The sequence below is a fragment of the Caballeronia udeis genome (genome assembly GCF_001544555.2).
In the GTDB taxonomy this organism is placed as follows: domain Bacteria; phylum Pseudomonadota; class Gammaproteobacteria; order Burkholderiales; family Burkholderiaceae; genus Caballeronia; species Caballeronia udeis.
This window is the reverse complement of sequence record NZ_FCOK02000083.1, coordinates 1-43,624: the sequence shown is the minus strand read 5'-3', so window position 1 is coordinate 43,624 and position 43,624 is coordinate 1. Positions and strand designations below refer to the sequence as shown.

Here is a 43,624-nt window from a genome sequence, read left to right as displayed (position 1 = left end):
GGCAGCATGAGCGCGCCGGCCGAGGCGCTGACGCGCTTCTGGGCGACTCTCCGTGAAAAGAGCCGGGTGCGCATCGAGCACCCTGACCTGCCGGCGGAGCTGCAGTCCGCGACCGGCGAACTGGCAGCCGCGCTCTGGACGCGGGCGGTCGACATGGCGCAAGAACAACTGGCCGCCGCGCAGCTCGAGGCGCAACGATTGGTCGCGGACGCGCAGGCCGGGCAAGCGAGGGCCGAGGCCAAAAGCGACCAGTTACGTCAGGAACTGACGGGCAGTGCGGCGGCGCTGGACGGCGCGCAAACCCGCATAACAGAATTGGACCAGGCGCTGGCGATCTCCGTCGCCGCGACGTCAACGCTGCAGGATCAGCTACGGCTCGCACAACAGGGCGAGCTGCAATTGCAGCAAGCGCTCGAGACCGCCCGACATGACTTCGCTTCTCAACTGGACAAGCTGCGTGCTGACGGCGTGCTGGCGCAGGAGCGGCTCAAAGCCGTCGAAACCCGGGCGCTATTGGAAATCGACCGCGAGCGGCAAGCGGCCGGGCGCTTGCAGAAGGAACTTGATACGGTTAACCGTAAAGCGGAGCAGGGCAGCACCCGGCAACGGGATGAGGTGCAGAAACTGCAGGCTCAAGTCGGCGACCTGCGTCAGCAGGTCGGTGTGCTGGAGGGTAATCTGGATGCGCTGCGCACCGCAAACGCGCGTTATGTCGAGGAAGCGGCGCAGGCGCGTGAGCAGCGAGACCAACTCGCGTTGTCGCTGACGCGTACCATTGCAAAGCAGAAGCCGCCGCCAGCGAAGCCCACAGCGGGCTCGCGCAAGAGCAGTGGCCCGGCGCGCAAATCGCCGCGAACACGACAATCTTAATTGCCTCGGGTCGGTAACCGACGTTGGTGTCTGATTCGCAATTCTTATTCGATGCGTATGGCGAATCAACCCGAAAAATGCAAACACGGCCGGATGTTCAGCGGCGTTGTCAAATGGGCTAATCTGACAGACTTGAGCGACCAACTTTTCCAACAGCATTGGCCATCTGCGGCCGTTCGAATGCCGGCTTCCTCGACGTAGCGCACCTCGCCACAATCGTGTTCCTCGAATCATCGGCTTAAGCTGCCGTCAACGAAGGCGGTGCTCTTGCCCCCGTCAATGCGACAGATATCCAACACTTTTTAGTCAATCGAGAGTTGATCCAGGACTAGACGACGTTTGTAGCGTTCTTATTATTAAAAGACCGTCTCGCACCTTCCGACCGACAAGGTGTTACCCAACATTGGTGCTAATCTACGGAAAACGGGGGTCAATAAACATGAATAAGACTGCATTCTTCGCTTATACGGCAATGCCGGTTGCTCTAGGCGAAACCATCGAGAGAGCTCTCAATCAAGCGCGATCGCTCAGCGGATTTTCTCAAATTTTCTCTTGGAAAGCTCTTGACATTGCAGGACATTTCATACCCCTGGAAATTGAGCAACAGCTCGAGGAGGCTAGGTTTCTGGTGGCCGACATCACGTTTCTCAATTTCAACGTCACCTATGAAATTGGATTCGCGATAGGTAAGGGGAAACGAACCTTTCTAGTTCGAAACCGAAGCTTTCAAGAGCAATCCCCTAATATTAGGGAAATCGGATTATTTGACACCCTCGGCTATAGTGAATATGCGAACGCAGACGACCTTAGGCAGTTGTTTTCAAGTTTCTCTCCAGACGATCCGATCGAAGTCTCCACCACGTTAAATAAGAAAGCGCCTGTTTACGTGCTCGAAGCGAAACACAAGACAGACTGGATGTCCCGGGTGATTTCTCGTGTAAAGAAGGCGCGCTACACTTTTAGAAATTTTGATCCAAATGAATCGCCTAGGCTCTCTGCTTACGACGCGATAAGTCATGTCGGTCAGTCGTATGGCGTTTTGGTCCCGCTTATATCAGCGGCGCAAGACGGCGCGACTGTTCACAATTTGCGTGGCGCATTTGTTGCCGGCTTAGCAGCCGGGATGGGGAAAGCTCTTTGTGTATTGCAACAAGGCGACGGACCGGTGCCAGTGGATCTCCGCGACGTTGCTGAAACTGCACAAAGAGTCGAAGACGTAAATGAGGTTGTAGCCGAATTTGCTTCGCGCGTTGCAGAGGCATTTCAAGAAGATCATGTTGCCTTACATACCCCCAAGGCAACGTTCTTGCAAACGATGGATCTTGGATCATCGTCCGCCGAAAACGAAATGCGCACCCTTGGGAAATATTACCTGGTAACCGATGCATTTCTAAAATCACTAAGAGGTGAGGCTCACCTTGTGGTCGGCAGGAAGGGCTCCGGAAAATCAGCAGTGTTCCTCCAGCTAAGAGATCGGGAAAGATCAAGAAATCCGAGTCAAAATATTGTTTTGGATCTCAAACCCGAAGGCTACAAACTAGTGAAGTTCAAGGAGATGATGCTCAGCTTTATGAGAGAGGGTACGCTGCAGCACACTATCACCGCGTTTTGGAACTATGTACTACTTCTCGAGATTTGCTACAAAGTGCTGGAAAAAGATGAAAAACGCCATCTTAACGATCACGATCTGTTTGATTCGTATAAAAAACTTGAAGATCTTTACCACGTGCAGAAATATTTTTCGGAAGGTGACTTTTCCGAGCGAATTGGCGCATTGATAGAAAAAATTCAAACAGATTACAACAAAAAATATGGCGGAGAAGTGGACGTCGAGCTTGATTCGGCACAGGTAACCGAACTGTTATACCAACACGACGTGAAACGTCTTGAAATCGAGCTGACCAAGTACATGAAGCACAAGGGTGCTTTATGGCTTTTGTTTGATAACGTAGATAAGGGCTGGCCGACGACCGGACTGCAGCATGCCGACCTTATGATTATTAGGGGGCTGATTGATGCCTCTCGTAAAATCGAGCGTGAATTCTCGAAACAAGATGTCGCTGTGAATACAGTAGTTTTCCTTCGTAATGATGTGTACGAATTACTGGTGCAAGAAACATCAGATCGTGGCAAGGAAGGTAACGTCATGCTTGACTGGACAGATCAAGATCTGTTGCGTGAGCTGGTTCGGCTACGTATTGTGGCCAACGGCATTAAGGATTCGCTGCCTATTGAGATAGTATGGCCAATGATTTGTGCGTCGCATTATAAAGGAGAAGACAGTCTGCAATATCTGATTGACAGGTCTCTTATGCGACCACGATTTTTGCTTAATTTGATTAACCAGTGTAAAGCATCTGCCGTAAATCATCGCCACGCAAAAATAGATGAAAGTGATATTGAAAAAGGTCTCAAAACATTTTCGGTTGACATTCTCACTGATGTGGAATATGAAATAAATGATATTTCTCCGAACTCTGGAGAAGTACTCTATGCATTTATCGATTCGCCTAGCATTATGGACAGCAAATGCGTGGTCGAGCTATTGGAAAGATTCGGAATTTCTGCATCGAGTACCGCAGGTGTCATTGATCTCCTATTGTGGTACGGATTTTTAGGAGTTCAAGTTGACGCAGAAGAGGTGCGGTACATATACGACTTTAGTTATAGCAGGCGCATGTTGACCGGGTTTTTGAAAGCTACGCCGAGTGCTGCCTATGCCGTCAATCCTGCGTTCTACCAAGCTCTGACGATAACGAGGAAACGCTAGACGGGCTGGCCATGTCGGTTGCACAACTCTGCCCCCTGCAAGTGTTCACGGATTCGGAATCCATGCGCCGGCACGTAAAGCGACTGCAGGAGCGCGTCGACCACTCCCGCCAAAAAAGATCAGTATCGGCGGCCGCGCTCGAGGCATCCTGGCCCCGGCGGACAACCGGGGTGGGGGCCGATGCGCGAAGACGCGCAACACGAGGGCTAACATCGCCATTCGTGATAACTCCAGTTATCAGATGTGGCGATTTTTAAGCAAGAGGAAAAGGACGGTTTTTTCGCATGCGAAAGCGTCTGGCAGGCGAGGAGCGCGCTGAGGTCGAGCAGCGTCACGTTTGCCTGGGGTTTGCCTGTGAGCGGTACGATGCGGTAGGGTGCGGGTTTCATTCACCGAACAGGGCTCGCCATGAACAAACAGCAACTGATTGACGCGGTCGTGGCGAGCACGGGCGACACGAAGGCGGCCACCGGCGCCGCGATCGACGCGATCCTCGCAACAGTCACACGCGCGGTCACCGTCGGCGATACGGTGCAACTGGTCGGCTTCGGATCGTTCTCGACGGGGCAGCGCGCCGCACGCACCGGACGCAATCCGTCGACGGGCGCCGAAATCCAGATTGCCGGGGCTAAGACAGTCAAGTTCACGGCCGGCAAGGCATTCAAGGACGCCGTTAACGCATGATGACAAAGGCGGTGATCGCGCCCGGCGACTACACCGGGCTGCACAAGGAAGTGGTCAGCGTCATCGGGTCCGCGCGACGCACGGGCGCGCGCAACGTCAATGCGGTGATGGCCGCCGCTTAATGGGAGATTGGGCTGCGGATCGTCGCCAGCGAGCAGGGCGGCCAGGCGCGTGCCGGTCACCTTCCATACCTGCGTGGAGATCGTCCGAGTGCTCAGAGTTGTTTTTGCTGTTCTGGCTGGCTGACGGTAGGATCTGGCTGGCGAACCCCTCGATCGGGTATCGGAAGACGCCTCTCAGGTGCATACCCTCGACGCGGGTGGCCGACGTAACGGGGTCCTTCCCGGGGCCGCAAAGGGACATAACAAGTTATGAACAACGACAATCCATTTTTCGACCACCCCATTCTGAACTTCCCCTACGGCTACCCAACGCGTCACTGGGAGCTCGATGATGAAGGCCAACCGACTCAAAAAATCATCGAAAGCCGCCGTCAGGCAGAGTTCATCACGCCGATTCCAAAGCCCAAAAAACGCAAGGGTTCAGGCGAACAAGCGACCTTACTGTTCGACGAAGGCAAGGGTCTCTCGACGGCGCAGCAGCAATACGATCATACCGCCGTCATCAATGCTGTTCGTCAGCAGGTTGACCATTGGCGACGATTGCCAAACCCGACTGACTGGCGTGTAACTCCTGAGACGGCGCGCCTACTTCAGCACTGGCGGCATCACAACTTCAGCGGCATCCGTCCTTTCTTTTGTCAGATCGAGGCTGTTGAAACGGCGATCTGGCTAACTGAGGTCGCGCCTCAGATGGGTAAGGTGGGAGAGGGGTTTCTTGAACACCTCGCCAACGCCAACAACGACGCCAACCCGGAGCTCACACGCCTCGCGTTAAAGCTCGCAACGGGTGCGGGTAAGACCACCGTGATGGCGATGCTCATCGCCTGGCAAACCATCAACGCGACCCGCCACCCGCAGAGCAAGCGCTTCACGCGCGGCTTTCTTGTTGTTGCACCCGGCATCACCATCAAGGATCGCCTGCGCGTCTTACAACCGAATGATCCGGACAGCTACTACGCTAGCCGCGAACTGGTTCCAAGCGACATGTTGGAGGACGTAAACCGCGCCAAGATCGTCATTACCAACTATCACGCCTTCATGCTTCGCGAGCGCATCGATCTTTCCAAGGGCGGACGCTCCCTGCTTCAAGGGCGTGGCGACGAACTGAACACCCTCGAAACCGACGGGCAAATGCTGCAAAGGGTCATGCCCGATCTAATGGGCATTAAAAACATTCTCGTGCTGAACGATGAGGCGCATCACTGCTACCGGGAGAAACCTGGAGCGGATGACGAGGACGAACTGAAAGGTGATGATAAGAAGGAGGCGGAGAAGAACAAAGAGGCTGCCCGCGTGTGGATTTCCGGCCTTGAAGCGGTAAACCGCAAGCTGGGCGTGGCGCGTGTCATCGATCTCTCCGCGACGCCGTTCTTCCTGAGCGGTTCAGGCTATGCCGAAGGCACGCTCTTCCCGTGGACGATGAGTGACTTCTCACTCATGGATGCCATCGAATGCGGCATTGTGAAATTGCCGCGCGTCCCGGTGGCCGACAACATCCCTGGGGCCGAGATGCCCATGTTTCGCAATCTCTGGGAACACATCGGCAAGAAGATGCCGAAAAAGGGGCGGGGCAAGGGCAATAAGCTTGACCCTCTGAGCCTACCGCCGCAATTGCAGACAGCGTTGGAAGCTCTTTACGGTCATTACGAGAAGACCTTCGAGCTTTGGGAGACGGCAGGGATTCGCGTACCGCCGTGCTTCATCGTGGTCTGCAACAACACATCCACGTCGAAGTTGGTCTACGACTACATCTCGGGCTTTCTCCGAGAGAACGATGACGGATCGAAGACCCCTATTGCCGGCCGCCTGGCGCTCTTCCGCAATTTCGACGAGCACGGAAACCCGTTTCCGAGACCAAACACACTGCTGATCGACAGCGAACAGCTCGAATCAGGGGATGCGTTGGATGACAATTTCCGCAGCATGGCAGCTGATGAGATCGAGCGCTTCCGTCGCGAGATCATCGCGCGCGGCGGCAAGGCGGCCGACGAGTTGCAGGGGGGCAAGGAACTCGCCGACGCAACGCTGCTTCGCGAAGTCATGAATACGGTGGGTAAGCACGGCCAGTTGGGTGGATCGATTCGCTGCGTCGTCTCAGTTTCCATGCTGACGGAGGGTTGGGATGCCAACACGGTGACGCATGTGCTGGGCGTGCGTGCTTTCGGCACTCAACTCCTGTGCGAACAAGTGATCGGGCGCGCGCTGCGTCGCCAGTCCTACGACCTGAACGAAGACAATCTCTTCAATGTGGAATACGCCGATGTGCTTGGTATTCCATTCGACTTCACTGCCAAGCCAGTTATCGCACCACCACAGCCGCCGCGCGAGACCATCCAGGTCAAAGCGGTGCGGCCCGAACGAGACGCACTTGAGATCCGGTTTCCGCGTGTTGAAGGCTATCGCATCGAGCTGCCTGAGGACCGCCTCTCGGCGGAATTCAATGATGACTCGGTGCTGGAACTCACGCCGGACCTCGTCGGCGCTACCGAGACTCAAAACTCCGGGATCATTGGGGAAAGGTCGGACCTCAATCTCGTTCATACCGGTGACGTGCGACCTTCGCAGGTTTTGTATGAGCTGACATCGCACCTTGTCCTGAACAAGTGGCGGGATCCGGGCGAAGACGCCAAGCTCCATCTGTTCGGCCAACTCAAGCGCATCGGCAAGCAATGGCTCGACGGCTACTTGGTGTGCAAAGGCGGCACATATCCGGCGCAGCTCAAATACAAAATGCTCGCCGATATGGCATGCAACAAGATCATCGCTGGCATCAACCGCAAGTTCGTGGGCGAGCGGCCCATCAAGGCCGTGCTCGACCCCTACAACCCGACCGGGTCCACCGCGCTCGTCAATTTCAACACGTCCAAAACTGATCGATGGGAGACGGACGCACGCCGCTGTCATCTCAACTGGGTCATCCTCGACAGCGACTGGGAAGGTGAGTTCTGCCGCGTCGCTGAGTCTCACCCGCGCGTCCGTGCCTATGTCAAGAACCATAACCTTGGCCTCGAAGTCCCTTACCGATTCGGCTCCGAGGCGCGCAAATATCTGCCCGACTTCATCGTGCTGGTGGATGACGGGCATGGCGATGACGACCTTCTGCACCTCATTGTCGAGATCAAGGGATATCGACGTGAGGATGCAAAGGAAAAGAAATCCACCATGGACACCTACTGGGTGCCCGGCGTGAATCATCTCGGCACGCATGGCCGGTGGGCATTTGCCGAGTTCACGGAGGTGTACCAGATCGAAACCGATTTTAAGGCCAAGGTCGAAAGCGAATTCAACAAACTGATCGAGTCCGTCGCCGCCTCGACGGTTGTAGAGGAAAAATAACTATGGCCAGAACCCTCACCGCCAAGACCGTCGAAGCGCTCAAGCACGACGAGGCTACGCGGAAGAACATCCCCACCGCCGAATATCAATCGATGATGCAGAAGGACGAGCAGAGCCCCGTGCGCGTCGCATACGGACGTCGCAACCGCGACCTCGACCCGCAGCTCGTCTGGCGCGGCAAGGACGAGCAGGACTGGAGCGACCTCGTCGTTCACGCCCCGCCGCTGTACATCCAGGAAAAGGTCCACCCCAAGGCATTGATCGACGACTTGCTGAGTGAGACGCGGGAGCGCGAACACGAAGCCGGGCAGACCACCGCAGATCTCTTTGCCGACTTCAACGGCATCCCCAAGGGCGTAGACAAGACCGAGTTCTATCAACACGACCAGAACTGGTCGAACCGCATGATCCTCGGAGATTCCTTGCAAGTGATGGCGAGCCTGGCCGAGCGTGAGGGCCTGCGCGGCAAGGTGCAATGCATCTACTTTGATCCGCCCTACGGGATCAAGTTCAACAGCAACTTCCAATGGAGCACCACCAGCCGCGATGTGAAGGACGGCAACGCCCAGCACATTACCCGCGAGCCGGAGCAGGTGAAGGCGTTTCGGGATACGTGGCGCGATGGGATTCACTCCTACCTGACCTATCTGCGGGATCGGCTGACGGTGGCGCGAGATTTACTAATGGATTCGGGATCAATCTTCGTCCAAATTGGGGACGAGAACGTGCATCGAGTGCGCGTGCTCATGGATGAGGTGTTCGGCGACAACAATTTCATTGCGCAGATCTCGACGAAAACCTCTGGCGGCTCTACCGGCGTTTATCTTCCAGGGGTAACCGACTACGTCCTGTGGTACGCCCGAGATCAAGAACGAACCAAGTACCGCGCGCTCTTTGGCTCAAAGGAGTTGGGCGAGGATGGCGCCGAGAAATACAGCCGCGTTCGTCTCGCGAACCTAGAACGGCGGGGCCTCAACTCGGCGGTGCGCGCTTCCAACGGGGAGTTGCCCGCGGGCTCACGTGTGTATCGCCAAGACAACCTGACCAGCCAAAGTGTTGGCCGGGACAAGGGAGAAGGGGCCGCTTCTTGGTTCCCAGTGTCAATTGAAGGCAAGGAGATTCGGCCTTCGATCAAGGTCCGGTGGAAAACGAACGAAGCTGGTATGAGGCGCCTGCTTTGTGCTGAGCGAGTTGAGGTGACCGGCAACAGTCTGGCGTATGTCCGATACCTTGACGACTTCAGCGCGTCGAACTCAAACAACGCATGGCTGAACATCGGTGGCGTTCAGAGTCGGGCTGATCCGAAAGTCTACGTAGTCCAGACACCAACAACGCTCATACAACGCTGTATCTCGATGACAAGTGATCCCGGCGATCTTGTTCTTGATCCTACTTGCGGTTCCGGCACCACTGCCACCGTAGCCGAGCAATGGGGCCGACGCTGGATAACGATCGACACCTCGCGGGTCGCTTTGGCTCTTGCCCGCGCTCGCATCATGGGCGCGCGCTATCCCTATTACCTGCTCGCCGACTCGCGCGAAGGCCAGATCAAGGAAGGCGAGGTCACGCGCACCGTACCATCCACTCGGCCTGTGCGTGGCAACATCCGCCACGGCTTTGTTTATGAGCGCGTGCCGCACATCACGCTCAAGTCCATCACCAACAACGCCGAGATCGACGTGATCTGGGAGAAGTCGCAGGCGAAGCTGGAGCCGTTGCGCAAAGCGCTGAACGCCGCGCTGAAGAAGACCTGGCAGGAATGGGAAATCCCGCGTGAAGCAGTCACGACGTGGCCGGAATCAGCAAAGAAACTGCACGCCGACTGGTGGCAGGCCCGCATTGCCCGTCAGCAGGAGATCGACAAGTCCATCGCCGCCAAGGCCGAGTTTGAATACCTCTACGACAAGCCCTACGGGGACAAGAAGACGGTCCGCGTGGCTGGGCCGTTCACGGTTGAAAGCCTGTCGCCGCACCGCGTGCTGGGAGTGGACGAGAACGACGAGCTGATCGATCCGAACGATCACCGCGCGGCCGAGCCTGGTTCCGGATACGGCGAAAAGCAGTCCTTCCCGCAGATGATTCTGGAGAACCTTAGGACCTCCGGTGTCCAGCAGGCGCACAAGGAAGACAAGATCACCTTCACGGCGCTCACCCCATGGCCAGGCGACCTTGTTTGCGCCGAAGGCCGCTACCTCGAAGGCAAGGCGGAATCAGGGACCGAAAAACGGGCCGCAATCTTCATCGGCCCGGAATTCGGCACAGTTACTCGCCCCGATCTGGTCGAGGCCGCCCGTGAAGCTGGTGATGCCGACTTCGACGTATTGATCGCCTGCGCCTTCAACTACGAAGCGCACGCGACGGAATTCAGTAAGCTCGGTCGCATCCCCGTGCTCAAGGCACGGATGAACGCCGACTTGCATATGGCCGACGATCTCAAGAACACCGGCAAAGGCAACCTCTTCGTCATCTTCGGTGAACCGGACATCGACATCCTCCCAGCCGAAGATAACAAGGTGCGGGTGAAGGTCAACGGCGTGGATGTGTTTCACCCAAACACCGGTGAAGTCCGCAGCGACGGTGCGGATGGCATCGCCTGCTGGTTCATTGACACAGACTACAACGAGGAAAGCTTCTTCGTCCGTCACGCCTACTTTCTTGGCGCAAACGATCCATACGGTGCGCTCAAAACCACCCTCAAGGCCGAAATCAACGAGGAAGCCTGGGCCACGCTCAACAGCGACACCTCGCGCGCTTTCTCTAAGCCAAGATCCGGGCGCATCGCGGTGAAAGTCATCAATCATCTCGGGGATGAGGTGATGAAAGTATTCAAGGTGGCGTGATGGAATTCCGGATCGCGGACACTTTCACCGACAGCCTCGCGCGGCTAACCGGCGACGAGCAGAAGGCGGTGAAGACCGCAGCGTTCGACCTGCAATTGAACTCGGCCAACCCCGGGTTCAGCTTTCACAGGCTTGACAAAGCCAAGGATAAAAATTTCTGGTCGGTGCGGGTGGGCAGCGATATTCGGTTGATTGTTCACAAGTCCGAGGCCAGCCTGCTGCTGTGCTACGTCGATCACCACGACAAGGCATACGCATGGGCCGAGCGGCGCAAGCTAGAAGCACACCCCAAGACCGGCGCGGCGCAGTTAGTGGAAATTCGTGAGCGGATTGAGGAAATCGCTGTCCCGAGATACATCGAAGCTGACCGGCTCGAGTCCGTCAAACCGCTGTTGTTTGTGCATGTCACGGATGATCAGCTGCTGAGCTACGGTGTGCCGATAGAGTGGCTCAGCGATGCGCGCCAGGCGAACGAAGACAGCCTCCTGGAACTGGCGGACCATCTGCCGAGCGAAGCCGCCGAGGCGTTGCTCGAACTCGCCACCGGCGGCAAGCCGAGAGTTCCGCAACCGGTTTCTCCAGGTGCTGATCCGTTCGCTCATCCGGATGCTCTTCGCCGTTTCCGTGTAATGAACGACATTGAGGAATTGCAACGCGCGCTGGCGTATTCATGGGAAAAATGGACCATTTTCCTGCACCCAGCTCAGCGGCAATGGGTGGAGCGCGACTACAGCGGGCCGGCGCGTATCTCGGGCTCGGCCGGCACGGGCAAGACCATTGTTGCCCTGCACCGGGCCGTCTTTCTGGTCCGCAGCCACCCAGATAGCAGGGTGTTGCTGACGACGTTCTCCGATACCCTGGCGAATGCCCTGCGAACCAAACTCAGGCGCTTGATCAGCAATGAACCGCGTTTGGCCGAACGCCTGGAAGTACACGCCATGAACGCCATTGGCGAGCGGCTGTATGAACAGCATTTTGGCCATCCACACATCGCATCTCCGGACGTTATCCGACGGTTCGTAACCGAGGCTGCGGCGGGAGTGTCTGGTCAGAAGTTCAGCCTGAGTTTTCTGCTGACAGAGTGGGAAGAGCTGGTTGACGCGCGGCAGTTGCACAGCTGGGAGTCGTATCGCGACGTAAAGCGCCTCGGCAGAAAGACGCGTTTGCAAGAGTCCCAGCGTGCCACGTTATGGGCAATCCTGGACCTCGTGCGCGCCCGTTTGCGTACGGAGGGCTTGATCACCCGCGCCGAACTGTTCACTCGCCTGGCCGACCAGTTGGCGAGCCGCAAACACCTACCTTTCGACTTTGTTGTGGTCGATGAAGCCCAGGATGTGAGCGTTGCACAACTGCAGTTACTCGCCGCGCTTGGGGCGGAACGACCGAACAGCCTGTTCTTTGCGGGCGACCTCGGCCAGAGAATTTTTCAACAGCCCTTCTCCTGGAAGTCGCTGGGCGTGGACATCCGTGGTCGTGCGCGCACCCTTCACATTAATTATCGGACATCGCATCAGATCAGAAAGCAGGCTGATCGCTTGCTGGGACCAGAGGTGTCGGATGTTGATGGCAATACTGAAGAACGGCGTGGCACGATTTCCGTGTTTAACGGACCCGCTCCTGCGATTCGGACATTCAACAGTCAGGACGAAGAAAACAGCGAGGTTGGCGCCTGGGTGACAGACCGTAGTAGGGAAGGGGTGACACCCCATGAAATTGGTGTGTTCGTCCGCTCGGATGCGGAGCTGAATCGGGCCCGAGCGGCAGTTGCCAAGACGGGCCTGCCGTTCAAGATGCTCGACGAGCACGTTGAAACGACGAGCGGTAAGATTTCGATCGGCACCATGCATCTCGCGAAGGGTCTCGAGTTCCGGGCGGTGGTAGTGATGGCCTGTGATGATGAGGTCATTCCCCTGCAATCGCGCATCGAGACTGTGGCCGACGACGCCGATCTGGAAGAGATTTACAACACCGAACGCCATTTGCTGTACGTCGCCTGCACGCGTGCGCGGGATCATTTGCTTGTCACGAGTGTGGCACCGGCGTCCGAATTTCTGGATGATCTGAACCTTTAAGGTCAGATACTGCAACGCACCCCTAAATGTCGAGTCTTGCGACCGCGCTCCGTGCGGCCTCGGAAGGGGGGAAGGACTACAACGAAGGACATCGCATTGCACGTGGTTCAAAGCCTTTCTAGGTCGACTTCGGAGCGATTGCAGCCCTGTCGCTTTCAGCCAATCTGCCGCGCCTCGGCTGGGCACGCGAAGGCCTCTTCGGCAACTTCTCCAATGCCTCCCAGAGTCGCTTTGCGTAGCAGACACCGGCGAACCTCACGGTGTCAGCGGTGAAGTGCATACACCATAGGGCTGCAAAGCCAAGCGCCAAGAGCACCACCACGATGTGTGCAGCATTCAGGCCCGAGGTGGTCCAGTACGGCGGCTGCAAATGCAGAGTACCGGCATCCAGCAAAGTCGCCGTCATCGTCATCACCGTGACGCAGCACCCGACCCAACGTGAACCGTATGCATTCCTGTTGAACCCGTAGGCTACCAATTCCTTGAAAATGAACGGGAAGGCTCTGCGGTCAATGGTGAGTGGGCGCAGTGCGTCAGCCGCCGCCGCATAGGCCTCGTCTGCGCGAGTCGGATCCTGCTGCTCTTCTTCTAAGCTGGGCATGTCAATTCCCAGCCGCAATGCAGCCAGCTCGTGATAGCGAAGTTTCGTCTGCATCGGCAAATGGATGTCACGGTGTCTCAGGAGCAACGTCGAAGGCTGTCCGCCCCACCGTTGATACAGACGTTCTTGCGCACGCAGCCCCCGCGTACGAACGAAGCTGGACAAGAAATACGGGCCACCGCACGCTGCCAGCACACTGCCAAGCCCTACGACCATCGGACTCTTGGTGCCGTACAGCAGTGCGAGGTAAGTGATCGCCGGGAGGAGCACCAGCAACCCTGGGAAGAGGCGCGCCCTCAGTTCGTACTGATCCAGCATCTTCTCGAAGATCGGAGTCCAGTTCATCGCGATTACCCTCATGCGGCCTTTGCTTGCAACGTGTAATCAGTCTCAACAGTGATGCTGCCGATGTAGTTCTCGAATGTGTCCCTGCCTTCGTCGGTCAAGCCGTTGTGGCTGTAGTTGGGAGTCGACACGTAGAAGTGCACCTTGTCGTCGACGCACTCCATCGTGATGTCGCCGGCGCGGTTCTGCGTGATCGTCATGTAGCCCGTGTAATAGTGGAGGTGTCGCGAGGGTGCCTCGCCGAGGACGATGATCTGGGGGTCCAGCTTTTTGAGCCAAGAGTCCGGAATTTTTCCGGAGTCACGGCCATGGTGCGACGCAAAGACGACCGTGGTCTTTTCCAAGCTTATGGAGTCGGTAATTTTTTCCATGAACTCGGTCTCCAGGTCCCCCAGCCACATGACACTCGCACCGCCCTCAAGCTTGTACCGAATCACGGCGGACACATTGTTGTAACTCTCACCGGCATTGCATGCCGCAAGAGTTTCCTGGAAATCCGGATTGCTGGTGTGGGGCCAAAGGATATTGATACCCGAGGTGCCCCGGACGTCATCCGTCTGGTTCATCCACTTGCGAGTGCACCCCTTGTGAATGTAAAACGCCTTCGTCATGTCATCTCGCAGCGAGCAATAGCGCTTGAACGACTCAGTCTCCTCGTCCTTGATGGCCTGGTTCTTGATCACGTAGAAGTTCGCAATCGGCATTTCATCATCCAGCAGTTCAATCCCGCCAAAGTGGTCTTGATCAGGGTGAGTCGAGATGAAGCGCGTGATTCCCTTGTGTCGGGATTCAAGCTTCAGTTCCTTGATGCGATCCTCGGCCGTTTCGGCATTGAGGTTGCAATCAATGACAGTGAAGTTGTCGCTGTTGTGCTTGATGTAAAACATGTCGCCGTTTCCCACGGCAAAGCTTTTTACGATCGACATCTGGGTTCCTTCGTATGAATGTATGAGCCTGTGAGCGATGCTTCAGGTCCGAACAGTTCCCCCGCTGCGTGCAAACGGGATCTGACTGACGCGCGCTCAGCTTGGACGGGACATCTTGCGGGTCATCGCGATTGTCAGTACAATTACTATACGCATAGTTTTTATGCGCGTCAACTTTCTATACGGACACAATGGCAGATCAACCCAAGCGCCGCCCGGTCCCGAACACAAAGTCCGCCAGCCACGTGGCGGGGAAGGAAGGGGCAATAGGAGCCACCCGGAAGGTTGTTTCCCGCCCGAACGAGAAATTGCCGTCTGACGGCAGTGAGTCAGGTCCGGTCAAGTGGAGCCAAGAGCGTCGGCTCCAGTTCATCGACTTCCGCCTGCAGTGGGAAGGTCGGATCAACCGCCGGGACGTGACCGAGTTCTTCAAGATCTCGGTGCCTCAGGCATCGGCCGACATCTCACGCTATGTTGAGTTGGCCCCTGGGAATTTGGAGTACGACACCAGTTCTCGCACCTACATCGCGTCGGTGGGGTTCACGCCGGTCTTCGAGTCCACTGGGCCAAGGCAGTACCTATCGCAGTTACTGGCACTGGAGCGAGAGATCCTGACCAGTGACCAGACGTTCTTGTCATTCCGTCCCCCTGTGACGTCTGTTCCGCTTCCTTCAAGAAGCATCGAATCGAAGACATTGACCCTCATGCTGCGCGCGATTGCAGAGCGAGCCATGCTCGAGATTCGTTATCAATCGATCGCCCGCGATGAGGAGCAGGCGCGCTACATCAGCCCTCATGCATTCGGCTATGACGGTGTGCGTTGGCACGTTCGCGCGTACTGCCACCTGCGCCGAGGCTTCAAAGACTTCGTATTCGGGCGGATCTTGTCGGCAGAACAGCCTAAGGCATCTGTCATCGATCCAGCCGACGACCGGGAGTGGAACACCAACGTCGAACTCGTCCTGACGCCCGATGCTTCGCTTACCCCCAAGCAACGCCAAGGCGTCGAGATCGACTACGGCATGAAGGACGGCAAGGTAACGTTCGTTTGCCGCCAGGCCATGCTGTTCTACACGCTGCGGACACTCAACTTCGAGATGAATGGCTCCCCCCGAAAGGGTGAGCGGCAGCTTGTTATCGCCAACCTTGCAGAGATAAAGCCATTTCTACCCAAGCCGGGCCAAGCTTAATCATTGGACCAGCCAATTAGGCGACGATCCGGCACCATGCGGCAGCGTCGCAGCAAGTCGCGAGTGAGATCGCGAACAGCGCAATGAGGACATTGAGACTGTGCTGCGCCATGACGGTGTTGAGGACGAACTCGACCGAATTCTGATGCACAGCCATCGCGGCTGAATCTTTGGCCGAGTCGCCACGTCGCAGTAATATCGCTGTTCCACGAAAGGATCAGACAGAGAGCGTAAAATGAAATATTCGATTGAGAACTTCTGGCAGGCGCACCTGAACGCCGTCCAACCTCAGCAACTCGCGAAGACCATGACTGGGTGGGCCGCTCACCGCGAACGACTTGACTCGTATGTCGAGGCCGGTCTTGCGCTGCGCTCCGATAAGTCGTCCCTCAGCCAGCCTGTCTGGTTGATAGCAGCGCCGGGAGCCGTTGGCAAATCGACTCTCGCAAGGGAGATCTGTTCCGTTACACACGCCGTTTACGTCGACCTCGCAGCAGCAGCGACAGTCGCCGGCAACTACTTGACCGGCGGCTTGGTAAATGCAGGCCTGCTCTCGGCATGGCAGGCGGGAACCACGACTCTTTTGATCGATGCGCTCGACGAAGCGCGACTACGTGTGACCCAAGCCTCCTTTGAGGATTTCCTCAACGATGTCGCCCAGATTGCGCATGGCCGCTCCTTGCCAGTTATCTTGCTCGGGCGTGTCGGTATTGTCGAGGAGGCGAGGAAGTATCTCGATGATCACTGTGGGCTCCCTTGTCCGGTTTTCGACATCGAGCTTTTCGATCTAGACCAAGCCCAGGCCTTCGTTTGGAGTGCGCTCGGCCGACTTGCAAAGCTCAACCTAGCGTCCACAGGTCGCATGGCCTATCCACACTTGGTCAGCGCGATGAAGCAGCATGCCAACGTATACCGAGGTGCGATAAAAGACTTCGTCAACCACCTCGCTGAAGCGACGAGCAAGGATGGTCAGCAGTTCGTTGGGTACGCTCCGGTGCTCGACGCGGTTGCGACCGTCATCGCCGCCGAAACCAATGTGGCAAAGGTGGCCAACGCGGTCGAGGCAGTCCTTGCCGGAAAGGTGCTCACGGGCGTGACGCGCGAGATCATGGAGCGCGAGTCAAAAAAAGTCGCAAGCCAAGTCGCGGCCACCGTGCCAGGACTTTCAATCGATGGCCTCTATGGCTCGGAAGAACAGCTTGAACGTCTCGCATCACTCCTGTTTCACATCGCAAAGCCAGCTTCGTTGCCAGCCGGACTACCGTCTCATGCGATTTCTCCATACGAAGAGGCTGTCGAGAGCTTGCTTCCGCAGCACCCCTTCCTAGATGGCAATGATCCGCCCTCTCCCTCGAGCGCTGTGTTTGGCGCATTCATTGTGGCCGCCTCGCTGCGGAGTGCCCATACGAACGTAGTGCGATCCGCGGAACGCTACGCGCAGACGGGTGCACATGCGCCGAATCCGTTTCTCTTGGACTTCTACAAAGCCGACGTAGCGTCGGACTCGAGCAGCATTCCTGCCGCGCACGTCGGCCTTCTATACGAGTCGCTTCAGGCCAAAACTAGCGCGGGCGAGGTTGCTCGGCTGTCGGCAGAGGGCGAAGCTGAAGGGAAAATCTTGGATTTGGACATGGCACTTGTGTCCACGGAAACAGGAAATCTCTCGGACGAATCCGCATTCACCGTGGTTGTCGACGGCCCTCTGAAGTTTGGTCGACGGGTGAGTGGTATCAACATCGAAGCGGAGAACGCCGACGTTGAAATCGGGGATGGCGGGCAACTCGAAATGATCGCTCCAATCAATATCCGTGCAAGCAGTTTGATACTGACCTGCGATCAGATGGTGGTCAAACCCGACCCGTCTCCGGGCGCTCGAGACCAAGTCGTGCTTCTGGAAGCAGCCGAAGCTTTGGCCGATATTTCCAGAGGCGCCCCCCTTGTGAGGCAGGGAGCACAACTGTTGGTTTCCTGGCCAGGAAACAACGGCTACCCTTGGTCAAACTTCGCGTCTCAGGGAAGGGAAGACGATGATCCGCGAATGGCTGATGCTCAGAGAGCGCTGCGACGGCTTTGCATATCCTTCCGCTCGCATAGCAAAGGGCAGCTTGCGCGCTACGTCGGGAAGGTTGAGCACTTTCGGATGACAAAGGGCGACCTTGGTGTGGCGCTTCGCGAGAAGCTTCTCGAAGACAAGGTTCTAAGCATCGCTGGCACGATGTACATACTTGACCCGGATGCGCTCGGAGCGATGGTCGGTCTTAGTTTCCAGGATCTCAAGCTCAAGCGTTATCCCGTGGCCACAAAAGCCTACTTGTCTGGCCTGCTTGCCGGTTGAGAAGCGACTCCTGCGGTAGAGGCCGACGTTGGATTTTTGCTCATCAGCGGCGGCATCTGTTGAAGGAAGCCGTTAAAAAGGCTGGGAGACGGTCGCACGAAAGGGTATCGTCGCCCTAACTACGAGCCTAGGAGCCGCCATGCGATGCACGATCGTTCTTGAGTTCGATAATGGCGATGGGGGGGTGAGGAAGAGGGTTGAGGTCATGCGGTTTCACAGGCCCGTAGAAGAGCAGACACCCGGAGACGTCGGACTGTCACTCGCCGAAGGCAAGTCATTACTCAATTGTGTGCAGCAGGAGTTCGTTGTCGGGCAGATCGAACGTTTTTGCGCGTCGCGTAGATCCTGTCTGGGCTGCGGCCTACAGCGGCGCCTGCACGATAGTCATTGCTCGGAGCTGAAGACCCCGCTGGGAAAGGTTTTCTATTGCCGCGAACGATGGAAGGCCTGCAATTGTGGTGCTGACGGCTCAAGGTATGTTTCTCCACTCAAGGACTATCTGACGGAGGCAAGCACAGGTGAACTGAGATGGCTGCACGCGGAGCTCGGCGCCACGATGCCCTATCGGCAAGCCAAACGCGTCATGGACCTTCTGCTACCCACCTCAGGCCGCGACAATCATGTAACCATCCGCAATCACACCATGACCATCGGAAAATCGATACAGAACGCACGGCCTGCGCGCCGGTGGTCCGAGACAACAAAACCGAATGCCGAGCTTGGCATTGACGTCGGCTATGTCCGTCGCGCACGATGCAATCGCAAGGGTTCGGCCAAGGAAAATCACGCGGAAGCTGGGAACCGCTCATCGTCGATCGCGGTCGTCGTTGCTGCTGTGGGCCAAGCCGGTGAGCAACCACGAGTGTGGGCTTCCGCCATGCCGCGCACCAAGCGGATGAATCAAGAAATGACACGATTCCTGGAGGACAGCGGATACGGGGACCCTAATGAAGTTGTTGTCCTGACTGATGGAGCACGAGATTTGGCCGGCGTCGCCAACGACCTCCCATACGATAATGAGTGGATTCTCGATTGGGCGCACATCGGGCGGATGTTGCGACGCGTTGAGCAGGCTATCGCGCCTCTGGCATATGGGCGACTCACGGACAGTGGATCAGCGTTCGAACTGTGGGATCTGTTCGTCCGCTTCCGTCATTACGTTTGGACTGGAGACTCAGTCGCTTGGCAGCAGTTCGCAGCAAAGCTCGCTCACCTGCTTGATCTGCGTGAGAAACGAGACCCGGCAGTTAGCAGCCAAATCAAGAAAGCATGCTACAGCCTCTCGAATGTGGTCACGTATCTCAAGAGCAACATTGAGTCGCTGATCGACTATCGCACGTGGCAACGTGTAGGAGGGCGAATTTCCACCGGCTTCGTTGAATCGTCGATTAACCGAATAGTTGGCCGTTGAATGTGCAAGAGCCAGCATATGCGCTGGAGTCGCGTGGGAGCACACAGTGTCGTGCAATTGCGCGTCGCGCTGTTGAACCAAGAATTCCACGAACTCGCGCGGCGACAATTTCCGTGGATTGGACAGCGACGTGTTACGTGGCCCTGGCAGAGAACATCCCAGGGGTTTTAACGGCTTCCACCATTAGCAGAATTTACGAACTTCAACAGCTGCCGCTCGTGCCGAATGCCCAAGCGCGTCGGCGTTAGTCAGGAAGTACTTCATTCAAATCGAAATGTACGCAAGCGCACAGTCCGTAAAACATTTATCGACCGCTAACAGCGCGGGCTTATATTCTTTCCTCAGGCTTGATGAAAGTGTTTTCCATCGATGTGGCTTTTAAATCAGGTTGCGAACGACTTTAGTTGGCGTAAGCTCTGAGCTTTACTACGAATATTTGGCGTTTGCAGTTTTTTCAAATAAGCAATCAGCGGCGAAGATGAAGCCAGGATAACTGGCCTGAAATATCAAAATTTGACTTGCAATATTGCTATTTTATAAGAATATGATATTTTAATAAAAAGAGGCTGCGATGAGAGGCGAGACTGATATCAAGGGCGTTACCAATTTTAATATTATCCTGAAGCAATACTATTTTTCGGCACTCGTAGTCTGTTTGTGCATCCTGTCGAGTTCAGCCCACGCTGACCTAATTAGTTTTTGCACTGGCGCCATGCCGCCCGATCCGACGTCCCAAGCCACCTTCAAGACAGAGTGCCCGGCCTTTCTTCAAAGTCAGTTCGCAGCCGCTGCAGTAACATCACAAAATACATCGAGTACATCTCAGTTGTCACAGCAACAGACTCAAGCTTCAATTGATTCCTCAATCGCAGGATTAATTAAAGCTCCCGCAGCTCAAGTTTCCCAGGGAACAGATATCAGTGCAATAGGAATTGCCGCGCAAGTCAACGATGCGGAAAATACCTTTAATCTTTCCTACTTGATTGGACAAAGCGTTTCTACGCTTGCGGAAAAGGATGGAAAACAATTATTTGCGTCAGACGAAAAGGTGTTGCTGATACTGTCGTCGACCGATCTAGCCTGGCTTCAAACTGCGCCCGTTGATTCTGCAACTGTCAAGGCAACGTTGAAAGGTCATGTTGACGCATTGGGGAAGCTTAGCTGTGAAAAAGCAGGTGGTGAGGTCGCTCCTACCTTTGTCCTACCGGCAATATTAGCCGTAGGAGCCATAGCAAGCACCGCGGCTACGGTTGCGAGTATGTTTCAGCCATCGCTTGTGGCTGCTGCAAAAACCGGCAGCGTGACCGATCCCACGCAATTGATCATCGGGGGACTCATAAAAGGGTTAGGAACAAAGAAAGATTTTCTCGTGCTTCACGCCCCGACAATCGGATACACCAATAGCGCAATTCAGGCTCTTGTTTCCCTCAGAGATGCGATAAAAGCCGCCGCGCAAAGATCCATTGATTGCAAGAATGCGGTGGTCGCGAAAAGCATCAGTGATGAAATAACAACGGCACAACAGTACATTACATCCATTACCGCCGCCACAGGTGCTAATCCCAGTCTTCTGGACTACGCGGCTCGACGAGCCGCCTTGGAAGATCAACACATAGCACATACGCTCTTTATCCAGCGTGATGTGAGCGGGGGCGGAGTCGCCGCAATTAAACCGAATTGGTTCACTTCCGTTAAATTATATATGGGAGGAGCTGATTTGCTTTCATATCAAGTTGCGGATCTGAACGGTTCCATTGTGGCCGCTTCGTTCGTTAAAAAGATTTGGTCGCGTCAATGCAGGTTAGCCGACTGGGCGACAGAAAATCACGGATGTTACATCGATGATTCGGGAAATGACGGTAAGTAGCGAATAACGATTAGTTCACGAATGCAATATAGGGACTCAAACCCGTCGCTCTAATGTTTCTGGTTGCACGTGATGTAAATTTGCTCACTCCTGCAAGCACCAAGGGGACAATCATGGCGAGTCGCATTGAACGTTGCTGCACTGCTTGCTTATACACGATAACTTTATTCGGTGTTGTCCGATTCGCCGTAGCACAAGATGGCGCCATGCCGCCGATCCCCGCTAGTTTGAGTCTGAAGTATCAGACAGCGGAACAGAAAGCCCCTCAGTCTGCCAGGCTGGACCTCGAAGCGTTGCGGAAAGAAGGAATCGAGAAAGGCTGGCGGTTTCAAATGGGCTATACAAAGGCGTTCGCTGTTCCTCCGGACCAGCTTGCGGGAACGCGTATACCCGATAATTTTCTCGTAATTGCTACCGCACAGAATGAATTCGCAACGAAGGCAAACGCTGCGGCAGACGAGAGTGCACGATTAGCAGGAGTTGTTGCTCCGGATTTTCTTGGAAATTGCGATCCCAATAAGTCTTCCTTCAATTGGCGCGACGAAAAGGTTCTCGGTGAAGTCGAGGATCAGGGAACTTGCGGTTCGTGCTGGGCGTTTGCGGCGGCAGGTGCATACAATGCGGCATTCAAGATTCGGAACGGCAACGACGTCGAGGTTTCCGAGCAGCACATCCTAAATTGTGCGAAAGGAAACGATGGGCTGATGGCGGGATCTTGTAAAGGCGGGTGGTATAACCCTGCCTATCAGTGGATGATCCGCAGCGGAGTCGCAAGCCTGTCTGTTGTGCCTTATCGAGGCGTTCAGAGTTCATGTAGCGCCCAAAATTTAGGGAAGTACCGCGCCGTGTCATGGAACTTCGTCTCGGCGACACAAAAAATTCCCTTGATACGCGAAATAAAAACTGCCGTTTGCGCATACGGTCCTGTTGCATCTGCAATGGAAGCGACAGCCGCCTTTCAAGCTTATGCCGGCGGTTTTTTCAACGAACACAGCGATGGTAAGATCAATCATGCTCTCTTGATCGTTGGATGGGATGACAATGCGGGTGGACCAAACCAAGGTGCATGGCTAGTCAAGAATTCGTGGACAACTGCATGGGGAGAAGATGGGTTTGCATGGATAGCGTATGGAAATAACAAGATCGGATATGCAGCCGCTTGGGTGCGGCCTATTGAAAAAAATGTGACGGTACCCGCTGATGCCTTGTCGGCTGCCTGGAATCAGTCGTTACCTGGAATGCAAAGTGCCACGCAGCTTGCAAACTCGGGAGTGGTCAGCTCGCAAAAACCTCCGAGCGGTATAAATTTCACGCCCTATAAATCAACGGGATCGTCTGGTTCAAGTTCGCATAGCCTGGGCAAGACAGTTTGGATTCAATATACAAGCGCCGGCCAGAAGTCTTCCGCTAATGCGACCAGAACTATTCTTACAAAAGCAGGTTTTTTTGCGCCTGCGGTAGAAGATGTTTCGAAAAAAGGCGCTGGATCTCCTAGTACATTCGAGATTAGATATTTTTCAGATGACGACAAGTCGACCGCCATAAAAATCGGAAAATTAATTCAAAATGGCGGGAATGGGGTAGTTAATATAGTCAAACCGAAAGGTTTTCCGGCAGTAGATTCTATTGAGGTCTGGTTTCCAAATCAAAAATGAAATATTTTCCTGAGCCACGTTTGTCGCAACTTAGATTAGTCTGTGCGATAGCATGGCTTTTGATTACTACCATTTCCTATTCGCAGACGGCAGCTGTGCTCATAACAAGGAGTAACCAAAGTGCGTTGGTGGTCCGTTTGCACGTTGGGCAAGCGCTTACAATCTACACAGCGCCGGCGCCTGTGACTGCCTATCATTGGAACTTTGAAGAGCTGGCCAATACCGTGGTTCGGCCAGTGGGGTCTCCCCACTTTGTTCACGCGGGGGAAGACGCACCTGGTATTCCACAACGGACGGCTTTTGACTTTCTCGCGCAGTCCCGTGGCGGTGTCGTCTTGCAGTTTCATCGGTATATCGGGGCAACCTTCGCGAGCGGACGCACTATTGACTCTTTCGCTGTACATGTGACCGTCGATTGAACACGCTCTTGAAGGGCGTCACGTAGGTTCATTCCAATCGGGAGACACTTGCCGGCTTATTCGGCGCCCATCCGAAGCTTGCAACTCAATGCAACTGCACCTCGGAAAGCAGACGAACGACTAGCGGACGAACGTTCATAGTGGCGTGTGCAATCGGGTTTGCGAGAGAAGAGTAGATCATCGGCACATATCCTTTGCACGGTGCACGCCATCTACAGACGTTCGTCCATGCTTTTACATGGAAATTCGAACGTGCCCTGTTTGTCTTGGGGAACGCGATTCCCTTCGTGGAGGCGCAGTTCGCCGCGCTTGTGCATAGCGCCTGGTCGTCGTGGCTCGGAACATGACGGACACCGCAGCTGGTTCTCCGAAGAGGACGCCGGTTCGACATTGGCTATGGAGCGCGAGCGCGGCCTGATCAACGTTATCGTCGACGAGCCGCAAGGGCCGACCAACAGCATTCCGGCCGTTTGGGAGGTGAAGAACCCCACCTTGGCGCTGGTTCGTTTGCACGGCCGCAATCACGAGAGTTGGAATATCAAGGATGCGCCGGCTGCATCTGCACGCTTCAACGACGATTACACAGACAACGAGCTTGGCGAGCTATCAACACGGATCATCGAAATCTCGAAACACGTGGGGCGGACACACGTGGTCTTCAACAATAACTTCGAAGATCAGGGGCAGCGGAACGCTCGTAGCTTGATGGGAATGTATAGCGCTATGACTGACGCGAGCGCGCATTGGTCGGACGGAGGGGTCAGGGAAAGAAGTAGACGAAGGCTGCAAAAAGCCCTCGTCGATCCTGGCATAAAGTACACTCTCACATCCACCGAGCGGACCTGTGGCGGCGAACGCGGTCAATTTGCTCTTCGTGGTCCCGGCTAACCTACACTGATCTGAAACTGATGAATAGAAGTCTCTATTACGACTACTGTGTGGAAAGGCTTTTCACTCTGTCTCTTCGACTTGAGACTCTTGCCAAGTCGAATATTCTGCATCTTCATCTGCATTCGGAAAATTTCTATGTTGATTTTTTTAACGCGTTATACGGTTACGCGCTGAAAAACATGAACGCGGTCACTCAAAACGCTGCGGCCATTGACCTTATCGATAGCGCGGCTAAGCTCGTGGTACAGGTATCAGGTACAGCGACGAAGGTAAAAATCGAATCGGCGCTTAAGAAAGATCTGTCGGCGTACACTGGACATCAGTTTAAGTTTATCTTGATCACCAAGGATGCAGCCGAGCTTCGGGGGCTGACATATGCGAACCCGCACTCATTGTCTTTCGCCCCGGCGTCGGACATTCACGATGTCCCGTCCATTCTAAGAGACATATTGCATTTGCAAATTGCGCAACAAAAAGCGGTCTATGAATTGATAAAGGCAGAACTGGGAAGTGACGCAGACAACGTCAAGGAGGTAAGTAACCTCGCGGACGTAATTGGCCTTCTTGCACAAGAGGATTTCTCCGACGAAGGGCAAGCCAGCAATACTACCCCGTTTAACGTTGACGCGAAAATCGTCTTTAATAATCTGGGGACGGCAACGTCCGTAGTGGAAGACTACAAGATTCACCAGCCTAAAGTCACGAAGACTTACGCAGAGTACGACAAGGCCGGTAAAAACAAGAGTACGTCTGTGCTGAATGCCCTTCGCTCAGACTATACCCGACTGCGAGCTACGTACAGCGACGACGATCTGTTCTTTCAAGTCGTGAATGCAGCGATGACACGGGTGCGAAACAGCAAAAACTATGTACAAATGGCGACCGAAGAGCTTGAACAGTGCGTAAGCGTGCTTGTTGTGGACGCGTTTATACGGTGTAAGATTTTTAAGCATCCTACCGTGATTTGACATGCTGCTACCTGACGATATTCATCCAAGTCTTAGCCTGTACTACAACGGAGGCCTCGTTTTGGAGGTGTTAGGGAAGCTGCGCGAATCCGCCTTGTTGGATTTGTTTGTTGAGACCCGCAAGTCGCACGACGTTACTATGCCGATTTTTGTGCTCAGCCTAGATTGGCTATTCTTGGCTGACTTAGTGCAGTTCAATCCGCACGGAAATATTGAGTTATGTTCCTAAAAAATCTTCAAATATCGAACGACTTAGGAATAATTCGGACAATCGAATTTCACCCGGGATTGAATCTCATCGTTGATGAGACTCCTCTTCAAGGGGAGATGGAGACGGGAAACAATGTTGGTAAGACCAGTGTTCTGATATTGATTGATTTCTGTCTGGGGGCATCGGCAAAAGGAATTTACACTGATCCGGAAAATCGCAAAAATGAGTATGCTTTGGTAAAAAGCTTTCTGGTCGATACCTCGGTACTGATTACACTTAGACTCGCGGATGACCTTTTGGATCCAAATAGTCGCCAGCTAAAAATAGAAAGAAATTTTCTATCACGCAGCCGCAGGATTCAAAAAATTGACGGAGAGCAGAAAACCGACCAAGAGTTTGAAGAGACTTTAACGAATTCTCTTTTTCCGGGGCATTTCGGAAAAAAACCAACGTTCCGGCAGATAATATCGCACAACATTAGGTATAAGGACCTTAGTGTAAACAACACTCTGAAAACACTAGATGCATTTACACGAGACGACGAATACGAGACCCTCTACCTTTTCTTGCTCGGATGCCACTTTGAGCAAGGCGATGAAAAGCAGAATCTTGTAGCACGCATCCGTGTGGAAACGGCTTTCAAGACACGGCTGGAAGCGTTGCAGACACGTTCCGCGTACGAAACAGCGCTTTCTTTGCTATCGGAAGAGATTGCGACTTTGAACGCAAGGAAATCGACATTCAATGTAAATGCTGATTTTGAATTGGACCTTCAGCAGCTTAACGCCGTAAAGCATCGAATTAATTCGATAACCTCAATTGTTAGTCGATTGAGACTGCGGCGCCAGTTGATTTCCGATGCGACACGTGAGATTTTGGAAGATCGGTCTACTATCGATGTGAACCAGTTACGCTCGTTGTACGAGCAGGTTTCCAAAAAGATTGGAGGGGTCCAAAAGTCCTTTGAGGAACTGCACGAGTTTCATAATCGTATGGTTGACGAAAAAGCACGGTACATCTCCCAAGACCTCCCTCGGCTCGATAATGAGATCGCCGTGGAAGAGAGTGAATTGCGAAACATGCTCTCTAGAGAAGCGACGCTTGCGGGCAAGATCGCACGTAGTGACTCCTTCGAGGGCCTAGAGGCGTTGATCATCGATCTCAACGAAAAGCACCGAAAGATGGGTGAGTACGAAACTATTATCCAGCAAATAACGGACGTGGACTCCACCCTTAAGGAACTCAACGAGTCGCTAACGCGGATTGATAATTCGTTGTTTTCAACGGAATTTGGGGAAACTATCCAAATCCAACTTAACAAGTTCAATAAGTATTTTTCGGCAATTTCGCGAACTCTATACGGTGAGCGCTATGCGCTGAAGGTCGACCTCACAACGAATAAGGTGGGGCAGCGAATGTACAAGTTCACCGCGTTCAACCTCAATTTTAGCTCCGGCAAAAAGCAGGGGGAAATTTCATGCTTCGACATTGCCTATGTGCAATTTGCCGACAACGAAGGTATTCCCTGCTATCACTTTTTGCTGAACGATAAGAAAGAGCTAATGCACGACAACCAGCTCATAAAAATCAGCGAGCTTGTCGAGGAAGAAGACGTTAATGTGCAGTTCGTTGCTTCGATATTGAAAGATAAGCTCCCGCCCGAACTTAATGATGACAAATACTTTGTCGTTAAGCTCTCGCAGCACGATAAGCTCTTCCGCATCGAGAACGGCGGGAAACCCCCAGCGCGCCCGGCCTAACCGAACGTTTCCGGGAATGACACTACGTTAGATTTCCGCCCTTCGGAGCAGTCAGCAATGCCATTATCAAGGGCGTTGTCTGAAAGCGCTCGCCACAGAAGGAGGCGAAACGACCGCGGACAGCGTAGACCGGAGCGCCGATGGCATAACGAACGAAGAAGTCCCGGCTTTATATTCCACATTCAGGGCCGTCTGCCCTGATAAACGAACGATTTCGCTTGATCTAGGCCAAGTTTTAATGACTAAAATCACAGATAATCGTCGCCGGCAGGCACGAACAATGATGTACTTAGAACGACGAGAGCCATATGAAAAATCAACAAAAAAACGTCTTTGTTATAGCGTCGCTTTCCTTTATCGCAATTACAGCAAATTCTCAAACAATTTCGGTTGGTGTTATAGGCGGGACAGCCGCGGTGGAAGCTACCCATGCAGCCGCATTTACAGGTGTCGCTGCAATTAAGCCAAATCAGGCAATCGGCGTGATGAATACACAAATGTCTGCAGTCGCGGGACGCGAGCTGTCTTCTGTTGAGAAAATCGGGCCTACGAATAGTGTCGTTCAACAAAATCTTGCAGCAACATCAGCACCGCTATCATCCACGTATGCCATCCAACCTTTCGAAAATTTCTCGAACAGTTTTACCGTTAATAATTTTAATTTTCTTCGGATGAATGTTGCGCCCGTAAATAACAATGGATTTTCGCAAGACGAGGGCGTTAATCGCGGAGAGCTACCCGCGGAGCCGACAACAGAATCAATGAATTCTGAGGCGCAAAGCTATACGGATGGGTTTGCGCCACAAAACAGTACGCAGCACGCTCAACTTCCCGCCGAGACGTCATCAGTACCCAAGTCACAATTAGCGAGTCCAATAATCGGCGCGTCCGAGGTCGACGATGGCCTTTCGAACGTGTCGGATCAGTGACCAGAAGCGAAATAACAAGCAAACTCAAAAATGGCATAGGACGCTTCATGTCTACTACAAAAACAGCAGCCTCAGTCCGATCGGACTGCAGCTCGAATACGGCCTCAAGATCACGTCTTCTTGGCTTTTGGGTAGCTGGAGCCATATTTGCCGCTCTCCTAACCCTGTGGGCGATCGTAGGCTTTTCCCCAACGGACACAAAAATAGGAACGAACGGGCAACTTTTGCAGGATTGCTTAGCTAAAAGTCGTGAAAGTTTTAGTCATGACGTTCCTGCCTCCACAGCCCTTTCTTCCGCGACGGTTTACTGCTTGAACTATACGGTCCGTGCGAAACGGTTGGATGATTGGGACATTCGGCGAAACAAGTTTGCTCTTCAAGAATACGAAGAGAAATTGATGCTGGGGGTCGTAATCGTAATGACCGTCGCTGGGCTGGGACTAGCGGGCATCCAACTTTGGACAAGTTACTTAATAGCAATGACGTCAAAGACTCCAACATCGAAGCCGGTTACAACAGCCGAAGCCGAATCTGACAAGCACATAAGCACAAACGATTTGATAAGCGAACTCTCCATTGAAAAGGGGAAGCTTGTGCTTCGGTCTTCGGTTATCGGACTTGTCATCCTGGGATTTTCATTCGGACTTTTTAGCCTCTACGTTTGGAAAGTCTATCCATTGACAACGCTATCCGTTGCGACACTGACGACTAACCAACCAGTCCCAAGTATTGGCGCTGACGGGGCGTCAGCAAAATAAGCTGAAAATGTGAAAGGGAATTTTGCACCAGCTAGGATTGCTGGGGCCATTTCCAAAATAGCTTGTTCGATAGGCGGTATATCAAAGGCTATGCTGCGGCATATATATGATAATGCCCTCTATCACATATATCAGGAGTCGCCATGCCGACCCCGGACACCCTGCGTTTGACCCTGGTGCGCGCACCCGACGACGAGGCGTCTTTTAGTCCCGGCTACCAGCGCGAGCTGCGGCGGATCTATAGCCTCGCCCGTGCCGAGGGTGGCAAGATAAGCGCGGTCACCTTCACAACCGACCGAGCGGATGGGGGTGACGGCTTCGTTGGGGAATTCATGGTCCCGTGCACGCCCGTCGCCGGGTCCACGCTCACCGCGGCGACCGGTGCCTGGCTGCAAGGTCGAGCCGGGCGCACGCTGCGACTGACAATGGGCGACTTTGAAGTTGAGGCGACCAGTGCTGGCGAACTGCACGCCCTTTTGAACCTGACGATGGCGGTCACAGAACGGCACAAAAAGCCCGCGACCGATCATGTCTGAGGCCGCGCTTGAGGGTCGATCGTCCTCACCCCGCCGGCAGATGGTCAGCCGGCCGTGCAGGGCTGATGACAGGGGAGAACAACGATGAGGCGTGACATGGACTTGATCCGCGAGTCCTGAAGGGCGATGCTATGCGTTTCCGTTTCCCGCTACTGCCAGCCGAGTTCGAGATCCCCGATTCCTGGTGGGCCGACGCCGGCATGGCAGCCTTCTGTCCCGGTGCGCCGAGCTACCGCTGCACCCTCGATGCGATTGTTGTGCCGCTCCGTGAGATCGAGCCGCCGTTCCGCAATCCAGAGGTGATGCTTGACTGGTGCGGCTTTGACCGTTCGCGAATGATCCGTGTTCTGAGCGCGATGGCGACCGGTGCAGAAATGCCGCCGGATCGCGTCGTTGCATTGCCATCTGCCGACGATCCCGCCGCACCATTCGCCTATCGCGTGTGCGACGGCTTTCACCGGTTCTACGCGTCTATTGCAGCAGGGTTTGAAATGTTGCCCGTGGTATTCCGATGAACCAAACACTCACACTCTCTTCGCCGCAGTCGTTGCCTACGCTGGTCGCGTCCGCTGGCGAACGGGCTGGCACCCGCTTCCTCGAATTTTTCGCCTCCAACATTCGCAACCCAAACACGCGCCGAGCCTATGCGCACGCGGTGGGCGAATTTCTCGCCTGGTGCGCGCAGGCGGGCGTTGGATCCATCACAGCCGTGCAACCGCTGCACGTCGCCACCTGGATCGAGTTGCAAACGCAGACCTTGTCGGCACCAACGGTCAAGCAGCACCTGGCCGCGATCCGGCACCTCTTTGACTGGCTCGCCACCGGCCAGGTCGTGCCACATAACCCCGCCGCGTCCGTGCGTGGACCCAGTCATACGACCCGCAAGGGTAAGACGCCCGTGCTCGATGCAACCGAAGCCCGGCAACTGCTCGACAGCATCGATGTCAGCACACCTATCGGCCTTAGGGATCGGGCGCTGATCGGGTTAATGGAGTTTTCGTTCGCGCGGATCGGCGCGGCTGTCACGATGCGGGTGGAAGACGTGTACGTGCAAAACCGGCGGCTATGGGTACGTCTCCGTGAAAAACGCGGCAAGCGCCATGAGATGCCGTGTCATCACACGCTTGAGGTGTACCTGCATGCGTACCTTGATGGCACCGGCATCGCGGTCGATCTGAAGCGCTCGTTGTTTCGCACGATTCGGCGCGGCACCGGGCAGCTGAGTGAAACCCCACTACCGCAGGCCAACGCCTACGCGATGGTGCGCCGTCGCGCACTCGCGGCCGGCATCGACACGAAGATCGGCAACCATACGTTCCGTGCCACCTGCATCACCGCGTACCTGAAGAGCGGCGGCACGCTCGAGAACGCCGCGGCGATGGCCAATCATGCGTCGACGCGCACCACGCAGCTCTACGACCGGCGCAGCGGCGACGTCTCTCTGGACGAGGTCGAGCGGATCCGCGTCTAGACGCGCTGAAGGCCGATCTATAGATTGCCGCCACCCCGGCATTGTGGTTTCTAACTTTCACGTCAAAGCACGATCGCTTTTGCTTCATTGAACACCGGGAGAAGCACGATGACGATGCTCAGTCACGATTGCCGCGTCAGCTTGTATCGAATCATCTGGGAAAGCGGGGAGGGCAGTGTCCAGGTGTTTGCACTCGAATCCACGCGAGATGCCGCGCGGCGGTTTTTTGAAGCGACGATCGCGCTGATCGCCGGGCGGCCTGGGATCGATCTAGAGTTGTACAACCTGGTTTCGTACCGCGACCTGGTCGACAACGGTGTGAGTGAAGATGAGGATCTGCGTGTGTTCGAAATCGGCTCACGTGGGGATGTGGTGACCGTATGGGCGGACAAGCCGCTCTTTCTGACGACCGACCCGACGCTCGTGGGCAAGTGGGCCGAGTTGCAGGCGGAACGCGCCGCGCAGGCCGCGCGGGTGGCGATGCGGCGCATCGGAGGAGAGCGATGACGCAGTGCACCTTGAAAACCGCGATCGGCGGTCAGGCGGTGACGGTCCTCATGGGCTGGGATAAGCCTCTGCAATATCACTTCATGGTGATTGAATATCTCAACGGGGATGACGAGCTGCTCTCCAGCAACCTCGACGACGGCGAGGTTGCTCTGGCTGGCCGCCTGCCTACTTTGCGAAGAAAGCCCGCACGTTTGGCATCGAGCTGCCGTCTGCGATGCTGGCGAAGCTGCAGGCCGATGAAGCGCTGAACTTGGGCAATGCGACATCGAGCTTTGATGCCGCCGGAATCGAAGCCCTGGAGTAGACGGGCGTGGCACGTACCCCATTGAGTTGGTCGGGATTACTTCGATTTGGGCCATTGTTGACGCGCGTGCAGCACACGCAGGATCTGCACGTCATCGCCCTGCAGGCGATAGATGAGCAGATAGTTTTCGGTCACCACGCACTCGCGCGTGCCGCGTACACGGCCGGCCTTGTATAGCTTCGGGTGAGTCTCCAGTCGTGCGGTCTTACTTTCAATTTCAGTCGCTAACATCGACGCGCCCTGAGGGCTTTCCTCGCTCACGGCGTCCAAAATATCTGCTAGGTTAATCAGCGCTTCAGCCAGCCATCGCACCGTCATGCGTTGGCCTTCCGCCGGCTCTTGCTGACGGGCTTACCGGCCAGCGCGCGCAACGTGGTCGTGTCGCCCGCGCGGAGCGCGGCGGCCACATCGGCGTGCGCCACTTTGACGGTGGCAGGATCGTCGGCCTCGATCAGCGCCGCGCCGATCTCGGCACGAAACCACTTGTCATAGGCGGCAGCCTGGTGCGCGGCCTTCATCTGCGCGCGCGCGCGCTCGGAGTTGCTCTGCGAGCGTGCAGACAGCGGGGCGTTTGGATCGTACTGTGCTGCATCCACATCGAACTGGACAATGCCTATTTCACGTAAGTACGACACGATGGTCTCGAACCGCTTGAACACGCGCACATTGCCCCGCTGCGCGGCCAGTGGTCGCTCGGTCATCCCATATTTGAACAGAACGCCCCAGCCGCCTTTTTGGCCGACCACGTGAGCCGCGCGAATCGCGCCAGCTTCCACAAGCTGGGAGACGATTTCATGGGTAATCGTGTCAGTTGCCATATCGATCCCTATTGATGATTCACAGAACAGGTCTTAGTATCGCATCGGTACAGGATATAGACAATCAATTTACAGGATTGTGAAGAGGCAGTTCGACGCAGCATCAGTATCGACCGTCAAACCTCTGAAGCTTGACGGCGTGTCGGCGAGATATACACTGTTGTTTTATACAGTAGTTTTAACATCTGATGTATGTACATATTGTTGCGATGCGCTTTCACGGAAAGGCGCTCGAACAGATCCAAATTCGTACCAGCGAGTCCGTGCGCGCAGAACTGATCGTTGCCCAGGAGAATTCCAGCGCACTAGGGCGATATTCTGACGTTGCAAGAGCCAGCGCCGCCGGCGATGGGCGAGACCAACTCTTGCCTCCACTTTACGACTGTACCCTTTCAAACATGGCGCACGGTGGCTTCGTTCTTAAAGGCTTCGAATTGATCGGATCTGTCGCGTTTGCGCAGAATTGGTGGTGTCGACCGGCTGTCCGGTAGATTTCGGATGTCGGCCGGCAACCGAACCACTCATCATGCTTGACGGTCCCGTTAGGGAAGAGGGGAGGTCGCGTCGTGTGCTATTCAGCTCAAATTATTGCGGACTATCGCAAATATGTAAAAATGTTCGGAGCGGACATGAGCATTCGAGAGTTTGCGCAGTTCTACTGGGAGCGCGTCGAAGGGAGCGGGGCGAAGACTCCGAAGGCGATGGACGCGGCATTTTTGGGCGCTCACCCGGCTGACTTGCAAAGGATTCAAACGTCTATCGATCAGTTCGCCGCAGCACAGTCGATGAAGCTCGAGCAGGATCTATTTAAGCAACGCAGCCGGCTCGCCGACGCCGAGCGCACGCTCCTGATAAAGACGACTAAGGCGGCCACAGAAAGCAAACGCATTGCGACCGATAAAATCGATGCGGCCCTGCGCGGACTCGATGATCTGCGGCGCACCGATTTGAAAGAACGCGACTCTCGAATTTACCCGGGCTGGTACGCGCCGGTGATGATCGTCCAGGATGGACAACGCGTCGTACTCCCGATGAGATACCGATGCCGGTTGCCAGGCTGGACCGCAGAGACAGAGAAATTCAAGGATGGTAGCTACAACGCAAAGCGCGACAGCCTCAAGACAGCATGGCGAAAGCTGTTCGGTTTCCAGCATGGAATCATGGTTGTCGACTGGTTCTACGAGAACGTGCAGCGCGACGGCGAGAATGTCATCCTGCGGTTCGATCCTACACCTGGGCAGCCGCTGTTGATCGCGTGCTTGTGGCACCGCTGGACCGCTCCCGGCGAACCGGATCTTTTATCGTTCGCGGCAATCACGGACGAGCCTCCGCCGGAGATCGCGGCAGCTGGTCACAATCGCTGCATCATCCCGATCAAGCCAGAGCACGTCGATCAGTGGCTCAATCCAGATCCTAAAAATCTTGCAGCCCAATACGCCATTCTCGACGACCGCGAAAGACCGTATTACGAGCATCAAATGGCGGCATAAAACGAATCGTGGGCAGTCGGAATGGACCAAGCCAAAGGAGTGTCAAATGGATACGTTTCTCGGCGCGCCAGAAACAGTCGATGACTAGATGGGCACGGCCTACGCGGACGATGCTGAAGATGCAGTGGCATTGAGGCGATTGCTACATGATCGTTGACTGGTTCCAACTGAACATATAGTGTTCGGCGTCGATCTCTGGCTCACCAACGACGGCGGTGATAAACCGAAATACAAAGCACCGTACATCGAGGTTTTCGTGCTCGATACAGCAGGCTTTACGGATGCGAAATCGGCAATCACACATGCGCTCGAATCCGGGGACCTGCACCTCGGACAATGCTTTGTCGAACTGACACTTGAAGAGGTTTTGCTATTCTTCAGGCGCTGTCGGATCAGCCTGGTATCGTCAGATGCCAGCACCAAGCACACGGGCCACACGCACGATATCTGGCGCCCGATTCACCACGCGACTACCGCAGCTTTCAACCGCCGCCGGGGTAGCCGTCGGCTGGCCCCGCGGCTGCAACGTGCGGTAGCGCACGCTGCGGTGTATGAAGGCGTCAACCGGTCCGATTTCGCCGCTCGACTTCGCCTATAACAGTGACAAACAGGTGGTGAACATGCTGGCTGACACGCATCCCTTCGGTACGCCATCCCCTGAGCCCCGGCAAAGGCCGTCTTTGCTTGTCGTTTGTACCTACGCGACATCGACCTTGTGTAGTCAGCTCAGCAGACCCAGGACGCGGCTTCATAACCAAGGGACCTCTGGAAGGCGAAAAACAGAGGGGAGCTCAAGGACTGGGTCGAACCTGATATTGGCGAGATGCTGATGTTCTACAACCTCAACGGAAGTGGAGACTTATCAATGCGCGAAAATATTTTCCGCCATCCGTACGCCAACGACACCAGCGCCAAGAAACTAACGTTTCTTTTGCTTGCGGCGATTTCTGGCCTTATATTCACGTCATCAACCTTTGGGGAGTCGATTGAAAACAAAGAGGAAGCCGTGGTTCAATGCGACGGTTTTCTTGTCGAATCGGGTATGTCTGGGATGTTAGAAAAACAAGACAAAACTAAAAGCCAATTTGCCGAGAGAACAATTAAAGCTGCATTTGGGCCCGATGCATACGGAATACTGGCACTTACTGGTTTTCAAACATACAAGAAAATTGTTTATTTATATATGAGTAAACACACGACAGGTCAAGTACGCCGGCTAGAGCAACGCGGGTCGACGGATTTTGACTCATTCGCCAATAACCATGATATAGACGGCGCGACCAAATATTTCGAAAACTGCAATGCAGACAATGCCGCCGTCGCGAAATATTTCGATTGGTGAGCATGCATGGATAAGCCGTCCACATGTAGTGCACTTACGATCGGTCTCTGGCTGACAGTGATTGCCATGCCCGTTTCGGCGGGCTTCGATGAAGGCCTGACCGCGGCAAAGAAGGGTGACTTTAAAACTGCGTTCGAACAGTGGCGGCCGTTGGCTCAGGAAGGAGATGCTCGCGCGCAAGACAAGCTAGGACACATGTATGCCGAAGGCAAGGGCACACCACGTAACGACGTGCAAGCGGTGACGTGGTTCCGCAAAGCGGCCGATCAAGGAAACGGGGACGCCCAATTCTATCTAGCTGCTATGTACTATCACGGCCGGGGAGTATCACAGGACTATAAAGAGGCTGTAGCTTGGTCCCGTAAATCGGCCGAGCGAGGAAATGCTGATGGTCAAGGCCTGTTGGGCGCGATGTACGCAGACGGCACCGGCGTACAGCAGGACTACAAAGAAGCTGCGGAGTGGTACCGCAAGGCGGCTCAGCAAGGAGAGGCCGCTGCACAGCGCGCGCTCGGCGGGCTGTATGCGACCGGTCAGGGCGTGCCGAAGGACTACACGGAAGCTCTACGCTGGTTCCGCAAAGCGGCCGACCAAGGTGTCGCCCAGGCTCAGGACGACATGGGCGCAATGTACTTCTACGGGTATGGCGTGCCCCAAGACTACCACATGGCCATGGACTGGTTTCGCAAGGCAGCCGATCAGGGAAATGATAACGCCCAACACGATTTGGGTACGATGTACTTGAACGGCTATGGCGTGCCGCAAGACTACAAGGAAGCAGTCGCGTGGTTCCGGAGATCAGCCGACCACGGAAATGCTAATGGTGAAGCAAAACTCGCGTTAATGTACGGCAACGGTTCCGGCGTCTCCAAAAATCTCGTGGTGGCATATGCGCTTTCTAACCTGGCCGCAGCTGGCGAGCTGTCATCAAGTCACATTGCTTCCGCATATCGATCGGTGATTGCTAAAAAATTGAATAACCACGAAATCGAAGCGGCACAGGCGTTGACCCGATCGATGGAGAGGCCCGGAGACATATTAAAAGCCATGGATAACTACATCAATAAGTAATATAGAATTAATAGCCAGATTATATTTGTTCACAAATTGCCGTACCGCCGCGTTCGCAAATTTGAACGGAGCGCCACTCTGGGCAACGCATTTCTTACGATTTGACCTAACACCTGTGACACTTTTTAAGTATTCTGCTAAATCGTCATGTTTTTGCATGCCAGAGCTTTTTTAGGAATGTCGTGTTTTGGAGCTGGTGCGATGCTGGGAGCTCCGATCCATCGATGGCAGCTCGCCGTGCAGTCAACCGAACTGGTGGGACGTCATGGCCTTAATCGGAGCGGTCTCCGACATCAGTCGTCCGCCCGCTGCACACGGGCCGAGGTGCTCGCCACTGAAACGACTCAGTCGTTTCAACGTCATGAATCGAAAACATAAACATACTTTCAGGCATAGCATCCTGCCGCAGTCGGACACGGCGCAGTTCGCGACGCCCGGCATTTGCTGGGCTGAGACATTTTCGCAACACTCGAGATTTTAATGTGCCGATCGGCATTGTTTTACGCTGAACTTTGTTATGTTTAGATGGAAGTTGTAAACGTAAAGATTTCAATCGCTCGGATGCGGTCGTTTGCTGTCCAGACGCAAGCGACCGGACATAGGGCGACGCGGCAGGAGAGATCAATATGTTGCGATGGATAGCAAACTGGGCCGCACGTTACGCGCCTACTGTGGAGCAGCAGGCGCAAAAGGCTTTGCCTGAACTCCGTCTGGAGCTCTTTCAAGCCGAGCAACGAATTCTTGATGCACAAGTACACGCGGACTACTACCGCGCGCGATTAGCATTTTGCGAATCGGTGCTGAAAAATGGCATTGAGCAGGTTAGCGACAGGCGAAAGGAGCCGGGAACGGCAGTTGCGACGTTGCGCGGCGGCCCTAAGCTAACAGCAGCGCAATCGGCTTGAGGACGTCCCGGTCCAAGAACTGAGGATGTCCTGCTGTAATGCGGTCGGGGCTTCGCAATTACGCGTTAAGGTCAGCGAGGCGTTCGCCGGAAAGGGCCACTTCGCAATTAATGCATAAAGCCAACCCGCCCGGCCTTGCGCCGCTGCTGTTACGTCCCGCACCTATATTTGGCAAACCTAAGCATTACGATGCGGGCGGTAAGTAAGCATCCGGCGAACTCATCTGGTTTTCTGGTCCCGGGCGTAAGAGCATACGTTTCCACGATCAGGAAGCGGACACGTGCACACTATTTCCCAAGACATTCCGACAGGGCGCACACGGCGCACCTACAGCACGTCGTTTAAGTCAGAGCTTATCGAACAATGTCGGCAGGTCGGAGTTTCATGTTCCGCCGTTGCGATCTCGCATAGCTTGAATCCTAATGTGCTGCGGCGCTGGATCAAAGAGGCCGCCGATCCTAGCGACGCTGCGCTGCCTGCGCCCAAGCCGGTTGATGTCGAGCTCAAGCCAGCCTTCGTCGCGCTGCCAATGACCGTGCCGACACCACAAGCGCCCGATGCGGCGCAAGTGAACGTGCGAATCGACATTCAGCGCAATGGCACAACCGTGTCGGTGCTGTGGCCGCACTTTTGTTTGAGCGACAGCGCAGCTTGGGTTCGGGAGGTGCTGCGATGATCCGCATCGACGCCATTTGGCTTGCGACCGAACCTCTCGATATGCGTGCCGGCGCCGATACCATCCTTACGCGCGTGGTGAAGGTATTTGGGTCCGCACGGCCCCACCATGCGTATCTGTTTGCTAACCGGCGTTCGACACGCATGAAGGTGCTGGCGTACGACGGATTTGGCGTCTGGCTTGCTGCACGACGCTTGAACAAGGGTCATTTCGTTTGGGCCAATGGCCATAGTGAGATCGCTGAGACATTGAATCCCGAGCAATTGCGCGCACTCGTGATCGGGCTGCCCTGCAGACGTTGGCGCACGACCACGTAATCGCGGTGGTATAGCAAATGACGTAAACAGTTTCGATTCCCCCAGCCTGTAGGTGCTGGCAAACTTGATGCATGAATTCACCCACTGATCTCGATGCCCTGAACCCCGATCAACTGCGCGCACTCGCGCGCCAGTTGATGACCCAGGTCGACGAGAAGACGCGTGAATCGCACTACCGCCAAACGCGCATTGACCAGCTCACCCATGAGCTCTCGGTCATCAAACGCCTGCAATTCGGCAGACGCAGCGAACAGTTCACCGCCGAGCAGTTAAGCTTGCTGGACGAGGCCATTGATGAGGATTTGGCCGCGCTGCAGGCCGAGTTGGATGAACTGCGCTCGGACGCGCCGCAGGAGAAACCTCGCAAGCAGGCCAAACGCTTGTCGTTGCCGCCCCAGTTGCCCCGCACCGACATCCATCACGAGCCGACGGAGTTGAGCTGCCCCTGTGGCTGCCGACGCGTGCGCATCGGCGAGGATATCAGCGAGAAGCTCGACTACACTCCGGGCGTGTTCACTGTTGAGCGTCACATCCGTGGGAAGTGGGCATGTAAAGCGTGCGAAACGTTGATCCAGGCGCCCGGTGCCACCGCATGTGATCGACAAAGGGATTCCGACGAATGGCTTGCTCGCGCAGGTGTTGGTCGCCAAATACGGCGACCACCTTCCTCTGTACCGGCAGGAACGCATCTTCGCCCGGGCTGGCCTAGCAATTCCACAATCGACGCTCGGCGGCTGGGTGGGCGTATGCGGTGTGCGTTTGCAGCCTTTGGTCGACGCACTTCGCGAGGAACTGCTGCGCCACAGCGTCTTACATGCAGACGAAACGCCGGTGCGGATGTTGAGCCCCGGCAAAGGGAAGACGCATAGCGCCTATTTATGGGCCTACACGTCGACTCAGTTCGCAGAGGTGCGCGCGGTCGTGTACGAGTTCGCCGACGGCAGATCTGGCGAACATGCCCGCGCCTTCTGGGGCAACTGGCGTGGCAAGCTGGTCGTCGACGATTACAGCGGCTATAAAGCAGGATTCAAACTGGGCATCACGGAAATTGGCTGCATGGCTCAGTATCCCGAGTATCGTTTTATGTCGAGCAACGGCCGTCCGAGGCTAATGGGCGCGTTTGAAGGGCCAAACAACTCGGCATATCATCTGTGTGGACACCATCGGTGTGCGGCGTCCGGGCGGCGAACATGCAGATCCCATTACGAACGCAATCAAGTGTCGAGAGCTACATCGCGAAGCACGAATGGCTCGCAGTGCGTCTGTACCGTTGTCCGTTGCACCCCTCTGGCGGGTGCTCGTTTGCTCGCCATGGCACCTATGAGCGCGCGACTCCATCAGGGATGCGTATTGCCAGGTGGTACTGTCCTGAGGGACACCGAACTTTCAGCCTCCTACCGGACTTTCTCTCTGCAAGGCTGCCGGGTCTGCTTGGCTCAGTCGACGCTGTCGCCGCGAGCGTGCCGCGTATGCGCAGCATGGAGGCCGCTGCCAATGCGCTGCGACAGGACGACGTGAGTTTGCCGGCGGCTGTGCGTTGGTTGCGCCGCAGGGTGCGCGCGGTTCAAGCAGCGCTCCAGGCAGTATCTTCCCTGCATCCGCCAACGCCTGGTATCTGGCATCTTTGGGGCATCTCAGGCGACGCCAGCTCGTCTCGTACGCTCGTGGAGTTGAGGCGTGAGCTTTCCCCACAGACACTCAGCGAACTACCGGCGCCGCTGGGCTTTCTGCGATTGCAGCGAGGCGTATCGGACCGTGGCGCGTCTGACCAACAAGACACGGGGCCTGACGGCAGGTGCGAGCCGATTTACGCTGCAGCGGTCAACTGTGAGCAAACAGTATGCAGCTCGAACCAACCGATTCACGCCGATCCTGGCCATCTCCGACGACAGCCGAGATCATCCATGTATGGCGTGACGACCGCTCCGTAAAGGACAGCAGTGCCTGCGTGTATCTCCGATGGATCGGACGCTTCAGGGCGTATTGCGAACAGCACGGACTGAATGAGCCGGCTCAGCTGACTCTCGATGGTGCGCGCCACTTCGTCCATTGGTATCGCCGACAGCATGATCTAGGCCCCGGTGCAGCAGCGAACGCCAGGACGGCGGTCTACGAATTGAATCGTGTCTATTGTGTGCTCGGAAGGGACGTGCCGACTTGGCGGGTTGCACCGGCTGCCAGTTCCCCCGCGACGGCGGTGCTGCGCGCATACAGGGATCACCTGGTTGCACATCGTGGCAGTCCGCCGACGACCGTGCACAAGAAGCTGACTCACATAGGCTATTTTCTGGCGCATCTTCGCAAGTGCGGTCACACGTGGCGCTCCATGACGCTGGCTGATATCGATGCGTTTCTCGTTGACTGCAGTCGTCGATACGCCCGAACCACGACAGCCGATATCGCCGGCAGCATCCGGTCTTTCTCACGCTTTCTGCTTGCCAGCGGCCGCAGCGCGCGCAATCTCGCCGATTCAGTCATAGCGCCCGTGCAGCCAAAGTATGAGCATCCACATCGGGCGTTGCCATGGGAGGATGTGCAGCGGTTACTCCATGCTGTGAACCGATCAGATCCGTGCGGTCTGCGCGACTACGCGATGCTGCTGATGATGAGCACCTATGGCTTCGGCGCCGGGGAGGTGATCGGGCTGCGACTAGACGATATCAACTGGAGCGCGGCAACATTGCGGGTGATTCGACCGAAGACCGGAACGGCCTTCACGTTACCGCTGTTGCCGGCCGTCGCGAAGGCCGTGGCTCTCTATCTCCGCGACGGAAGACCACCACATGCAACGACCCGGCATCTGTTTCTTCAGTGCAGGCTGCCATTCGCTCCTTTGACTTGCTCGAGCGCGGTCAGACACATTGTGGTCAGGCATGCCACGGTGGCCGGTTTGACAGCGTCCTACCTCGGCAGCCACGTACTGCGTCACTCCAGCGCTTCTCGCCAGATCGACCTTGGCGCTGACCCAAGAGTAGTCTCAGATATTCTCGGTCATCGCGATCCGGATTCCATTTCAGCATACGTGCGCATTGCAACCGAGAAGTTGCGAGACGTTTCACTGCCGGTGCCACGATGAGGACGCTCGTGACAGCCGCAGGTATGGCGCGTGATGCCAAGGACTTTCTGAATTTCCGGCGCGCCATGGGCGTGCAATATCGCCGCGGCGAGTTTGTGCTCAACGGTTTTGTACGATTCATTGCCGAACAATGGGGCGAGCAGACCGTGGCGCTTGATGAGGCCGTTCGGCGATGGTCCTCGCGCATCGCCGGACGCAAGGCTGTCACGGTAGGCCTGGAATTCGGAGTAGTCCGTCAGTTGTGCCTTTATAGGCGCCGCAACGATCCATCCGGATATGTTCCCGAGCATGCGCTCGCGCCAGTCAAGGAATCGTTGTTTCTTCCGTACATCTTCTCGCAGGAGGAAGTGCATCGGCTTCTGCATGCGGCGAGCGAACATCACGGCCGCTGGATCTGGGCGCCCATGTTTCGTGCATTGATGCTGGTGCTTTACTGCACTGGCCTGCGTCTTGGAGAGGCGGTACGCCTGCGTATGGAGGAAGTTGATCTGTGCCGAAACGTCTTCCTGGTCTCGCATAGCAAGGGACGATCCCGCATCGTTGCATTCCGCCCGGATCTGGCCAGTGAGCTGCATCAATATCTCGAAGCGCGTCGACAGGTTCTTCGGAATCGTTGCATCGAAGATCCGCAAGCACTGTTCATTCGTCTGGACGGAACCCCGCTTACGGTGAAGTCGGCATCGGAGGCAATTCGGCGTTTGCTTCGTCAATTGTCGATCAAACCACCCGCCGGTAGGATCGGACCCAGACCGTACGAGATGCGCCATGCCTTCGCGGTGCATCGTCTCACGGCATGGGCGTCTGCCGGAGCGGATGTACACGCGAAGCTGCCGTGGCTGTCCGCCTATCTCGGTCATCAGGACGTGCTCGGTACAGAGGTCTACCTTAAGGCAACGCCACAACTGCTGGATCTCGCCAGCCGGCGGCTCCAGAACCATCTTCGCCGTGCGTCCCCTCCAGAATGAAGACTGCACCATCCGCGGCCTTGTTCATCCGGGTTGAGTCGTTCTTCACCGAGTACCTGCAACGCATGCGCGGTGCCAGCATCCACACGGTGCGCGCCTATCGCGATGCCTTGAAGCTTTTCTTTGAGTTCGTCGCGGCAAACAAGCGGTGCAGCGTTTCTGGCATTGACCTCGGCGACATGACCGCCGAAACGGTTGCCAGATTCCTCCTTCATCTCGAGACGGACCGTTCAAATTCGGTGGCAACGCGCAACTGCCGGCGCACCGCCATTCGAAGTTTCTTCAAGCACCTGCTGCGCACAGACATCATTCACTCGCATCAATATGCCGCAGCGCTCGCCCTTCCTGCAAAGAAGGCACGGCATCGGCCAGCAACCTATCTGGAAGCGGATGAGGTCCGTGCGATTCTCGCAAAGCCCGACACAAAGACGATCGGTGGATGGCGTGACTACACGTTACTATTGTTTCTCTACAATACCGGTTCGCGTGTCAGCGAAGCGGCGGGCCTTTGCTGGAACGATCTGCAGCTCACCACTCCGCGGCAAGTCCGACTGCACGGTAAAGGTCGCAAGGATCGACTTCTGCCGCTGTGGCGCGAAACTGCCGAGGCGCTTCGCCGGTTAGGGACGATCAATCATCCTGACACGCAGTCGCATGTTTTTCTCAATCGCCACGGCGAAGCACTGAGTCGTGACGGGATTGCCTACATTCTGCGCCGGCACGTGCAGACCGCGGCTCGGGACCTGCCGGCACTCGCCCACAAGCGGGTCACGCCGCACGTCATGAGGCACAGTTGCGCCGTCGGATTGCTGCAATCCGGTAACGGCGTGGAAGTCATTCGCGACTATCTTGGTCATGCGAGCATCGCGACAACTGGACGCTACATCGAGACGAACCTTCAGATGAAGCGCGATGCGCTGGAAACGTTCTGGCGGCATGCTGGGATCGAGCCTGCGCACGCGAGATCGTGGAAGCCGAAATCCGACCTCCTCGCGTTTCTGAATGCGCTGTGAGAGACGAGATTTATGTGGTGTAACGATGGCACCCAACGCTATCCACACAACGTCGACCGTTCGATTCTCAGCATAAAACGATACTCGGGATACTGGGCCCAGCAAGCGGCTTCGATAATCTGGCCAGCGCGATATAGCGCGGAATACCCGCTATAGGCATCCGCTTGCAG

Annotated in this window: 37 protein-coding genes and 2 pseudogenes; 34 read left to right on the top strand and 5 right to left on the bottom strand. The window is 55.6% G+C overall.

Annotated elements, in window-relative coordinates; translation table 11 throughout:
• The 7 genes from AWB69_RS37535 to AWB69_RS37510 form a co-directional block, all read left to right on the top strand.
• A partial coding sequence (locus AWB69_RS37535) for a DNA-binding protein (RefSeq protein ID WP_156529108.1) occupies positions 1-870 on the top strand: 870 nt, incomplete at its 5' end.
• Between the two features lie 439 nt (positions 871-1,309).
• Positions 1,310-3,640, top strand: coding sequence for a P-loop ATPase, Sll1717 family (locus tag AWB69_RS37530; protein WP_062091842.1), 2,331 nt, complete (start codon positions 1,310-1,312; stop codon positions 3,638-3,640).
• A gap of 408 nt (positions 3,641-4,048) precedes the next feature.
• Positions 4,049-4,324: an HU family DNA-binding protein gene (locus AWB69_RS37525; RefSeq protein WP_062091841.1), complete on the top strand. Its 276-nt coding sequence runs from the start codon at positions 4,049-4,051 to the stop codon at positions 4,322-4,324.
• Positions 4,321-4,446, top strand: coding sequence for a hypothetical protein (locus AWB69_RS50485; protein ID WP_269447519.1), 126 nt, complete (start codon positions 4,321-4,323; stop codon positions 4,444-4,446). Before AWB69_RS37525 ends, AWB69_RS50485 begins: the two co-directional genes overlap by 4 nt.
• 249 nt (positions 4,447-4,695) lie before the next feature.
• Positions 4,696-7,782, top strand: a complete 3,087-nt coding sequence (locus AWB69_RS37520) for a BPTD_3080 family restriction endonuclease (RefSeq protein ID WP_062091840.1) — start codon at positions 4,696-4,698, stop codon at positions 7,780-7,782.
• 2 nt (positions 7,783-7,784) lie between these two features.
• The gene (locus AWB69_RS37515) at positions 7,785-10,622 is read left to right on the top strand and encodes a site-specific DNA-methyltransferase (RefSeq protein ID WP_062091839.1); all 2,838 of its coding nucleotides are present in this window, start codon (positions 7,785-7,787) and stop codon (positions 10,620-10,622) included.
• The gene (locus tag AWB69_RS37510) at positions 10,622-12,694 is read left to right on the top strand and encodes a 3'-5' exonuclease (protein ID WP_062091838.1); all 2,073 of its coding nucleotides are present in this window, start codon (positions 10,622-10,624) and stop codon (positions 12,692-12,694) included. The genes AWB69_RS37515 and AWB69_RS37510 overlap by 1 nt, the downstream gene beginning before the upstream one ends.
• A 118-nt stretch (positions 12,695-12,812) precedes the next feature.
• Here the strand turns inward: AWB69_RS37510 and AWB69_RS37505 are convergent, their stop codons facing one another.
• On the bottom strand, positions 12,813-13,640 hold the full coding sequence (locus AWB69_RS37505) for a hypothetical protein (protein ID WP_156529107.1): 828 nt from the start codon (positions 13,638-13,640) through the stop codon (positions 12,813-12,815).
• Between the two features lie 11 nt (positions 13,641-13,651).
• Positions 13,652-14,566 (bottom strand): ComEC/Rec2 family competence protein, encoded by a 915-nt coding sequence (locus tag AWB69_RS37500; protein WP_062091836.1) that lies wholly within the window; start codon positions 14,564-14,566, stop codon positions 13,652-13,654.
• A gap of 191 nt (positions 14,567-14,757) precedes the next feature.
• Here AWB69_RS37500 and AWB69_RS37495 point away from each other — a divergent pair, with 191 nt between their 5' ends.
• Positions 14,758-15,756, top strand: a complete 999-nt coding sequence (locus AWB69_RS37495) for a helix-turn-helix transcriptional regulator (protein ID WP_062091835.1) — start codon at positions 14,758-14,760, stop codon at positions 15,754-15,756.
• Positions 15,757-15,772: 16 nt separating this feature from the next.
• On the opposite strand, the gene AWB69_RS48265 is transcribed toward AWB69_RS37495, so the two are convergent.
• Entirely contained in the window at positions 15,773-15,913 is a 141-nt protein-coding gene (locus AWB69_RS48265; RefSeq protein WP_156529106.1) for a hypothetical protein, read from the bottom strand.
• A 78-nt stretch (positions 15,914-15,991) separates the two neighbouring features.
• Between AWB69_RS48265 and AWB69_RS37490 the strand changes: the two genes are divergently transcribed.
• From AWB69_RS37490 to AWB69_RS37430, 15 genes and pseudogenes are all read left to right on the top strand, one after another.
• A complete protein-coding gene (locus AWB69_RS37490) occupies positions 15,992-18,091 on the top strand; it encodes a hypothetical protein (protein WP_062091834.1) in 2,100 nt (699 codons plus the stop codon).
• 139 nt (positions 18,092-18,230) lie between these two features.
• Positions 18,231-19,673 (top strand): annotated as a pseudogene (locus AWB69_RS37485) (ISKra4 family transposase).
• Between the two features lie 400 nt (positions 19,674-20,073).
• Positions 20,074-21,369: a hypothetical protein gene (locus tag AWB69_RS37480; RefSeq protein WP_062091832.1), complete on the top strand. Its 1,296-nt coding sequence runs from the start codon at positions 20,074-20,076 to the stop codon at positions 21,367-21,369.
• Between the two features lie 113 nt (positions 21,370-21,482).
• The gene (locus tag AWB69_RS46390) at positions 21,483-23,024 is read left to right on the top strand and encodes a C1 family peptidase (RefSeq protein ID WP_197500401.1); all 1,542 of its coding nucleotides are present in this window, start codon (positions 21,483-21,485) and stop codon (positions 23,022-23,024) included.
• A gap of 647 nt (positions 23,025-23,671) precedes the next feature.
• On the top strand, positions 23,672-24,331 hold the full coding sequence (locus tag AWB69_RS47300) for a DUF72 domain-containing protein (RefSeq protein ID WP_082913758.1): 660 nt from the start codon (positions 23,672-23,674) through the stop codon (positions 24,329-24,331).
• Positions 24,332-24,351: 20 nt separating this feature from the next.
• On the top strand, positions 24,352-25,302 hold the full coding sequence (locus tag AWB69_RS37470; protein ID WP_062091831.1) for an ABC-three component system protein: 951 nt from the start codon (positions 24,352-24,354) through the stop codon (positions 25,300-25,302).
• Between the two features lies 1 nt (position 25,303).
• The gene (locus AWB69_RS50635; protein ID WP_062091830.1) at positions 25,304-25,531 is read left to right on the top strand and encodes an ABC-three component system middle component 6; all 228 of its coding nucleotides are present in this window, start codon (positions 25,304-25,306) and stop codon (positions 25,529-25,531) included.
• Positions 25,532-25,590: 59 nt separating this feature from the next.
• A complete protein-coding gene (locus AWB69_RS37460; protein ID WP_231937363.1) occupies positions 25,591-27,273 on the top strand; it encodes a DUF2326 domain-containing protein in 1,683 nt (560 codons plus the stop codon).
• Positions 27,274-27,581: 308 nt separating this feature from the next.
• Positions 27,582-28,202, top strand: a complete 621-nt coding sequence (locus AWB69_RS48260) for a hypothetical protein (protein ID WP_156529105.1) — start codon at positions 27,582-27,584, stop codon at positions 28,200-28,202.
• A 47-nt stretch (positions 28,203-28,249) separates the two neighbouring features.
• Entirely contained in the window at positions 28,250-28,960 is a 711-nt protein-coding gene (locus tag AWB69_RS48255; RefSeq protein ID WP_156529104.1) for a hypothetical protein, read from the top strand.
• Between the two features lie 143 nt (positions 28,961-29,103).
• The gene (locus tag AWB69_RS37450) at positions 29,104-29,496 is read left to right on the top strand and encodes a hypothetical protein (RefSeq protein WP_062091827.1); all 393 of its coding nucleotides are present in this window, start codon (positions 29,104-29,106) and stop codon (positions 29,494-29,496) included.
• Between the two features lie 131 nt (positions 29,497-29,627).
• Positions 29,628-30,011: a hypothetical protein gene (locus AWB69_RS37445; RefSeq protein WP_062091826.1), complete on the top strand. Its 384-nt coding sequence runs from the start codon at positions 29,628-29,630 to the stop codon at positions 30,009-30,011.
• The gene (locus tag AWB69_RS37440) at positions 30,008-30,967 is read left to right on the top strand and encodes a tyrosine-type recombinase/integrase (RefSeq protein WP_062091825.1); all 960 of its coding nucleotides are present in this window, start codon (positions 30,008-30,010) and stop codon (positions 30,965-30,967) included. Before AWB69_RS37445 ends, AWB69_RS37440 begins: the two co-directional genes overlap by 4 nt.
• Before the next feature lie 108 nt (positions 30,968-31,075).
• A complete protein-coding gene (locus tag AWB69_RS37435) occupies positions 31,076-31,474 on the top strand; it encodes a hypothetical protein (protein WP_062091824.1) in 399 nt (132 codons plus the stop codon).
• Entirely contained in the window at positions 31,471-31,725 is a 255-nt protein-coding gene (locus tag AWB69_RS37430; RefSeq protein WP_062091823.1) for a hypothetical protein, read from the top strand. The genes AWB69_RS37435 and AWB69_RS37430 overlap by 4 nt, the downstream gene beginning before the upstream one ends.
• A gap of 92 nt (positions 31,726-31,817) precedes the next feature.
• On the opposite strand, the gene AWB69_RS37425 is transcribed toward AWB69_RS37430, so the two are convergent.
• Positions 31,818-32,099, bottom strand: coding sequence for a type II toxin-antitoxin system RelE/ParE family toxin (locus AWB69_RS37425; protein ID WP_062091822.1), 282 nt, complete (start codon positions 32,097-32,099; stop codon positions 31,818-31,820).
• Positions 32,096-32,599: a hypothetical protein gene (locus AWB69_RS37420; RefSeq protein ID WP_063977986.1), complete on the bottom strand. Its 504-nt coding sequence runs from the start codon at positions 32,597-32,599 to the stop codon at positions 32,096-32,098. Before AWB69_RS37420 ends, AWB69_RS37425 begins: the two co-directional genes overlap by 4 nt.
• 566 nt (positions 32,600-33,165) lie before the next feature.
• Here AWB69_RS37420 and AWB69_RS37415 point away from each other — a divergent pair.
• The 11 genes and pseudogenes from AWB69_RS37415 to AWB69_RS37365 all read left to right on the top strand — a co-directional run bounded on the left by AWB69_RS37415 (position 33,166) and on the right by AWB69_RS37365 (position 43,454).
• A complete protein-coding gene (locus tag AWB69_RS37415; protein ID WP_062091821.1) occupies positions 33,166-34,089 on the top strand; it encodes an SOS response-associated peptidase family protein in 924 nt (307 codons plus the stop codon).
• Between the two features lie 178 nt (positions 34,090-34,267).
• Complete coding sequence (locus AWB69_RS37410) at positions 34,268-34,687, top strand: hypothetical protein (protein ID WP_062091820.1); 420 nt, start codon at positions 34,268-34,270, stop codon at positions 34,685-34,687.
• 231 nt (positions 34,688-34,918) lie between these two features.
• Positions 34,919-35,431, top strand: a complete 513-nt coding sequence (locus AWB69_RS37405) for a hypothetical protein (protein ID WP_156529103.1) — start codon at positions 34,919-34,921, stop codon at positions 35,429-35,431.
• Between the two features lie 6 nt (positions 35,432-35,437).
• Positions 35,438-36,502, top strand: coding sequence for a tetratricopeptide repeat protein (locus AWB69_RS37400; protein ID WP_062091818.1), 1,065 nt, complete (start codon positions 35,438-35,440; stop codon positions 36,500-36,502).
• A 626-nt stretch (positions 36,503-37,128) separates the two neighbouring features.
• Positions 37,129-37,407 carry a hypothetical protein gene (locus AWB69_RS37395; protein ID WP_062091817.1) on the top strand — a complete coding sequence of 93 codons (279 nt, stop codon included), beginning with the start codon at positions 37,129-37,131 and terminating at the stop codon, positions 37,405-37,407.
• Positions 37,408-37,687: 280 nt separating this feature from the next.
• A complete protein-coding gene (locus AWB69_RS46380; RefSeq protein ID WP_075644056.1) occupies positions 37,688-38,083 on the top strand; it encodes a transposase in 396 nt (131 codons plus the stop codon).
• Entirely contained in the window at positions 38,080-38,400 is a 321-nt protein-coding gene (tnpB, locus tag AWB69_RS37385) for an IS66 family insertion sequence element accessory protein TnpB (RefSeq protein WP_062091815.1), read from the top strand. Before AWB69_RS46380 ends, tnpB begins: the two co-directional genes overlap by 4 nt.
• Before the next feature lie 71 nt (positions 38,401-38,471).
• A pseudogene (gene tnpC, locus AWB69_RS37380) lies at positions 38,472-39,462 on the top strand (IS66 family transposase); the annotation flags it as partial.
• A gap of 1,087 nt (positions 39,463-40,549) precedes the next feature.
• Positions 40,550-41,476: a site-specific integrase gene (locus tag AWB69_RS37375; RefSeq protein WP_231937362.1), complete on the top strand. Its 927-nt coding sequence runs from the start codon at positions 40,550-40,552 to the stop codon at positions 41,474-41,476.
• Positions 41,473-42,441, top strand: a complete 969-nt coding sequence (locus AWB69_RS37370) for a tyrosine-type recombinase/integrase (RefSeq protein ID WP_062091813.1) — start codon at positions 41,473-41,475, stop codon at positions 42,439-42,441. The genes AWB69_RS37375 and AWB69_RS37370 overlap by 4 nt, the downstream gene beginning before the upstream one ends.
• 20 nt (positions 42,442-42,461) lie before the next feature.
• Positions 42,462-43,454: a site-specific integrase gene (locus tag AWB69_RS37365; RefSeq protein WP_231937361.1), complete on the top strand. Its 993-nt coding sequence runs from the start codon at positions 42,462-42,464 to the stop codon at positions 43,452-43,454.
• Positions 43,455-43,624 lie beyond the last annotated feature (170 nt).

Bases quoted from the DNA above. Each gene is read 5' to 3' on its own strand.
- AWB69_RS37425 (WP_062091822.1), bottom strand. From the start codon at position 32,099: ATGACGGTGCGATGGCTGGCTGAAGCGCTGATTAACCTAGCAGATATT.
- AWB69_RS37490 (WP_062091834.1), top strand. From the start codon at position 15,992: ATGAAATATTCGATTGAGAACTTCTGGCAGGCGCACCTGAACGCCGTC.
- AWB69_RS37400 (WP_062091818.1), top strand. From the start codon at position 35,438: ATGGATAAGCCGTCCACATGTAGTGCACTTACGATCGGTCTCTGGCTG.
- AWB69_RS37525 (WP_062091841.1), top strand. From the start codon at position 4,049: ATGAACAAACAGCAACTGATTGACGCGGTCGTGGCGAGCACGGGCGAC.
- AWB69_RS37505 (WP_156529107.1), bottom strand. From the start codon at position 13,640: ATGAACTGGACTCCGATCTTCGAGAAGATGCTGGATCAGTACGAACTG.
- AWB69_RS37420 (WP_063977986.1), bottom strand. From the start codon at position 32,599: ATGGCAACTGACACGATTACCCATGAAATCGTCTCCCAGCTTGTGGAA.
- AWB69_RS37370 (WP_062091813.1), top strand. From the start codon at position 41,473: ATGAGGACGCTCGTGACAGCCGCAGGTATGGCGCGTGATGCCAAGGAC.
- AWB69_RS37515 (WP_062091839.1), top strand. From the start codon at position 7,785: ATGGCCAGAACCCTCACCGCCAAGACCGTCGAAGCGCTCAAGCACGAC.
- AWB69_RS48265 (WP_156529106.1), bottom strand. From the start codon at position 15,913: ATGGCTGTGCATCAGAATTCGGTCGAGTTCGTCCTCAACACCGTCATG.
- AWB69_RS37470 (WP_062091831.1), top strand. From the start codon at position 24,352: ATGAATAGAAGTCTCTATTACGACTACTGTGTGGAAAGGCTTTTCACT.
- AWB69_RS37520 (WP_062091840.1), top strand. From the start codon at position 4,696: ATGAACAACGACAATCCATTTTTCGACCACCCCATTCTGAACTTCCCC.
- tnpB (WP_062091815.1), top strand. From the start codon at position 38,080: ATGATCCGCATCGACGCCATTTGGCTTGCGACCGAACCTCTCGATATG.
- AWB69_RS37450 (WP_062091827.1), top strand. From the start codon at position 29,104: ATGCCGACCCCGGACACCCTGCGTTTGACCCTGGTGCGCGCACCCGAC.
- AWB69_RS37510 (WP_062091838.1), top strand. From the start codon at position 10,622: ATGGAATTCCGGATCGCGGACACTTTCACCGACAGCCTCGCGCGGCTA.
- AWB69_RS37500 (WP_062091836.1), bottom strand. From the start codon at position 14,566: ATGTCGATCGTAAAAAGCTTTGCCGTGGGAAACGGCGACATGTTTTAC.
- AWB69_RS37395 (WP_062091817.1), top strand. From the start codon at position 37,129: ATGTTGCGATGGATAGCAAACTGGGCCGCACGTTACGCGCCTACTGTG.
- AWB69_RS37440 (WP_062091825.1), top strand. From the start codon at position 30,008: ATGAACCAAACACTCACACTCTCTTCGCCGCAGTCGTTGCCTACGCTG.
- AWB69_RS37445 (WP_062091826.1), top strand. From the start codon at position 29,628: ATGCGTTTCCGTTTCCCGCTACTGCCAGCCGAGTTCGAGATCCCCGAT.
- AWB69_RS48255 (WP_156529104.1), top strand. From the start codon at position 28,250: ATGTCTACTACAAAAACAGCAGCCTCAGTCCGATCGGACTGCAGCTCG.
- AWB69_RS37530 (WP_062091842.1), top strand. From the start codon at position 1,310: ATGAATAAGACTGCATTCTTCGCTTATACGGCAATGCCGGTTGCTCTA.
- AWB69_RS50485 (WP_269447519.1), top strand. From the start codon at position 4,321: ATGATGACAAAGGCGGTGATCGCGCCCGGCGACTACACCGGGCTGCAC.
- AWB69_RS37495 (WP_062091835.1), top strand. From the start codon at position 14,758: ATGGCAGATCAACCCAAGCGCCGCCCGGTCCCGAACACAAAGTCCGCC.
- AWB69_RS37435 (WP_062091824.1), top strand. From the start codon at position 31,076: ATGACGATGCTCAGTCACGATTGCCGCGTCAGCTTGTATCGAATCATC.
- AWB69_RS48260 (WP_156529105.1), top strand. From the start codon at position 27,582: ATGAAAAATCAACAAAAAAACGTCTTTGTTATAGCGTCGCTTTCCTTT.
- AWB69_RS50635 (WP_062091830.1), top strand. From the start codon at position 25,304: ATGCTGCTACCTGACGATATTCATCCAAGTCTTAGCCTGTACTACAAC.
- AWB69_RS37405 (WP_156529103.1), top strand. From the start codon at position 34,919: ATGTTCTACAACCTCAACGGAAGTGGAGACTTATCAATGCGCGAAAAT.
- AWB69_RS37480 (WP_062091832.1), top strand. From the start codon at position 20,074: ATGAGAGGCGAGACTGATATCAAGGGCGTTACCAATTTTAATATTATC.
- AWB69_RS46390 (WP_197500401.1), top strand. From the start codon at position 21,483: ATGGCGAGTCGCATTGAACGTTGCTGCACTGCTTGCTTATACACGATA.
- AWB69_RS47300 (WP_082913758.1), top strand. From the start codon at position 23,672: ATGCTTTTACATGGAAATTCGAACGTGCCCTGTTTGTCTTGGGGAACG.
- AWB69_RS37430 (WP_062091823.1), top strand. From the start codon at position 31,471: ATGACGCAGTGCACCTTGAAAACCGCGATCGGCGGTCAGGCGGTGACG.